Genomic DNA, 54,863 nt, shown 5'->3' on the forward strand with positions numbered 1-54,863 from the left:
CCACGCCGGGGGTGTTGTCCAGCGCAGCCTTGTTTTTCAGGTATTTGTCTTCTTTGTTGCCCATGCCCGTTTCATTGGCGCTCTCTTCCGCCAGCGCGGCCAGCAGCGGCGTCAGCTCCTGGCGCATTGCGCTGATGATGGCGCTGCGGGTTTTCAGCGGGCACTGCTGATAACGTAAGAACGCCTGGTGCGCAGCGTCGATAGCCTCGCTGACGGACTGAAATATCCCTTTGCCCTGCGGCTGCTCCGGCGTTTGCGCCGGGGTTAACTGTTCGCTAAGAATGGTGCGAATAAGGGTTTCGAGTTCAGAAGTATTCATTGATGAGTTCCCACGTTAATGGCCGCGATGGCGGTCCGTGCTATGTCCATGTCCTGCTCAACGCTGCCGCCGCTGATGCCAAGACCCCCGATTAATAAGCCGTCGCGCCACAGGGCGTAACCGCCGCCAAAGGTGACCACTTTTCCCTGCAAATGCGTTTCGAGGCCATAAAGCGCGGCGCCCGGCTGAACCACATCGTTCAGCTCATGGGTCGCCGTTTTCATCGCCACCGCGGTCCAGGCCTTTTTCGGCGCCAGTTCGCTGCTGACCAGCAGGGCGTCCGGCATCCGCCAGGTCACGGTTTCGGTGCCGTGGGCGTCAACGATGCTGATCACCACCGGCACCTGTAGCTGCTGCGCGCGCTCGACGGCGGCGCGGGTGAGCTGGTGTAGATCGTGGAATGAGAGGGCCACGGGCGTCGTCTCCTTGCTGCGGCTCGGCTGGCTGGCGGCCAGATAGCGCCGGCTTATTTCACGGATAAGGTTGTTCTGGTGCGCGTCGCTATCTTCGGCGCGGGCCAGGGCGTACAGGCAGTCTGATAAGCGATTGATGTAGCGCATCAGCACCTGGCGCACGTTGACTTCCGCCGCCAGCTCCACCAGGCGGCGTTCGGCCCGGCGGGCCAGCGTGCGGGCAAAATGCAGGCGGCTCGCGGCTTCGCAGCGGCCGGGTAAAATAAAGCTGTGCAGCGGTTCAACGCGGGCCATGGCCCGATCGATGGCGGCTTCCAGGGCGGAAATCTCTTCGCTGCTGATGTAGCGCTGTTTAGGCGACGGCCGTTCGCTGTCGCTGGCCAGTTCCGCGCTAAACCAGAAAATTTGCTGCTGGATGGCCTCGAGCAGGGCGCGGTGGTTTTCATCCGCGGCGGCGCAGGCGCACAGGCTCAGCGCGGCGTTCAGCTCGTCCAGCGTGCCGTAGGCTTCAACCCGCGGGTGGGTTTTGCTCACCCGCTGGCCGGTAAAGAGTGAGGTGGTGCCAGCGTCACCCGTTCGGGTATAAATCGCCATAGTCGCTCCTTAACGTGAAAGCGTATCGACAATGCCGACAACGGCGAGGTCGATGGCCTCGTTTGGCCCGGAAAAAACGTGCCTGGCGCTGGAGCCGCCGCTGAGCAGAACCAGCTCGCCGACGCCTGCGCCGACGGAGTCCACGGCGACTTCATCGCCGGAGGTGGACGAGGCGGGAAGTTCGCCATCGGCGCTGACCCGCCGCACCAACAGAAGCTTTTTCCCGACCAGGGAAGGCGATTTTTGCGTGGAGACAACCGCGCCCGTGACTCGTGCCAGATGCATGATTTACTCCTGCTTAATTAATTGAATATTCCGCGCGCGCGCCGCGTCGCGCGCCAGGGCGGTCACGAGGCATTTGCGCTGAATAACCAGACGCCCCTGATCCAGCGGCGCGACGTCGCGATAGCTGAGCACCGAACCTGCGTGCAGAACCAGCGGCAGCCCGCGTTCATCGGCAAAGGTCAGCGGCAGGCGAGCCAGTTTTTTAACCGGGATAACCGGCAGCAGCTGGCCGTGCAGGGTGAGCTGCACGCGGATGCCGAAAGCCAGCGCGTCGTGAATATTACGAACGGCGGCATCGTCGGTGTCCGCCTCCGCCAGCTGGTTCAGCAGCGCCAGGTCGACGAGCAGAACGCGCAGCGACGCGTGCTGGCAGAACAGACTCCGGCAGTCGGCATCACGTAGCTGCGCCACGCTCAACGTCGCCGTGCTTTCGGCGCGCCGCTGCAGCCGGGAGACGATCGTCTCCACAATGCGCTGCAGAAGTTCGCCGTTCATCGCGGGCCTACCAGCCGGGCAAAGGCCTGCGGGCTATCGGCTCCAGCGGCGTTAGCCTCATCGGTATCAATGTGCATTTCGAGGCGCATGTCCGGCGAAACGCGAACCGCCACGTTGTTGAAGATCAGCCCGCGCTCGTCGCCTTCAATGGCCACCGACACTCTGTCGCCGTGGGCGACCCGCAGGATCAGCGCATCGAGCGGCGACATATGAATATGCCGTTGTGCGACGATAACCCCTGACGTCAGCTCCAGCTCGCCAAAAGGGCTGACCAGGCGGATGCCCGGCGTGCCCTTCAGGTTGCCGGACATTCTCAGCGGCGCCGCAACGCCCAGGGTTCTGGCATCGGTACGCGAGATTTCCACCTGGCTTACCGAGCGCAGTGGGCCGAGCAGGCGTACATTTTTCAGCTGCCCCTTCGGCCCCACCAGAGTGACGGTTTGCTCCGCGGCGTACTGTCCCGGCTGCAGCAGCGCTTTTTTCTCGCTGATGGGATGGCCGGGGAACAGGCGTTCGTAATCCGCCGCGGACAGATGGATATGACGATTTGAAACCCCCAGCGGGATGGGCCGCAGGCGCATCTCGTCGAGAACTTTACTGACCGTTGATTCCAGAAGCTGTTTATCCATTACGCCTCACCTCGCTTGCCGGGATGAATGCAAAGCGAGCGCGGCTCGCCCTTCTGGCGCGGACATTTCGGGTCCAGACACAGGTTGCAGCTAACCAGCCCCTGTTCCTGCGGGAGCTCTTCTGCTGGCGCTTCAGAAACGACATCCGCCGTTTCTGACTCTTCAGGCTCAGGTTGCATGACGGAGAGCGGGGGCGTCTGCGCGCGCAGGATCCCTTCTCCTGGCCTGGCGATGACTTTGTGGGCCACCAGGCCGTTTCGCTGTTCGGCAAACTGCGCACCGGTGGTGATAGCCGCCTGCACGGAGGCCACATCACCGGTAATTTTAATCACCGTCCAGCCTGAACCATTGGTCTTTTCGAGGGCGACCAGCGTGATAGAAGCGGATTTCGCCATGATATCGGCGCAGCTGATAGCCAGTGCCAGACCACAAACTTCAAGTAATCCCAGTGATTGCTTCACGCGGTGCTCCTTATTCGCCATCAATCAGGCTGATTTCGGTAAAATGGCCTCAACGTCGCTGTGCGGACGCGGGATCACGTGGCAGGATTTCACTTCACCCACCACGCTTGCCGCCGCGCTGCCCGCGTCCACCGCCGCTTTAACCGCGCCGACGTCGCCGCGAACCATCACGGTCACCAGACCCGAGCCAATTTTTTCGTAGCCAACCAGCTGCACGTTGGCGGATTTCACCATGGCGTCGGCGGCTTCAATAGCGCCCACCAACCCTTTTGTTTCAACCAGTCCCAGTGCGTTATTCATTCTGCCGTTCTCCTGTTGCTTAGCGATTCAGATCCCGGAAAGGGATCCCTTTGACCAGCCGTGCCGCGTTATTTCCGGTGTTACGATGGGCCTGACTGTCCTGATGATGCATCAGCGTAAAAAGCGGCGCCGATGCGGGTAAATTCTTGTAGTGCACGACCAGCGTATGGCGGTCGCAGGCGATGCCCACCAGCAGCGGCGAGCTGCGCGCCGCCTGCCAGGCGCTGTCCACGACTTCTCCGGCCGGATGATGCTGAAGCAGGAAAGGGATGCCTTCCTCTTCAATGCCCAGCAGCACTTCGCGCCACAGGCCGTCGCAGCTGGCGATGGCGGTAATGACGATGGCCGGGGCGCTGTGATTACTGTCCATGCGCGAACTCCTTGTGCCAGGAGAGAATCAGCCCGGTGGCCACCGCGTTTCTCGGGCCTTCGCTGCCGCGAATATTTCCGCGCCCGGCAACCAGGCGGTAGTGCGCCAGCGCATCAGTGACCAGCTGCGGGACTTCGAAATCCAGCGACGAACCGCCCACCAGCACCACGAACGGAATATCGCGAATGTTGCCGGTGGGGCTGACCTGACGCAGCGCGCGCAGGGCGTTGGTGACAAAGACCCGCTCTTTGGCGCTACGGCGAATGGCACGCACTTTTTCCAGCGCTAAGTCGCCGGGCAGCGGCACCAGTTCGCCCGGCTTTACCACGCAGACGCGGGCGAAGACGGCCGGGGGCAGCGGCGTAGAGAAAAACTGCACGCTGCCGTCCTCGTGGCGCAAATGGAACAGGCTTTCCACCTTAGCCAGCGGGAACTTCTTGATCTCTTCCGCCAGATAGCGGTCCTCCAGCCCCAGCTCGCGGGCAATGATCATCGTCACCATATCGCCTGCTCCGGCGAGGTGGGTGGCGATGATTTCGCCTTTAGGGTTGATGATGGAGGCATCGGTGGAGCCCGCGCCGAGGTCGAGGATCGCCAGCGGTCGGGTGGTGCCCGGCGTGGTCAGCGCGCCCAGGATGGCGGCTTCGGCCTCGGCGCCGCCGATCTGCACGTCGATATTGAGCTTCTGCTCAATCTCGCGGGCGATCATCGCCATCTGCAGGCGATCCGATTTCACCATCGAGGCGATGCCGACGGCCTGCTCCAGCGAGAACTCCCCAGCCAGTCCGCCGGTGACGCTCACCGGTACCGAGGTATCGACGGCCAGCAGATCCTGAATGAAAATCTCGCTGCTCGGCTTGTTGGTCAGCTCGGCCATGGTCTGGCGCACGTGCTCCAGCATGCCGCCGATATTGGTGCCGGACTCACCGGTGACGTTATCGAGCCTGCCGCAGCCGTCGACCGCTTTCATGATGGCCTCGGCGCCGGCGGCGACATCCACGCGCACGCTGCGCCCCTGGGCCAGCAGCGCCAGGTTACCGGCGGGGATCGCCCGCGCTTTAACGTCGCCGGATGGCGTTTTGACCACCACGGCGGAACGATTGCCAATCAGCGCCCGGGCCATCGGGACGATGTTTTTGGTCTCCTCGGCGTTGAGGTTGAATACGGTGGCGATACCGTAAGGGTTGGAGAGGGTTTCGATAACCTTCCCCGGGACGGCGACCTCAATCGCCGCCAGCATTCCCAGCGGAATGCGGTCGATGTACAGCACTTCGTCAACGATCGGCAGCGGTTTTTCCAGCCGGTTGCTGACCAGCACGCCATCGTCGCGTTGCAAAATGACGCCGGTAATCTGATACCCGGCGCGCAGGGAGGCGTTGATAACGTTCGCGATATCGGCAAAATCGAAGGCCGATGACACTACCAGGATATAGGGGGCCTCCGCCGGGCGGGTTAACAGCTCCTGCGGCGTAATAGTGATGCCAACGCCAAGCCCCACGCCGCCGGGCGTTTTCGGGTTATGGCCGATCATGGTCGATTCGGTGATGATGGTTTCGGTAATGGTTTCCATCGCCACATCGCCAATCACCGGCGTGGCTTCGTTAATGCGAATGAGCGAAATATCGCCGACGCCGATCCCGGCGCGCTTTGCCACGAGGGCAAGCGCTTCCTGGATCCCGAACACGTTACGCAACGTGCCTTTGATCCCGGTGGTTTCCGCTAGCGCGCTATGCGTAATCGTCAGCGCGCCAGCCTCATCCAGAGTCGCCAGGGCGACTTCCGTCGATGAGTTGCCGATATCAATGCCAGCTATATATCGCATCACCGCCCCCTGTAGTTAATCGTCGCCTTTGAGTTTTTTACGCTCGACGTACAGCGTTGCCGCTTCGCGAACGAAAGCTGCGCAAATCTTCGCCTGATAGCGGCTTTCGAGATCGTCGGCGATAGCGAGCAGCTCCTCTTTCGTTGAACGGTAGGGGCGAAGGGCGTTGTAGATTTCAAGAATGCGATCGTCCGGTACCGCGGTCAGCTCGGCGGCGCGTTCGAAGTTCATCGCCAGCCGGTCGCGGCCCGCGTCTTTGGCGATCGACGCCTGTAAGCGCAGGGTTTCCGGGGTAATACGCATATCCTGAGCGGTGACTTTATTGCTCAGCACGTTTTCCAGCGTAAAGTCGTCCAGCGTTTTATTGGTGGCGGTTTTCACCCATTCCGGGTGCTTGTTCGCCAGCGGGTAGTCGCTGACCCTGGCGCTACGGGATGCGCCGCCAGCCGCCGGAGCCGCCGCTGGCGCCTCGCCCTGCAGGCTGTTCATGCGGCTCAATACGTCGCGAACCATCGATTCAATTGCGTCGGTATTCATGGAGTTATCCTTTATCAAAGCGCCACGCGCAGTTCCTGCGGGTTTTTACCCGTCACCACGTACTTGGTCTCTTTAATGTGCAAAATGGCCGATTTCGCCTGGTACTTCGGCCGCGCCATCTGGTCATTCAGCGTCGGGACCGGCTGCGGCGATTCGCGTTTCGCATAGCGGGCGGCGTTCTTACCAATCTGACGGTAGGTGTCCAGGGTCAGCAGCGGCGCCTGTGGGAACAGCTCCAGGTTGGAGAGCGGCGGCAGCCCCTGCTGGTGGATAACCGTTGTGCCTTTCGACTGGATGCCGATAGAGATGCCGGAGCCGCTCAGGCGATTGCCCTCAACGGCGACGAAGGCCACGTCGGAGGATTTAAAGCAGCGAATCACGCGCGCTTTAATGCCTTCTTCTTCAATACCAGCAATCACTTCGCGCAGAATGCTTTTGTGCGGGATGCCGACGATATTGACGGTCTGCGCCAGGCCGAACGCCGGGCCGACGGCGATAATCACTTCGTCCTGCTGGGTTCCCTGGCGTGCTTCGCCCACTTCGGTCAGGAAACCGTCGCCAGCAGGCGCAGCGGAGGCCGCCGGCGCATTAAACGAGACCGGTTTATCGCTGCCCTTCATTTCGCTAAGCACGTCTTCAATTATCTGGCGCAGCAATTTTTCATTAATTTCCATTTCTCACCCCTTAATCAATCTCGTTGGGATCAAGAGCGCCAGGGATGTTTTTAATCTCTTCCCAGCGTTCGCCCTGCAGGCGATAGCCCGTTGCCGGACCGGCATAATCGTTAATGTCGTTGACGGCTGACAGCACCTGTCCGTCGCCGACGATAATCGCGGAGGTATGCAGATAGTCCCCGGTCAGCTTGGCCTTCTGGATGTTGAGCATGTCCTGGGCCACGTCGGTAAACCCGCCCTGCGCCAGCGCTTTCACCACTTCCAGACCGTTGCGGTTTTGATTGATGATTTCCTGGGCGAACTTGATGTCTTCGACGATATTGCGCTCCGGCATATCTTTCGAACCGTGGGCGTAGGTCGCGGCTTCAACTTCTTCATCGGTAATCGGCGGCAGCCCCATTCCGGCAAACACGGCCTGCAGCGCGCGGGCGGCTTTGTTACGGATGGCGATGACGTCCTCTTCACGCACCGGACGCAGACCGCCGTCCACCTTCAGGTCGCGCTGGATAACGTTGTAGTCGTCAAAGTCTTCGGCATCTTCGTTGGAGCCAGCGAACATGTTGTCGTAGTTCGGCACCGCGGAATAACCGGAAGAGATGAAGTCGGTTCCCGGCAGGAACTGCATCAGCAGACGCGCGGTGCGACGCATATCGGAGTGGGTAAAGGTCTGGTCGTTACTGGAGGCGCATTCCAGATCCAGCGACGAGCAGATCAGGTTTTCCGCCAGCACCGCGCGAATGCCTGACGGCACCGCGGACGGCACGCCGATGCAGCTTACCGAGCCGTTTTGCAGCCCCTGAACGCCGGCGGCTTTGGTGATGTAGATGCAGCGCGCTTCCAGATAAAGCATGGATTTGCCTTCGGCGTAGCCCATCTGCACTTCCGAGCCGGAGCCGGAGGTGAAGCGCATTTTCAGGCCGCGAGAGGCGTAGGACGAGGCCAGGAAGCCCTTCGACCACGGCGTGTCGTCGCCATCGGTAAAGACCGGCTCGGTGCCGTAGACGGAGATGGTTTCGGCGTAGCAGGTATGGCCCAGCATGCCGAGCTTCAGCTCGGTGGCTTCTTCCAGCGAGCACTGAGTCAGCACGCCCGGACGGCCTACCTGCGAGCCCACCAGCAGCGCGATGGCGTTGAACGGCGCATAGCGCGCTACCGCAACGGTGGTTTCCTGTTCGTCAAATCCGCGCCATGCACCTTCGGCGGCGTCGGCGGCAATTTGTACCGGGTTATCTTTGACGTTGGTGACGTGGGCCTGCTGGGACGGGGTGCGGCGGGCGCGCATTTTCTGCATCGCCATCATCATCTCGACCACGTTCATATGCGAAACCACTTCGACGATTTTCGCCGGCGTCATCGCGGTGGTCAGCGGGACGATTTCGCTGCGTTTGACGTTCGGATCGCACAGCATATTGGCCAGCTTGACCGAATCCATCGCCATCACTTCTTCAGCGCGGTTCAGATTGATGCCGTAGCGGGCGATAAAGTGGTCGATCAGGTCGAATTCGCTTACCGGTTTCCCGTCCAGCTCGGTTACCGCGCCGTTAACGATTTTAATCGACGGTTTCGGGTCGTTCGGGCTTTCCATTGCGATAAAGCCTTCTTCGATCCACTCCTTAACGAAGCCGTCCTGATTCACAGGGCGTTTCGCCAGTGCTTCAAATCTTTTCGATCTCATGAATCAGCCTCGTGGGTATCAGATGTAGGACGGGCGATCGTTTTTCGGTTCAGCACCGAGGGTCGCAAGAACGGTTTTGCCGATTTCGCGCGCCGAGATGACCGCCTGGCGGACCGCGCCGGAGTCGCCGGAAATCACCAGAATGGCTTCGTTACTGAAGCTGGTGCCGTGCGCCGGGGAGCTATAGGCCACGACTTCAACGTTGGCTGACTTCAGCGCGGTATCGGCCATCAGCACGCCAACGGAGGCCGGAGCGCCAACGATGATGCCGCAGGCGCGGCCAATCGGCGCGCCGAACGCTTTTTCCAGGGCGTAGCTGGCGCGAGCGGTGTACTGCAGCTCGATATGCCCGGCTTCGTTGCCGTAAACATCGCCGAAGGTGCGGTCGAGCTCTTTCAGCGCGACTTCGATACCGCGCTTAACGTCGGAAACGTCGTTGCCGCCTAAAATAATCAGCGAACCGTGGCCCGCGCCGCCTTTGGTATCGCGCGGAAGCTCAATGCTGACCACTTCGGTGTTGGTGGCCTTCACCGCTTCATCCGCCGCCATAATGTGCGGGCCAGCGCCGGTGCGGGCGCCGAGAATGCCGATGGAGCGATAGCGTTTTTCCAGCTTCATCGCGTCCAGCAGGGCGGTATCGACGTTGGCGATCACCAGGCCCAGGGTGTCGCCAATGGCGGTCCCGACAAATTCCGTTAAACTGCAGCTTTTTTCTGCCATAGCCGTCTCTCGTATTGGATGGTTTTCAGTAGGGATGGCCTGTTGTTCCGGCGTTGCCACACGGGCAATCACCTGAGCCATGATCTGTTCAACCAGCTCATTGCTGCTCATTGGCTAATTCCCTTCGGTAAGATTTTTTCTACATCGGTGTGAGGGCGTGGGATGACGTGTACGGCTTTCACTTCTCCCACGTTACGTGCGGCGGCGGCACCGGCATCGGTGGCCGCTTTTACCGCGCCAACGTCGCCGCGCACGATGACGGTGACCAGCCCGGAGCCAATTTTTTCATAGCCCACTAACATCACATTGGCTGACTTCACCATTGCATCAGCGGCCTCTATGGCTGCGGTTAAGCCTTTGGTTTCTACCATTCCTAGTGCTTCTTGTTGCATAAAGACCTCGCATGGAGTGTTCCGATAGTTGGGACTATAAGAAGATGCGAGGAAAAAGAATGGCTGACTTGAATTTGATGATGAAAAAATAGTGGGTATTGGATAATATAAAATTGTCGTTTATAAATTTAATGTGATGATTTTATTACCTATTTTTATTTTGTCCTATGTGATTATCTTGTTTTGTATATTCCATATTTACAAATTTGTTCATGACGGATTAAATTTTATCTGCTATGCGAGGAAAACGAATTTGTGATGTTTGTTGGAAAAAGAGGAGTTCGTTTTAGCAATATTTTTGCATGCCAAAGGGACCGGTTAATTACAGAATCTACGCGTCAGCGTAGCTTTTCCGGCTTATTCCATGACAATAATTTGTTATTGATGCCCGAATTTTCCGGGGCCGCCGTCGGCAGGTTGCCAACAATTTGTGGAGCGGAGTTCATATAGTGATGCTCGTTGTACTCTACTGCCAGCAGGAGGTTGGCTGGTCAGGACACGAACTCTGCTAAGAAGGTGTCACCATGAATGATTCGTTAAAAGCGCAATGTACCGCCGAGTTTCTGGGCACCGGGCTATTTTTGTTTTTCGGCATCGGCTGCCTGAGCGCGTTGAAAGTGGCGGGCGCGAGCCTCGGGCTATGGGAAATATGCATTATCTGGGGGCTGGGGATCTCGCTTGCCGTCTATCTGACGTCGGGAATATCCGGCGGCCATCTCAACCCGGCGGTGACCGTGGCTTTATGGCTATTTGCCTGCTTTCCCGGACGTAAAGTTTTCCCCTATATCGTTTCACAGGTCGCAGGCGCCTTTGGCGGCGCGGTGCTGGCCTATGTGCTGTACAGCACTATGTTTACCGAGTTTGAATCCGCCCACCATATCGCTCGCGGCAGCGTAGAGAGCCTGCAGCTGGCGAGTATTTTCAGCACCTACCCGGCGGCGTCGCTGAGCATCTGGCACGCGGCGCTGGTTGAAGTGGTGATCACCTCCATGCTGATGGGGATGATTATGGCGCTGACCGACGACGGCAACGGCGTACCGAAAGGGCCGCTGGCCCCGCTGCTGATCGGCCTGCTGGTGGCGGTGATTGGCGCCTCAACCGGGCCGCTGACCGGCTTCGCGATGAATCCGGCGCGTGATTTTGGACCGAAGCTGTTTACTTGGATGGCGGGCTGGGGCGATATCGCGATGACCGGCGGAAGGGATATTCCGTATTTTATCGTACCGATTATTGCGCCGCTGATCGGCGCCTGCCTCGGCGCGGCGATCTATCGTTATCTGATCGGGAATAACTTACCGTGTAATACCTGTAAATTAGAGGATTAATGTATCGGCTGAAATAGCTAAAAAATTTCATGAACCGGTATCACGAACTGGCCAAAAACGTCTCCCACGGATGGGAGACTTTTGCTATCGTAATATTCTTTTATCGTTGGCGGTAAATGATGATGAAAGGAAGTGAATATTAAAGAAATGTTTTATTTATAACAAAAAATTAACTGAGAGGTTTTATCATGATTTCTGCGAGCACACTGAACTCAGAACTCATTAATAAAATCGCACAGGATTTTGCGCAGGCCACCAGTCTGGCGGTTGTGGTTGTCAATATTCACGGTGATGAAATATCCGAACTGTTTAATTTCACCCCTTTCTGCCAGCTGATGCGCCAGCATCCCCAGCACAGCACCCGCTGCCGAATGAGCGACCGCTGCGGCGGCCTCGAGGCCTCGAAAACCGATGCGCTCTGTATCTACCGCTGCCACGCCGGGTTAACCGATTTTTCCATTCCGCTGGTTATCGCCGGACACCTTGTGGGCTTCGTGCTTTGTGGCCAGGTGCGCTTAAGCAATGACGTTGAGCTGGTGGATATCCTCAACGTCGACGACCGCTGGCAGGCTGACCCCGAGCTGCTTAAAGCGTTCCGCGACGTGCCGGAGATGGACTACTCAAGAGTGATTGCCTCTGCGGATTTACTGAAGCTGATCGTCGAGAACTGCCTGAAAAAGCAGCTTAATTTTGTAGTGATTAAAGACAATCCGCAGCAGCCTGAACCCGCGCGCGCCAGCCGGGCGGTGAGTCCTCACGACAGTAAAATGAAGAAGGCGCTGCGCTACATTGACGCCCATTTATCCGACGAGCTGCGCCTGGAAGACGTCGCCGCCCACGTTTATCTCAGCCCCTACTATTTCAGTAAGCTGTTCAAAAAATATCAGGGAATCGGCTTTAACGCGTGGGTGAACCATCAGCGGATGGTGAGCGCCAAAGAGCTGCTTTGCCACAGCGACTGGAGCATCGCCAGCATCGCGCGAAATTTAGGATTTTCGCAAACCAGCTATTTTTGCAAAGTTTTTCGCCAGGCTTATCAGGTGACTCCGCAGGCCTATCGCCAGCAAATTAACGCCAGATCACAAACTGAGTCAATTTAAATGACAATATTTTGTTATTGCCGATTTTTGATATGTCCGCGTATCTGGCTCATTATAAAATGAAAATATCTCATTCAGAGCAATAAATTGTCATAGCGCAACAAAATAATAATGAGTGAGCGATAAGCTGCACCAGTTTTTATTTATTTGATGGGATAGAGTGACACCTGAAACGATTTTCAGAGCGCCATCGGCGTAATGAAGCATCCTTTGCAAACGACGGGAGTCATCCAGCTTCCGTAAGATGTACATGAAAGCATTCGAGCCGGGCAGTCCCGCTCGAATCACGACGGACTAAACCGACAGGCGCCAGGGAAGGGGGTGTGAATCCCCCGCAGCCCCCGCTGCTGTGATGCTGACGAACCCATATTTAGCCACTGATCCGCTTACCGGATTGGGAAGGATGGGGGAGGACGACGCTAAGCCAGAAGACCTGCCTGTCGGTAATAATCAACAACTTCGGTGGGAAGTGGGTTGCTCAGATGCGTACAGTCGAAAGACTGGGAATGCACGCAGCCCTACCACCCGGCACAGGATCGGGGTATGGCAGCCAGGCAGCACGCATTTATTCTCGCAGGTACCGGCAGCGGTTGTGGTAAAACCACCGTTACGCTTGGCCTGCTCAGCCTGTTGAAGCAGCGCGGCATGCGGGTGCAGCCGTACAAAGTCGGCCCGGACTACCTCGACACCGGCTGGCACACCGCCGTCAGCGGCGTCGCTTCATGCAACCTCGACGGCTTTATGCTCCCGGAACCGGTGCTGAACGCGCTGTTTTGCGAACGGATGCAGCGGGCGGATATCGCGGTTATTGAAGGCGTAATGGGGCTGTATGACGGCTTCGGCGCCGACCCCGGCTACTGCAGCACCGCCGCGATGGCCAAACAGCTCGGCTGTCCGGTTATTCTGCTAGTGGATGGCAAAGCGGTTTCCACCTCTATCGCCGCCACGGTGATGGGATTTCAGCACTTCGACCCCAGCCTGAACATCGCGGGCGTTATCGTCAATCGCGTCAACAGCGAAACCCATTATCAGCTTCTCAAAGGCGCCATTGAACGCTACTGCGGGCTGCCGGTGCTCGGCTACGTACCGCGAGTGGAAGGGGTGGCGTTACCCGAACGCCATCTGGGGCTGGTTACCGCCCGCGAGTCGCTGGTGAACCAGCAGCCGTGGCGCGATTTTGCCCACATGCTGGCGCAAACCCTTGATATTGAAAGACTTCTTACCCTCAGCCAGCTCAGTTCATTACCCGCCGGGGAGTGGCCGCCGCTGCCGCGCCCTGATGCTGGCGCAGGCCTGACGCTGGCGCTGGCCGACGACGAAGCCTTCAACTTTTACTACCCGGATAACCTCACGCTGCTGGAGCGCTGCGGGGTGAATATCGTGCGCTTCAGCCCGCTGCACGATAGCGAGCTTCCTCCGTGCCAGATGATTTGGCTCGGCGGCGGCTATCCGGAAATTCACGCCGCCGCGCTGGCGGCCAATACGCCGATGCTGGCGCAGCTGCAGGAGGCGCACCGACGTGGCGTGGCGATTTACGCCGAATGCGGCGGTCTGATGTATCTCGGCAGCACCCTTGAAGATGCCAGCGGTGAGATCTATCCGATGGCCAACCTTATTCCCGGCCATAGCAAAATGGGCAAACGGCTGACCCGCTTTGGCTACTGCGAGGCGCGGGCGATGCGGCAAACTCTGCTGGCGGCGCCCGGCGAAACCCTGCGCGGGCACGAGTTTCACTACTCAGATTTTACCCCCGAGTCCCCGGCGGTCCTGGCCTGCCGCAAAGTCCGCGACGGCATCACCCTTCAGCAGTGGTCGGGCGGCTGGCAGGTGGGCAACACGTTCGCCAGCTATCTGCACCTGCACTTTGCGCAGCGTCCCATGATGCTTAACCACTGGCTGGCTGCGGCAAGGAGCGCGCTATGACGCTGCTGGCCTGGGGCGTTGCCTGGCTCCTTGATTTTATTATCGGCGATCCGCAGAGCTGGCCGCACCCGGTGCGTTGGATTGGTAACCTGATCGCCGCCGTTCAGCGCGGCGTGCGCCGCTACTGTCACAGCGATGTGGCCCTGCGCCTCGGCGGCGCGGTGATGTGGCTGGTGGTGGTCGGGCTGACGTGGGGCGTCTCCTGGGGCGTGCTGACCCTGGCGCAGGCGGTCCATCCGTGGCTTGGCTGGCTGGTTGAAGTATGGATGATTTTCACCGTGCTGGCCGGACGCTGTCTGGCGCAGTCGGCGCGGGACGTAGAGCATCCGCTGCGCGCGGGCGATCTGGCGGAGAGCCGTATCAAACTGTCGTGGATCGTCGGGCGCGACACGTCGCAGCTTGAAGCGCGGCAGATTAACCGCGCGGTGGTGGAGACGGTGGCGGAGAACACCGTCGACGGCATTATCGCGCCGCTCTTCTTTCTGCTGCTGGGCGGCGCGCCGCTGGCGATGGCCTATAAAGCGGTCAATACCCTGGACTCGATGGTTGGCTATAAGCACGAAAAATATCGCGCGATCGGCATGGTCAGCGCCCGCCTCGATGATGTCGCCAACTTTATCCCCGCGCGCCTGAGCTGGCTGCTTATTAGCCTCGCCGCTCTCCTCTGCGGTGAAGCGGGCGGCCGCGCGCTGCGCATCGGCTGGCGCGACCGCTACAACCACAGCAGTCCGAACTGCGGCTGGTCGGAAGCGGCGGTCGCCGGGGCGCTCGGCATCCGGCTTGGCGGCCCTAACGATTATTTTGGTCAGCGCGTGGAGAAGCCGTGGATCGGCGACGCGACGCGCGATATTTCCGTAGACGATATTCCCCGAACGATTCGACTGATGTGGGTGTCTTCGACCCTGGCGCTGGCGCTGTTTATGGCGGTCCGGTACTGGCTGGTCGGCGCAGCCTGAGGACAAATGAATGCACTATATCCAGCAACCGCAGGCGATTGAGGCGAAAAGCTTCGACATTATTGGCGACATTATTGCGCAGACCCGCCCGGACTACCGCTTTGCCAGCCCGCTGCACGAAGCCATTATCAAGCGGGTGATCCACACCACCGCCGATTTTGACTGGCTGGATATTCTGTGGTTTTCGCCCGACGTTCTTCCGCGCTTGAGCGCCGCCCTGAGCCAGCCCTGCACGCTTTATACCGATACCACCATGGCGCTCTCCGGGATCAATAAAACCCTGCTGGCGAAATTCGGCGGCGAGTGCCGCTGCTATATCAGCGATCCGCGGGTGGTGGCGGAGGCCAAGGCGCAGGGGATGACCCGCTCGATGGCGGCGGTCGATATCGCGGTCGCCGAAGAGGGCGAGAAGGTGTTTGTTTTCGGCAATGCGCCCACCGCGCTGTTTCGTTTGCTGGAGCATGACGTCGCGGTCAACGGCGTGATTGGCGTGCCGGTCGGTTTTGTCGGCGCGGCGGAGTCGAAAGAAGCCCTGACGCAGAGTGGCCTGCCGGGTATCGCCGCGCTGGGTCGTAAAGGCGGCAGCAACGTCGCCGCCGCCATCGTCAACGCCATTTTGTACCACTTACAGGGGGCGCGATGAGCGAGCAATCCTTTGACGCCCCGGTGTGGCATAACGGCAAGGCGCTGCGCAAAGGCTATACCACCGGATCCTGCGCGACGGCGGCAGCCAAGGTCGCAGCGCTGATGGTGATGCGCCAGCATCTGATTCATCAGGTCTCCATTGTTACCCCTTCCGGCGTCACCCTGTGCCTTAACGTCGAGTCGCCGCACGTCGAAGGGCAGCAGGCGATCGCCGCCATTCGTAAAGACGGCGGCGACGATGTTGACGCCACCCACGGGATGCTGATTTTTGCCCGCGTGACGCTCGACGATTCCGGCGAGATTACCCTGCGCGGCGGCGAAGGCGTCGGCACGGTCACCCGCAAAGGCATCGGCCTGCCCATCGGCAGCCCGGCGATTAACCGCACTCCGCGCCATACCATTGAGTCGGCGGTGCGCGAAGCGATAGGCCCGTCGCGCGGGGCCGAAGTCGAGATTTTCGCCCCGGAGGGCGAGGCGCGGGCGCAGAAAACCTATAACTCGCGGCTCGGGATTCTGGGCGGCATCTCGATTATCGGTACCACCGGTATCGTGACGCCGATGTCGGAGGAGAGCTGGAAGCGTTCGCTGTCGCTGGAGCTGGAAATTAAGCGCGCGGCGGGGCTGGAGCGGGTGGTGCTGGTGCCGGGCAACCACGGCGAGCGCTTCGTCCGCGAGCAGATGGGCATCGATTCGCAGGTGGTGGTCACCATGAGCAACTTCGTCGGCTACATGATTGAAGAGGCCGTGCGCCTCGGGTTCCGCCAGATTGTGCTGATCGGCCACCCTGGCAAGCTGATTAAAGTCGCCGCCGGGATCTTCCACACCCACAGCCATATCGCCGATGCGCGGATGGAAACCCTGGTCGCGCATCTGGCGCTGCTGGGCGCGCCGCTGGCGCTTTTGCAGTTGGTGAGCGAATGCGATACCACCGAAGCGGCGATGGAGCACATCGACGCGTACGGTTTTCAGCATATCTATCACCATCTTGCCGAACGCATCTGCCTGCGGGTGATGCAGATGCTGCGCTTTACCAAAGCGCCGCCCGTCTGCGACGCCATCATGTTCTCCTTTGATAACAAGGTCCTCGGCAGCAATCGGCCGATCGCCGAGATTGCGCGGGAGATGTCATGTTAACAGTGGTTGGCATGGGCCCGTCGGGCCTGCATCTGATGACGCCGGCGGCGCGGGACGCGGTCGCCAGTGCGGACGCGCTGGTGGGCGGCAAGCGGCATCTGCAGCAGTTCCCTGAGTTTGACGGCGAACGGTTTGCGCTGGGGGCCAATATCGCCGAACTGCTGGTCTGGCTCGGCGAGCGTGACGCGCAGAAGGTGGTGGTGCTGGCCTCCGGCGACCCGCTCTTTTACGGCATCGGTACGCGGCTGATAGCCCACTTTGGCATCGATCGCGTGCGCATTATTCCCGGCATCAGCGCGGTGCAGTATCTCTGCGCGAAGGCCGGTATCGATATGAACGATATCTGGCTGACCAGCAGCCACGGGCGAGACGTCTGTTTTGATGAGCTGGCGCGCCAGCGCAAGGTGGCGATGGTGACCGACGGGCGCTGCGGGCCGCGGGAAATCGCCGCCCAGCTGGCGGCGCGGGGAAAAGGGTATCGCTGGATGGTGATTGGCGAAAATCTGGCGATGGATAACGAGCGGATCCGCTGGCTACCGGTCAGTGAGGTCGACGGTGAATATGAGATGAACGCGGTGGTGATCCTCGATGAAAGATGAGCTTTTTCTGCGCGGCGAGAAGGTGCCGATGACCAAAGAGGCGGTTCGCGCGCTGGCGCTGGCCAAACTTGAACTGCACCGGGCAAGCCACCTGATTGATATCGGCGCCGGTACCGGCAGCGTGTCGATTGAGGCGGCGCTGCAGTATCCCTCGCTGCAGGTGACGGCGGTCGAACGCAACCCCGCGGCCCTGCAGCTGCTGGACGAAAACCGCCAGCATTTCGCCTGCGGCAACATTGAGATCCTGCCCGGCGAAGCGCCGATGGTGATCACCGAACGCGCCGACGCCATTTTTATGGGCGGCAGCGGCGGCCGCCTCGACGCGCTCATTGACTGGTCGTGGCAGCAGCTCTACCCCGGCGGTCGTCTGGTGATGACCTTTATCCTCCAGGAGAACCTGAACGCCGCTCTCGACTATCTGCGGCTGAAGGGAATCGAACAGGTTGATTGCCTGCAGCTGAACGTTTCAGCGCTGACAACGCTTGGCAGCGGCCACTATTTCAAACCGAATAATCCCGTTTTTGTTATCGCCTGTCAGAAGGAAGAAAACCATGGCTGAGACATTTGATCCCCGTAGTGTGTGGTTCGTTGGCGCAGGGCCGGGCGACCGTGAGCTGATTACCCTCAAGGGCTACCGCTTGCTCCAGCAGGCCCAGGTGGTGATCTACGCCGGGTCGCTGATAAACACCGAGCTGCTGGAGTATTGTCCGCCTGGCGCTGAGTGCCACGACAGCGCCGAACTGCATCTGGAGCAAATTCTCGACCTGATGGAAGCCGGGGTTAACGCCGGGAAAACGGTGGTGCGTTTACAGACCGGAGACGTGTCGCTGTACGGCTCGGTACGCGAGCAGGGCGAAGAGCTGACTAAACGCGGCATCGACTGGCAGGTGGTGCCGGGCGTCAGCGCGTTTCTGGGCGCCGCGGCGGAGCTGGGCGTCGAATACACCGTCCCGGAAGTCTCCCAGAGCCTGATTATTACCCGCCTCGAAGGGCGCACGCCGGTGCCGGAGCGCGAGCAGCTTGAGTCGTTTGCCAGCCACCAGACCTCGATGGCGATTTACCTCTCCGTGCAGCGTATTCATCGGGTAGCGGAGCGCCTGATTGAAGGCGGTTACCCGGCAACCACGCCGGTAGCGGTGATCTATAAAGCGACCTGGCCGGAAAGCCAGACCGTACGCGGCACCCTGGCGGATATCGGCGACAAGGTGCGCGAGGCGGGGATCCGCAAAACGGCGCTCATTCTGGTCGGGAATTTCCTGGGCTCTGAGTATCACTACTCAAAACTCTACGCGGCGGACTTTAGCCATGAATACCGTAAAGCCTGAATCAATCGCGCTTTTTTGCCTGACCCCAGGCGGCGTCCGGCTGGCGAAACGGCTGGCGGCGATGCTGCCGTTAACCTGTTTTACCAGCGAGAAGCTGCTGGAGGAGGGGTTTCTTCCCTTTGAAAACGGTTTTGCCAGCGCCGCGCGCGAGGCCTTCAGCAGCTATTCGGCGCTGATCTTCATCGGCGCCACCGGGATCGCGGTACGCGTGCTGGCCCCGCTGGTGAATGACAAGTTCAGCGACCCGGCGGTGGTGGTGATTGACGAGCGCGGCCAGCACGTTATTAGCCTGCTTTCCGGCCACGCGGGGGGCGCAAATGCCCTGAGCCGCTATCTGGCCGGGATGCTCGGCGCCGATCCGGTGATCACCACCGCCACCGACGTCAACGAGATGGCGGCGCTGGATACCCTGGCGTTCCAGCTTAATGCCCGAATGGTCGACTTCCGCGCGGCGGTGAAAACCGTCAACCAGATGTTGGTCAGCCATCAGCGCGTCGGCCTGTGGTGGGACGACGAGCTGGATGAAGACGTCAGCCGCTGCGACCGGCGTGGATTTATCACCGTGACCGATTTGCACCAGCTTCCTGAGCTGGACGCGCTGGTCTGCGTCACCCTGCGCAACGAACTGCCGGCGATCGCCGTGCCGCACTGGAAGCTGGTACCGCAGCGGGTGGTCGCCGGAATTGGCTGCCGTCGCGATACGCCATTCCCGCTGTTAGCGACGCTGCTGGCGCGCCAGCTTGAGGCGCAGCGCCTCGATCCGCTGGCGCTGAAAGCCATCGGCAGCGTCACGCTGAAGAAGCACGAGCAGGGGCTGATTCAGCTGGCCTCCTGCTGCCGCGTGCCGTTTGAAACCTTTACCGCTGATGCGCTGCGCGAGCATGAGCATCACTTTCCCGCTTCATCGTTCGTCAGAAACACCGTCGGCGTGGGGAGCGTATCCGGCCCGGCGGCCTGGCTGCTGAGCCATGGGCAACTGTTGGGCGAAACCCTGCGCGAACAGGGCGTCACTATTACTTTGGGAGTTTCACACTGATGTTAAGCGTAATCGGAATCGGCCCTGGCTCGCAGTCAATGATGACCATGGAGGCCATTGAGGCGCTGCAGGCGGCGGAAATCGTCGTTGGCTATAAAACCTACACCCACCTGGTGAAAGCCTTTACCGGCGATAAGCAGGTGATCAAAACCGGGATGTGCAAAGAGATTGAACGCTGCCAGGCGGCGATTGAGCTGGCGCAGGCCGGGCATAACGTGGCGCTGATCAGCAGCGGCGATGCCGGTATTTACGGCATGGCCGGACTGGTGCTTGAGCTGGTCAGCAAGCAGAAGCTGGATGTGGAAGTTCGCCTGATCCCGGGGATGACTGCCAGCATCGCCGCCGCCTCGCTGCTGGGCGCGCCGCTGATGCACGACTTCTGCCATATCAGCCTCAGCGACCTGCTGACCCCGTGGCCGGTGATTGAAAAGCGCATTGTCGCCGCCGGGGAAGCCGACTTCGTGATCTGTTTTTACAACCCGCGCAGCCGCGGCCGCGAAGGGCATCTGGCGCGCGCTTTTGAGCTGCTGTCGGCCAGCAAAAGCGCGCAGACCCCGGTGGGGGTAGTGAAGTCCGCCGGACGTAAAAAGCAGGAGAAATGGCTGACCACCTTAGGGGAAATGGATTTTGAACCGGTCGATATGACCAGCCTGGTGATCGTCGGCAATAAAGCGACCTATATCCAGGATGGCCTGATGATCACCCCGCGGGGCTACGTGCTGTGAGTGAGGTGCTGGTGATCGGCGGAACCAGCGACGCGCGGGCGCTGTGCCAGCAGCTTGACGCGGCGCAGGTTCGCTACACCCTGTCGGTGGCGACGCCGACCGGCCAGCAGCTGGCGGGCGATATTCGCGGGCAGGTGCGCTGCGGGCGTCTTGAGCCGGAGGAGATGATCGCCTGGCTGAAGGCCAACCGGACCCGCTGGGTGATCGATGCTTCGCACCCCTACGCCGAAGCGGTAAGCCGCAATATCGTCCGGGCCTGTGAAACCGCCGGCGTGCTGCTGAGCCGCTATCAGCGCCCTGAACAGCTGAGCGGCCTGACGCATCCGCTGCTCTATACCGTGGAGAGCATTGAACAGGCCTGCGAGGTCGCGCGGCGCTTCGGTCCGCGCGTGCTGCTCACCACGGGCAGCAAAGATCTGGCGCGCTGGCGGGCGGGATTAGGCGAAAAAACGCTGCTGGCCCGGGTGTTGCCGGTAGCCGATGTCATCGCGCAGTGCGCCGCGCTGGGGTTCGGCGTTGGCGAGATCTTCGCCCTGTGTGGGCCGTTCAGCGCCGAGTTCAACGCCGCTTTCTACCGCCAGTGCCGGGCCGATGTGGTGATCACCAAGGCCTCCGGCGCCGAGGGCGGCTATCAGGAAAAAGTACAACCCTGTCTGGATGCCGGTATCCCCTGCATCGTGATTACGCGCCCGGCGCCGCTGGTGACCGGTGAAGAATTACTGGAAAGTCAGGCTGCCTTTGCCCGGCGCTTAGCGCGCTGGCTGGCCGCTGCTTAAGGAGTCAGAAATGAAAAAAGCGCTTCTGGTGGTCAGTTTTGGCACCAGCTATCCCGACACCTGTGAAAAAAACATCGTCGCCTGCGAGCGCGAGCTGGCGGCCAGCTGCCCGGACCGCGACACGTTTCGCGCCTTTACCTCCGGGATGATTATCCGCAAGCTCAAACAGCGCGACGGCATTGAGATTGATACCCCGCTGCAGGCGTTGCAGAAGCTGGCCGAGCAGGGCTACCAGGATGTGGCGATTCAGTCGCTGCACATTATCAACGGCGATGAGTATGAAAAGATCGTCCGCGAAGTGCAAAGCCTGCGCCCGCTGTTCCTCCGCCTGACGCTGGGGGCGCCGCTGCTGAGCAGCCATAACGATTACGTCCAGCTGATGCAGGCGCTGCGCCAGCAGATGCCGCCGCTTGCCGCCGATGAAACGGTAGTTTTTATGGGACACGGCGCCAGCCATCACGCTTTCGCCGCCTACGCCTGCCTGGACCATATGATGACGGCGAAGGGGTTTCCGGCGCGGGTCGGCGCGGTCGAGAGCTATCCGGAGGTCGATATTCTTATCGACAGCCTGCGCCAGCAGGGGGTGAAGGGCGTGCACCTGATGCCGCTGATGCTGGTGGCCGGCGATCACGCCATTAACGATATGGCCTCGGACGAAGAGGATTCCTGGAAAACGCTGTTCAACGCCGCCGGTATCACGGCGACGCCGTGGCTGAACGGACTGGGAGAGAATCCGGCGGTGCGCGCGATGTTTGTCGCCCACCTGCGGCAGGCCCTGAGCCTGGCGATGGAGGAGGCGGAATGAGCGGCAAACTGTACGCCCTGAGCACCGGCCCCGGCGCCGCCGATCTGATCACCGTGCGCGCGGCGCGGGTGCTGGGCACGCTGGACATTCTCTACGCGCCCGCCGGACGTAAAGGCGGCGACAGCCTCGCGCTCTCCATCGTGCGCGAATATATCGGCGAACAGACCGAAGTGCGCTGCTGCCATTTCCCGATGAGCGCCGACAGCGCGGAAAAAGAGGCGGTGTGGGACGAGGTCGCCGCCGCGCTGGTTCAGGAAGTGGAAGCGGGCAAGCAGGTCGGTTTTATTACCCTCGGCGACGCCATGCTGTTCAGCACCTGGGTGTTCTTACTCCAGCGCATCGGCTGCCCGGAGTGGCTGGAGATTGTGCCCGGCGTCACCTCTTTCGCCGCCATTGCCGCGCGTTCAAAAACGCCGCTGGCCATGGAACAGCAGTCGCTGGCGGTGATCTCCTGCACCGCGCCGGAAACGGAAATCGAGCAGGCGCTGCGCCAGCATGAAAGCCTGGTGCTGATGAAAGTCTACGGGCGCTTTCCCCGCATCAAAGCGCTGCTGGCGAAAAACGGCCTGCTGGATGCCGCGCTGATGATGTCCGAAGCCACGCTGCCGGGCGAGCAGTGCTGGCGTCATTTGGCTGAAGTCAGCGACGACCAGCCGCTGCCCTATTTCTCGACCATTCTGGTCAACAAACAGTGGGAGTATGCAGAATGAAACTTGAACAACAGCTAAAACAGCTGTCTTTCAGCGGCTTAGCTGCGGCGCTATTGCTGATAGTGGTGCCCGAAAAGGCTTTCGCGATGCACATCATGGAGGGGTTTTTACCGCCGATGTGGGCCCTGGCGTGGTGGCTGCTGTTTTTACCCTGCCTGTGGTACGGGCTGGTTCGCCTGCGCCGTATCGTGCAGGAAGATAATAACCAGAAGGTGCTGCTGGCGCTGTGCGGGGCGTTTATTTTTGTCCTCTCGGCGCTGAAAATTCCTTCCGTCACCGGCAGCTGTTCGCACCCGACCGGCGTCGGCCTGGCGGTGATTCTCTTCGGGCCGGGCGTGGTGGCGATCCTTGGGGCCATCGTGCTGCTGTTCCAGGCGCTGCTGCTGGCGCACGGCGGGCTGACGACGCTCGGCGCGAACGGCATGTCGATGGCGGTCATCGGGCCGGTGGTCGGCTATATGGTATGGAAAATGGCCTGCCGCGCGGGCATTCGTCGCGATGTCGGGGTGTTTCTCTGCGCCATGCTGGCGGATCTGGTGACCTACTTTGTCACCTCGGTCCAGCTCGGCGTGGCCTTCCCGGATCCGACTGCCGGCGCGACCGGCTCGATCGTCAAGTTTATGGGGATCTTCTGCCTGACCCAGATCCCGATCGCCATTGCTGAAGGGCTGTTAACCGTCATGATCTACGACCAGTTGACCAAACGTCAGCTAATTACCGCACAGGGGCATTAACATGAAAAAGACGCTGATATTGTTAGCCATGGTGGTGGCGCTGGTAATCCTGCCGTTCTTTGTCGATCACGGCGGCGAGTTTGGCGGCTCGGACGGCGAGGCGGAGAGCCAGATTCAGGTGGTCGCGCCGCATTATGAGCCGTGGTTCCAGCCGCTGTATGAACCGGCAAGCGGGGAGATTGAGAGCCTGCTGTTTACGCTCCAGGGCTCTCTTGGCGCGGCGGTGATATTCTATATTCTGGGCTACAGCAAAGGCAGACAGCGCCGTGATGACCGGGTTTGACCGACTCAGCTACCAGAGCCGCTGGTTTCACGTCGCGCCGGAGCGCAAGTTCCTGTTCTGGCTGCTGCTGATGGGGCTGGCCTTTACCCTGCCACCGCTGGGGCAGGGTATCGAAATGGCGCTGATTGCCGCCTTAACCTGCTGGCTGCTGCGGGTCTCGCCGTGGCGCTGGTGCCGCTGGATGGCGCTGCCGTTTGGCTTCCTGCTGATCGGGGTGTTGACCATTCTGTTTAGCGTCAGCCGCGATCCGCAGGATCTGCTGGTGAGCCTGCCGCTGGGCAGCGTCCGGCTGGGCATCACATCGGAGGGGCTGACGACCGCCAATCAGACCTTCTGGCGCAGCCTGGCGGCGCTGGCGTCCACCTTCTGGCTGGTGCTGAATCTGCCGTTCCCGCAGCTTATTGTGCTGCTCAAGCGTGGGCGGGTGCCGCGGCTGCTGACCGAGCAAATCCTGCTGACCTGGCGCTTTATTTTTATTCTGTTAGACGAAGCGCTGGCGATTCACCGTGCGCAAACATTACGTTTTGGCTACCGTAGCGTGCCGAAGGGCTATCGTTCGCTGGCGATGCTGGTAGGACTGCTGTTTACCCGGGTGATGATCCGCTACCAGCAGATGAGCACCACGCTGGATATCAAACTGTATCAGGGTGATTTTCACCTCTAAGGATAAGTATGCTTGCCACGACCGATCTCTGGTTTCGCTATCAGGACGAGCCGGTGCTGAAGGGGCTGACGCTGGATTTTTCCCATCACGCGGTGACCGGACTGGTGGGGGCGAACGGCTGCGGAAAATCGACGCTGTTTATGAATCTGAGCGGTCTGCTGCGTCCGCAGAGCGGGGCGGTGCTGTGGCAAGGAAAACCGCTGGACTATAGCAAGCGCGGCCTGCTGGCGCTGCGCCAGCAGGTGGCGACCGTTTTTCAGGACCCGGACCAGCAAATCTTCTATACCGATATCGACAGCGATATTGCCTTTAGCCTGCGTAACCTGGGGGTTGCGGAAGAGGAAATCGCCCGGCGGGTGGACGATGCGCTGACTCTCGTCGATGCCCAGGGGTTTCGTCACCAGCCGATTCAGTGCCTGAGCCACGGGCAGAAAAAGCGCGTGGCGATAGCCGGGGCGCTGGTGCTGCAGGCGCGCTACTTACTGCTCGACGAGCCGACGGCGGGGCTCGATCCCTCGGGGCGCGCGCAGATGATCGACATCATTAAGCGCATTGCCGATCGGGGCAACCACGTGGCGATCTCCAGCCACGATATCGATCTGATCTATGAAGTTAGCGATGCGGTTTACGTGTTACGCCGCGGCGAAGTGCTGGCGCACGGCGAACCCGGCGAGGTGTTTGCCCGCAGCGAACTGATGGCCCAGGCCGGGCTTACCCAGCCGTGGCTGGTGAAGCTGCACGCGCAGCTCGGGTTGCCGCTGTGTAAAACCGAAGAAGAATTTTTTACGCGGATGCGAAGCAACGCGATGAAGGAGGCGTCATGACGCTGGCAATTATGTTACAGGGCACCGCTTCTGACGTCGGTAAAAGCGTGCTGGTCGCGGGGCTGTGCCGTATTTTTTATCAGGACGGTCAGCGCACCGCGCCGTTTAAATCGCAGAATATGGCGCTCAATTCCGGTATTACGCCGGATGGCAAAGAGATGGGCCGGGCGCAGATTTTCCAGGCCGAAGCGGCGGGGATTACGCCGGATGTGCGCATGAACCCGGTGCTGCTCAAGCCGACCAGCGACCGCAAAGCGCAGGTGGTGCTGATGGGCAAGGTGGCGACCGATATGGACGCGGTGAGCTATCACGAATATAAGCCGCGCCTGCGCGAACAGATCCTCTCGGTCTATAACAGCCTGGCCGCCGAACATGATGTGCTGGTGCTGGAAGGGGCGGGCAGCCCGGCGGAGATCAACCTGCGCGATCGCGACATCGTCAATATGGGCATGGCCGAGATGGCGCAGTGCCCGGTGATCCTCGTGGCGGATATCGATCGCGGCGGCGTATTCGCCTCTATCTACGGCACCCTCGCGCTGCTGCACGACCACGAGCGCGCGCGGGTCAAGGGGGTGATTATCAACAAATTTCGCGGAGACGTGGCGCTGCTCTACTCCGGGATCGAGCAGATAGAAGCGCTTACCGGCGTCCCGGTGCTCGGCGTGATGCCGTGGCTGGACGCCGATCTCGAAGATGAGGACGGCGTGGCGCTGCAAAAAGGTAAATATCTGCGCACCGACAGGCGCGACATTGAGATTGCCGTGGTTCAGCTGCCGCACATCGCCAATTTTACCGATTTCAACGCGCTGGCGGCGCAGCCGGACGTCCGCGTCCGCTACGTTCGCCAGCCGCAGGAGCTGGCGGGCGTGGATATGATTATCCTGCCGGGCAGTAAAAACACGCTCGGCGATCTGCGCTGGCTGCGCGAAAGCGGTATGGCGCACGCGGTACTGCAGGCCCGGCGTCATGGCGTACCGGTGCTGGGGATCTGCGGCGGCTACCAGATGCTCGGCGAAACCATTATTGATGAGGTGGAGTCGGGGCTTGGCACGCAGCCGGGGCTGGGGTTGCTCAATACCGTCACCCACTTTGCGCAGCACAAAACCACGACCCAGGTGACGGCGACCCTGGCCCCAGGGCTACCGGCGTGGCTGGCGGCAACGGCGGGGCTGGCCGTACGCGGCTATGAGATCCATATGGGCGAAACCGAGCTTCGCGACGGCTGCCGTTCGCTGATGCAACTCCATAAAAACGGGCTGAGCGTAGCGGACGGCGCGGTCAGCGACGACGGCCTGGCGTTTGGCACCTATCTGCACGGCCTGTTTGATAGCGATGAATTTACCCGCGCGCTGGTTAACGGCCTGCGCCAGCGTAAAGGGCTGGCGGCGCTGGATAGCGATTTCGAATATGCGCAGTATAAATCCCGCCAGTTCGATCTGCTGGCCGACGCGATGCGCCAGTATATCGATATCGAAAAAATCTACGCCATCATGCGCCAGCATCAGGAGCCCATATGCTGACTTTAGTCACCGGCGGGGCGCGCAGCGGTAAAAGCCGTCATGCCGAAGCGCTGATTGCCCATGCGCCGCAGGTACTGTACATCGCCACCTCGCAGATCTTTGATGACGAGATGGCGGCGAGGATCCAGCACCACCGCGACGGCAGGCCCGCACACTGGCGTACCGCCGAGCGCTGGCAGCAGCTTGATGAGCTGATAACGCCGGATATCGCCCCGCAAGAGGCGATTTTGCTGGAATGCATCACCACCATGGTGACCAACCTGCTGTTTGCGCTGGGCGGCGACAGCGCACCGGACGGCTGGGATTATGCGGCGATGGAACGGGCGATCGACGCCGAAATCGACGTCCTGATCGCCGCCTGCCAGCGCTGTCCGGCCCGCGTGGTGCTGGTGACCAACGAAGTGGGGATGGGGATTGTGCCGGAGAATCGTCTGGCCCGCCATTTCCGCGACATCGCCGGGCGCGTCAACCAGCGTCTTGCGGCGGCGGCGGACGACGTCTGGCTGGTGGTGTCGGGCATCGGTGTGAAAATCAAGTAAATCAGGCGCTCCGTACCGGGAGTTATTCTTCCTGCTGGCTCTGCCCTGAGCCAGCCAACATGACGAGAACCTCTATGCAAAGCTTAACCTCTCTACTGGGTGCGATCCCTGCGCCTGATGAAAACGCGATGGCGCGCGCCCGGCTTCATATTGACGGCCTGCTGAAGCCGCCCGGAAGCCTTGGACGCCTTGAAGATCTTGCCGTACAGCTGGCGGGCATGCCCGGCCTTGACGGCGTCCCGCAGGTGAAAAAGAAGGCGCTGCTGGTGATGTGCGCCGACCACGGCGTGTGGGACGAAGGGGTCGCCATCTCGCCGAAAGCGGTCACCGCGATTCAGGCGGCGAATATGACGCTAGGCAAAACCGGCGTTTGCGTACTGGCGGCGCAGGCGGGCGCGAAGGTGCACGTCATTGACGTCGGGATCGATGCCGAGCTTATTCCGGGCGTTATCAACATGCGCGTGGCGCGCGGCTGCGGCAATATCGCCGTCGGTCCGGCAATGCGCCGCGGCCAGGCGGAAGAGCTGCTGCTGGAGGTGATGCGCTATACCCGAGGGCTGGCGCAGGATGGCGTGACGCTGTTCGGCGTCGGGGAGCTCGGGATGGCGAATACCACCCCGGCGGCGGCGATTGTCAGCGTCCTGACCGGCAGCGATGCCCAGGAGGTGGTGGGGATTGGCGCTAATCTGCCGTTGGCGAAAGTCGCTAACAAAGTGGAGGTGGTGCGTCGGGCAATTGCCGTCAATCGACCCGACCCGAATGATGGCCTGGACGTGCTGGCGAAAGTGGGCGGTTTTGATTTATTGGGGATGACGGGCGTGATGCTGGGCGCGGCCTCCTGCGGCCTGCCGGTGGTGCTCGACGGCTTCCTCTCCTACGCGGCGGCGCTGGCGGCGTGCCGAATTGCGCCGGAAGTGAAACCCTATCTAATCCCGTCCCACTATTCGGCGGAGAAGGGCGCGCGTACGGCACTGATGCATCTCGAACTGGAGCCCTACCTGAATATGGGGATGCGTCTGGGCGAAGGCAGCGGCGCGGCGCTGGCGATGCCGATCGTGGAAGCGGCCTGCGCGATGTACCACGAGATGGGCATGCTGGCGGCGAGCAATATTGTGTTGCCGAAGGGCTGAGAAAGGCATTAGGGAGCGGCGCTGCGCCGTTCCCTGAATCAGGCATAAGATTTTGCGGAGCGCAGAAACAAAAAAACACCCTTGAGGGTGTTTATGATGTTGGTTGCGGGGGCCGGATTTGAACCGACGACCTTCGGGTTATGAGCCCGACGAGCTACCAGGCTGCTCCACCCCGCGTCCGTCTTTACTCTTCATCGAGTAAACTTGCATCAGATTTTAATTGGTTGCGGGGGCCGGATTTGAACCGACGACCTTCGGGTTATGAGCCCGACGAGCTACCAGGCTGCTCCACCCCGCGTCCGTCATTACTCTTCCATCGAGTAACGTTACTTCTCTGATTTTAATTGGTTGCGGGGGCCAGATTTGAACTGACGACCTTCGGGTTATGAGCCCGACGAGCTACCAGGCTGCTCCACCCCGCGTCCGTGGAAGCGCACTATACTCCGCTAACGTTTTGATGCAACCCTTTTTGACAGAAATCGTCGATTTTGTAAAAAATGGTGCATACAGAAGCACTTCCCGCCTGTTTTTTGCGCAAAACTGCCTTTGCGGTGCCTAAGCGCATTTCATTAGCCCTGGCGGTTTGTTATCTTCATCACGCACCCGGGCTTAGCAGCATAAAGAAGAGATACCATGAAAGGACGTTGGGCAAAATATGCAGTAACAGGCGCGATGCTGGCAATGCTGGCCGCCTGTTCCTCAAAACCGACCGATCGCGGTCAGCAGTATAATGAAGGTAAACTCACCCAGCCGTTTTCACTGGTTAACCAACCTGATGCGGTCGGCTCGCCGATTAACGCCGGCGACTTCTCCGAGCAGGTGAGGCAGATTCGTAGCGCCTCTCCGCGTCTCTATACCAGCCAGAGCAACGTCTACAATGCGATTCAGGAGTGGCTGCGTTCCGGCGGCGACACCCGCACGCTGAGCCAGTTTGGTATCGACGCCTGGCAGATGCAGGGGACGGATAACTACGGTAACGTTCAGTTTACCGGCTACTACACGCCGGTGGTGCAGGCGCGTCATACTCGCCAGGGCGAGTTCCAGTACCCGATTTACCGGATGCCGCCGAAGCGCGGCAAGCTGCCGTCCCGCGCCAGCATCTACGCCGGCGCTCTGAGCGACAACTACATCCTGGCCTATAGCAACTCGCTGATGGATAACTTCATCATGGACGTGCAGGGCAGCGGCTACATTGACTTTGGCGACGGTTCGCCGCTGAACTTCTTCAGCTATGCCGGGAAAAACGGCTGGCCCTATTACAGCATCGGTAAAGTGCTGATCGACCGCGGCGAAGTGAAGCGCGAAGATATGTCGATGCAGGCGATCCGCGAATGGGGCGAAAAGCACAGCGAGGCGGAAGTCCGAGAACTGCTGGAGCAGAACCCGTCGTTCGTCTTCTTTAAACCGCAGTCCTTCGCGCCGGTGAAAGGCGCCAGCGCGGTGCCGCTGATTGGCCGCGCGTCGGTGGCCTCCGACCGTTCCATTGTTCCTGCTGGCACCACGCTGCTGGCGGAAGTACCGCTGCTGGACAATAACGGCAAGTTCAAAGGCCAGTACGAGCTGCGTTTAATGGTGGCCCTCGACGTTGGCGGCGCGATTAAAGGCCAGCACTTCGATATTTACCAGGGCATTGGTCCGGATGCCGGACACCGTGCCGGCTGGTATAACCACTATGGCCGCGTATGGGTGCTGAAAAACGCGCCGGGCGCGGGCAACGTCTTTAGCGGCTAGTACTCACGTTCTTTTCCCCGGTCGCGCTGTGCTTACCGGGGCTACGGTAGCCCGGGTAAGGCGCTTGCGCCGCGGCCCGGGAATATCCACTTATTCTGAGGTTTTATGTCTGTTGTAATCAGCGATGCCTGGCGCCAGCGTTTTGGCGGCACGGCGCGTTTATATGGTGAAAAGGCGCTGCAATGTTTTGCCGACGCGCACGTCTGCGTGGTCGGCATCGGCGGCGTGGGCTCCTGGGCGGTGGAAGCGCTGGCGAGAACCGGGATTGGCGCGATTACCCTTATCGATATGGATGACGTCTGCGTGACCAACACCAACCGTCAGATCCACGCGCTTGGCGGTAACGTTGGCCTGGCGAAAGCCGAGGTAATGGCGGAGCGCATTCGCCTGATCAACCCCGAGTGCCGGGTCACGGTGGTGGACGATTTCGTCACCCCGGAAAACGTCGCCGAGTATCTTGGCGTTGGCTTTAGCTACGTGATTGACGCCATCGACAGCGTGCGCCCGAAAGCGGCGCTAATCGCTTACTGTCGTCGCCATAAGGTTCCGCTGGTGACCACCGGCGGCGCGGGCGGGCAAATCGATCCGACGCAAATTCAGGTCGCCGATCTGGCGAAAACCATCCAGGATCCGCTGGCGGCAAAGCTGCGCGAGCGTTTGAAGAGCCAGTTCGGGGTGGTGAAGAACAGCAAAGGTAAGCTCGGCGTGGATTGCGTGTTTTCCACCGAAGCGCTGGTTTATCCGCAGGCGGACGGCAGCGTGTGCGCGATGAAAAGCACCGCTGAGGGGCCGAAGCGAATGGATTGCGCATCCGGCTTTGGCGCCGCGACGATGGTAACCGCGACCTTTGGTTTTGTCGCCGTCTCCCACGCGCTGAAGAAAATGCTGGCGAAGGCGGAGCGGCTGACGGCGTAGGCCCTCATTGCGGCAAGACGGTAGCCCGGACAGGTGCGCAGCACCGCCTCCGGGATTGTTCACGGGCGCCATCGCAAAAATGTCTTTCCGCAGCAGGCGCTTTCCCCGGAGGCGGAGCGTTGCGCCTGTCCGGGCTACTTCAAAGAGCGTAAACCTCGCGGGCGGCGGCGAGCACCGCTTCGCTCAGGGCGTTGAGTCCCTGACTGCGCGAGGCGCTCAGCTGGCCGCGCAGCCCCAGCGCATCAAACAGCGCCAGCGGATCCTGCGCCAGCAGCTCGGCGGCGCTTTTACCTTCAACGGCGGCCAACAGCACCGCCAGCATGCCGCGCACGATACGGCCTTCGCTATCGCCGAAGAAATGCAGCTTGCCCTCGGCATCAACGGAATATCCCAGCCAGACGCGGTTTTCACACCCGGCAATCTCTTTGGCTCGCGCTTTCAGGTCGTCCGGCAGCGCGGGAAGCTGCTTGCCCAGTAAAATCAGCTGACGGTATTTATCCTCCCACTGGCTGAGCGGGGTAAACGTCTGGCGTAAAGTCTCTTCGGTGATGCGGGTTCCAAAAGGGTGAGAAGTCGTCATTAGTCCACCAGAATTTCCAGAGCGCGGTCAACGGCGTGCACCAGCGCGTAAACATCGTCTTGCGTATTATAAGGCGCGAAGGAGGCCCGCAGAGTGCCGCTGACGCCAAGCGCCGCCAGCAGTGGTTGAGCGCAGTGCTGACCGGCGCGCAGCGCGATACCCGATTCCGCCAGCAGCGTCACCATATCGCTATGGTGAACGCCGTCAAAATCAAACGCCAGCAGGCTGGCATCCTGACAGCGGAACGAGCGAAAGCCCGGACGTTTCGCCAGCTCGTCTTCCGCCAGCGTGGCCAGGCCGCGGCACCAGTTTTCCGCCTGCGCGATATCCGTCTCCTCCAGCCACTCCAGCGCCGCGCTCAGGCCAATCACCCCGGCGATATTTGGCGTCCCGGCCTCGAAGCGCCAGGGGACGGGCTGGGTTTTGAAGCCGTCGAAGGTGACTTCGGTAATCATTTTTCCCCCGCCGAACCACGGCGACATCTCCGCCAGCCGTTCGCGTTTGCCATACAGCGCGCCGATGCCGGTCGGCCCGTAGAGCTTATGGCCGGAAAAAGCATAAAAGTCGATATCCAGCGCCTGGACGTCCGCCGGGAAATGCACCGCCCCCTGCGCGCCGTCGACCATCACCACCATCCCGGCAGCGTGGGCCTGGCGAATCGCCAGCGCCAGGTCCGGGCAGCCGCCGGTGACGTTGGACATCTGGCCAATCGCCAGCACCCGGCTGCGCGGCGTGATGAGCGCGCCAAGCGCCGCCACGTCCGGCAGACGGTTGCCCGCCAGCGGCAGCTTCACCACCCGCGCGCCGGTTTGCTCTGCAACCATTAACCACGGCACCAGGTTGGCGTGATGTTCCGCTTCGCTGACGATAATCTCATCGCCGGGTTTCAGCCGCGGGCGCACGTAGCTCTGCGCCACCATATTAATGGCTTCGGTGGTGCCGCGCGTCCAGACGATATCTTCGCCGGATGGGGCATTAAGCAGCGCCGCCACGCGTTCGCGCGCGTTTTCATAGCGTTCGGTTAGCTGCCGGGCGGCGGCGAACTGGCTGCGGTGGACGTTGCCGGCGCTGAGGCGATAGAACTGGTCGCTGGCCTCAATGACCGCCAGCGGTTTGAGCGTTGTCGCGGCGCTATCAAGATAGACGCCGGCGTCGGCCAGCGCCGGGAACTGGGCGCGAAATTGGACGGGGTTGAATGCGTTCATGAGATTCCTCGTATCGATACCAGGATCGTCGCGCAAATCGGCGGGTGATACAAGGTTTGTGCTAACGACTGGAATTTTCTGAATATGACTTCGGGGGGGTAAAAGATGGTTATGCTGAATAGTGTTGGGTTTGCGTTTTAACCTGGTACAGAACGAATCATAAACAGTATAAATAGTCGAAAGGAGAGAAAGATGAAAATGAATAAGACTGCCGCAATTATTTCTGCCTGTGTGCTGACCCTCGGCCTGAGCGCCTGCTCCTCTAACTACGTGATGCATACCAACGATGGGCGCACCATCGTGACCGACGGAAAACCGCAAACGGATAATGATACTGGCATGATTTCGTACAAAGATGCCTGGGGTAACAAGCAGCAGATCAACCGTTCTGATGTAAAACAGCTGGGAGAGCTGGATAAGTAATTGGTTTTTAGCAGGCAAAAAAAAGCACCGCGCAGTGCGGTGCTACATTAAATCACTATGGACAGACAGGGTAAATGTACAGGAAGTGAAAAGGGGTAGCTTCGCTACCATGGTCCGCAAACCCGGACCAATTGCAAACACAACAACACAACATCACAACCGTAAGCCAAAAGCTTGTTGGAACACGCATTCCAAAAAAAGCTCTTCGTTCCGGCTCAGGAAGTGCCGCCACTATAGGTATTTGCTGGTAGAAGCTCAACGGACAAATTATAATAGCTCAGATAAAAAAAACTAATAGGTTAACTATTGTTTCCTGTTTGTTAAATTGCCTTAACATCTAAGCCAGAATAACTATGTCCAAGCGTTTGCCACCTCTGAATGCATTACGTGTTTTTGATGCTGCCGCCCGTCATCTTAGCTTCACTCGCGCCGCCGATGAGCTTTTTGTGACGCAGGCCGCAGTCAGCCACCAAATCAAGTCCCTGGAGGATTTCCTCGGCCTCAAGCTGTTCCGTCGACGCAATCGTTCTCTTCTTTTGACAGAGGAGGGGCAGAGCTATTTTCAGGATATTAAAGAGATTTTCTCGCAGCTCACCGAGGCGACCCGCAAGCTTCAGGCGCGAAGCGCAAAAGGGGCCTTAACCGTCAGTATGCTCCCCAGTTTTGCCATTCAGTGGCTGGTGCCGAGACTCACAAGCTTTAACTCAGCTTATCCGGGAATCGACGTCAGAATCCAGGCCGTGGACCGTCAGGAAGATAAGCTGGCCGACGATGTCGACGTGGCGATTTTTTACGGCCGCGGCAACTGGCCGGGGCTGCGGGTGGAAAAACTGTACGCCGAATATCTGCTCCCGGTGTGTTCCCCGCTGTTGCTCACCGGTGATAAAGCGTTGAAAACGCCTGCCGATCTGGCGCAACATACCCTGCTGCACGACGCTTCCCGCCGCGACTGGCAAACTTATACCCGTCAGTTGGGTCTAAACCATATCAATGTTCAACAGGGACCTATCTTTAGCCACAGCGCAATGGTGCTGCAGGCGGCAATCCATGGACAGGGGGTCGCGCTGGCCAACAATGTGATGGCGCAGTCCGAGATTGAGGCAGGCCGTTTGGTCTGTCCGTTTAATGATGTTCTGGTCAGTAAGAATGCGTTTTATCTCGTTTGTCATGACAGTCAGGCAGAACTGGGTAAAATAGCCGCCTTCCGCCAGTGGATTCTGGCAAAAGCGGCTAATGAACAAGAAAAATTTCGCTTTCGTTATGAACAATAAATCATCGTAGGGTAAACACATGACCAGCCGTTTTATGCTGATTTTCGCCGCGATAAGCGGTTTTATCTTTGTGGCTTTGGGCGCTTTTGGCGCGCACGTTTTAAGTAAAACGATGGGCGTTGCGGAAATGGGCTGGATCCACACCGGCCTGCAGTATCAGGCATTCCATACGCTGGCGATCTTTGGCCTGGCGGTGGCGATGCAGCGCCGCATCAGCATCTGGTTTTACTGGAGCAGCGTCTTTATGGCGCTCGGTACCGTTCTTTTTAGCGGCAGCCTCTACTGTCTGGCGCTCTCGCATTTACGCCTGTGGGCGTTCGTTACGCCGGTCGGGGGCGTCTGCTTCCTCGCCGGTTGGGTATTAATGTTAATTGGTGCAATTCGTCTGAAACGTAAGGGCGTTGTTCATGAATAAAGTTGTCCTCTATTGTCGCCCTGGGTTTGAGAAAGAGTGCGCAGCAGAAATTACCGATAAGGCCTCGCGCCTTGAGGTGTTTGGTTTTGCCCGAGTCAAAGACGACTCCGGCTATGTGATTTTTGAGTGCTATCAGGCCGAAGACGGCGAAAAGCTGGTGCGCGAACTGCCGTTCAGCTCGCTGGTGTTTGCCCGCCAGATGTTTGTGGTTGGCGAACTGCTGCGCGACCTGCCGCCGGAAGACCGGATTTCCCCGATCGTCGGTATGCTGCAGGGCGTGGTGGAGAAGGGCGGCGAGCTGCGCGTGGAAGTGGCCGATACCAACGAAAGCAAAGAGCTGATGAAGTTCTGCCGCAAGTTTACGGTACCGCTGCGCGCGGCGCTGCGCGAGGCGGGCGTGCTGACCAACTATGAAACGCCAAAACGTCCGGTGGTCCACGTATTCTTTATCGCGCCGGGCTGCTGCTACACCGGCTATTCGTTGTCTAACAACAACTCGCCGTTCTATATGGGCATTCCGCGCCTCAAGTTCCCGTCCGATGCGCCAAGCCGTTCGACTCTCAAGCTGGAAGAGGCGTTTCACGTCTTTATCCCGGCGGATGAGTGGGATGAGCGCCTGGCGAACGGTATGTACGCGGTGGATCTCGGCGCCTGCCCCGGCGGCTGGACCTATCAGCTGGTGAAACGCAATATGTGGGTCTCCTCGGTGGATAACGGCCCAATGGCGCAAAGCCTGATGGATACCGGGCAGGTGACCTGGCTGCGTGAAGACGGCTTCAAGTATCGCCCGACGCGCAGCAACATCTCGTGGATGGTTTGCGATATGGTGGAGAAGCCGGCGAAAGTGGCGGCGCTGATGGCGCAGTGGCTGGTGAACGGCTGGTGCCGCGAAACCATCTTTAACCTGAAGCTGCCGATGAAAAAACGCTACGAAGAGCTATCGCGCAACCTGGCCTATATCCAGGAACAGCTCGACGAGCACGGTATCAACGCGCAGATCCAGGCACGCCAGCTGTATCACGATCGCGAAGAGGTAACGGTTCACGTTCGCCGCCTGTGGGCTGCCGTCGGCGGTCGCCGCGACGAACGCTAGTTTGCCCGCTTTTGTAGGCCGGATAAGGTGTTAAGCCGCTATCCGGCGCTGCAAATAGCCGTTATGACTGCGACACGTCCGAGACAATATGCGTCACATCATCCAGATGGCCGATCCGCGCCTCTCCTGAGCGATTAAACTTGCTCTTATCAATCAGCAATAACGATTGCGACGCCCGCTTAAGCAGCAGCGATTTGAACTCGGCGTTCACCGTGTTTGAGTCCCAGAGCGCGCCCTCGCTGTCGATGCCTTCGCAGGAAAAAATGAACAGGTCGATCTCCAGCGCTTTGAGCTGCGAGATAAGCGACGCGCTGACGTAGCAGCCATATTTTCGCTGGAGTGTACCGCCGGAGCAGGTGAGCTGAATATTCTCGCGCTTGCTCAGCTCCTGGCAAATCGGCTGGCTGTTGGTAAAGACGTGAAGGTCGATATCGGGCAGCTGGCGGGCCAGATACCAGCAGGTGGAGCTGGCGTCGAGGGCGATCGTCATTCCAGCTTCTATCCACGCAAGGGCTTCGCGGGCGATATCCGCTTTGTGCGCGTAGTGGCTTTTCAGACGGATATGAAAAGGATCGCCGCTGTCCCGGCTTTGCCGGTGAATGACTTTTGCCCGGCCGTGGTTACGCAGCACTTTCCCCTGGGACTGGAGCTCGCTGAGATCGCGGCGGATGGTTTCTCGGCTGACGTTGAGCTGTAGCGATAAGGCTTCGGTGGTCAGGCTGTTATGGTTAATGAGCAGGTCTAGTATCGCTTGCTGTCGTGCCGCTTTCATTTTTCTCACCCTGGCGTTCGCTGAGCGCCCGCATCAGACGGGCGCTCCGGCATGAGATTACGGCGTTACTCCTTTTTTTAAAAGAATATTCCCGTACTTAGCGCGCTCACCTGTGATAACGATCGCAAAGGCTTTTTGCGCCCGCTCGTAGAAAGCAAAGCGGTCGATGCGGGCGATCTCCGGGCAGGGCGCGGGGCGGGAAAGCGCCTCGCGGTAGCGCGTTTCCACCTGCGGGTCGAGGGAGTCGCCCGCCACGGCGGCCATCATCACCAGCGGCGGAGCGTAGCTGTCTAACTCAAACAGCGGAATAATCGCCTGCAGCAGGTCGCTGACCAGCAGGCCGTCGGCGCGAATCACCTGGGGCCCCATGCTGTGCGCCGGGAAGTGGGCATCGGAAAAAATAATCTCATCGCCGTGCCCCATTTCCGCCAGCACCTTCAGTAGCTCCGGCGATATTAACGGGGAAATCGTTTTTAGCATCTCATACTCCCTCAATCAGTTCGGGTTCGGTTTGCGGGTAAAAATAGCGATACTGATAGCTCACTTGCGCTCGGGCCTGCTCCGGGCTGCTGAATTCACCGACGCCATACCAGCCAAACATGGCGGCGCCAGCGACGGTGGTTTCGGCGTCATCCAGTACTTTAATCGGGATATCCAGCCTGTTGGCTTTGATCTGATTCCACAGCGCGTTGCGGCTGCCGCCGCCGACCAGCAGCAGTTCGCTGGCGTTAAAGTGACCGATTTTTTGCAGCGTTTGTAGGTTGTTCGCCAGCTGTTCGGCTAATCCCTCCAGCGCGGCGAGGTAGAAGTGACCGCGAGTGGTATTCAGCGTGATGCCCTGCCAGCCCGCGTTTGGGCTGGATAGCAGGTCGCACTGCATCTTCACCTTCTGAGCGCCGTCGGGGAGGGCACGGGCCTCGTCAATCAACGTTTGCCACGGCGTTTCAGGCGTCCACAGCAGCTGGCGTACCCATTCCAGCACGCCGGAGGCCAGCCACTGCATGCCCGGGTTATAGCGTCCCGGCTGGCTATCCAGCTCGCAGGTGGAGCCCGCATAGTGGCTGAGCAGCGGGGTGTTCACCTGGGCGCTGCGCACCATCAGGATTTCCCAGGTGCCGGACGACAGCACAGGTTCATCCTGCTCCGCGCCCGCGCCAAACAGCGCGAACTGGGTATCGTGCCCGGCGGAGATGACCGGAATGCCGACGGCTAAACCCAGCATTTTCGCGGCATCGCTTTGCAGCGTGCCGATCTGCTGGCCCGCTTCAACGAGCCGGGGAAACAGGCGGCGCGGCAGCCCCGTCGCCTGCAGGATCTGCGTGCTGAAATCCCGCTGATGGATATCCAGCATCTGGCTGGTACCCGCCATGGTGATATCGGTTGTGAATTCCCCGGTCAGACGCTGGTTGAGAAGCGAGGAGATGAACAGCCAGGCGCGGGCTTTCTCCAGCAGCTGCGGGTGATTCTCTTTCAGCCAGATCAGCTTATACAGGGTGTTGAAGGCAAATGCGCCGACGCCAGAGATCTGCTGGAGCTGCTGCGCGGGCATAAAACGGCTGATATTGTCCATCACCGCCGCGGTGCGCGGACATTTCCAGCTGATGACCGGATAGAGCAGCTTGCCCTGTTCATCCACCAGCGCGCCGTCGACGCCGAAGGTGGTGACCGTGATGCCGCGAACCGTGCAGGACGAGAGTGCGTCGCTAATCTGCCGGCAGCACTCGGCGAAGCGTTGCAGGATCGCCTCCAGCGACCACTGGTGCCAGGCGCTGTTCTCCACGGCGATATCGCTGGCGTTGGTCGTTGCGGCGCGGGCGATAATGTTCCCCTGGCGGTCAACCGCAATCGCCCGCACGTTGGTGGCGCCGCAGTCGAGGACTAGGATGACGTCTTTTTTCATCGTTAACTCCATAAACGTCGCCGGATGGCGCCGCGCTTATCCGGCCTACGGTTCTGTAGGCCCGGTAAGCCTGCGCCACCGGGCAAAGCCGTATTAACGCTTATACAGCGGGCCGTAGTTCTGGCAGGCGCGGTAATCCTGGCCTTCGCTATCCATCCCGTGGGCAGACCAGCTGGAGGGGCGGTAGATTTTCGCCTCTTCTACGTTATGCATGCAGACCGGGATCCGCAGCATCGACGCCAGGGTGATAAAGTCGGCGCCGACGTGCCCGATGGTCAGCACGCCGTGGTTAGCGCCCCAGTTCGCCATCACCGAGTAGACGTCGGAGAACGGGCCTTTACCGGTCAGACGCGGCGCAAACCAGGTGGTTGGCCAGGTGGAGTTGGTGCGGGCATCGAGCTGGTCATGCATCGCTTTCGGCAGCTCTACGCTCCAGCCTTCGGCGATTTGCAGTACCGGGCCAAGACCTTTGATGATATTCACGCGGGTCATGGTGAACGGCACGCCGCCTTCGGTCAGGAAGCGGGAGGAGAAGCCGCCGCCGCGGAAATATTCATGAATCGCCGGGCACCATTCGGTGGCCGCCAGGCAGGCGTCGGCCTCCTGCTGGCTGATTTCCCAGTGCGGTTTCATGGTTGGCTTGCCATCAGCATCGCGCTGTTTGCAGGCGCCGTCGAGCGCCGCCGAACCGGAGTTGATCAGGTGGATGATGCCGTGCTCCGCCAGCCCGGTGAGCGGTTGGCCGGTGACGCGCTCTACCGCTTCCGGCGACCAGTAGGTGCGCACGTCGGCAAATACCTGGGCGGTGCCGGTCAACTGGTGGCCCATCAGCATCGCCACGCCGTTGAGGCTGTCGTTTTCGGTGGCGACGACAAAGGGTTCGCGTACGCCATTCCAGTCGAACGAGCTATTGAGCAGCGCTTCGGCGGTATCGCCGTTGGGGTATTGATCGGTCCAGTGGCGCTGGCCCTGAAAACCCGCGGCAATGGCGTTGTAGCCCAGCGACTCTTCGACCAGCCCTTTTTCCGCCAGCTTGCTGTTGCCCTGCATCATGTCGCGGATGCACATCGCCATCAGCAGGCTCTCTTTCAGCACCGCGCGGCTCTGTTCGGCGTTGCGCTTATACTGCTGCGCGTTCTGGTCTTCGCCGTAGCGGAAGTTTTTATCCGCCCACGCCAGCGCCATTTCCAGCTCGCTTTCATCATAGATTTTCTGGTCGATGCGGCGGCGCAGTTCGGTCATGTCCACCGCCTGCACCTTCATGCCGAGCCAGGACTCGAAGAAGTTGTGATCGACGATAGAACCGGCGATACCCATCGACACGCCGCCGACGGAAAGATAGCTTTTGCCCTTCATGCTGGCGACCGCTAAGCCGGCGCGGGCAAAGCGCAGCAGTTTTTCTTCGACATCCGGCGGAATGGTGGTGTCGTCGGCGTCCTGTACGTCGTGGCCATAAATGGAGAATGCCGGAATACCCTTCTGGCTATGCGCCGCCAGCGCCGCCGCAAGGTAAACCGCGCCGGGGCGCTCAGTGCCATTAAAGCCCCAGATGGCTTTTGGCCGCAGCGGATCCATATCGATAGTTTCGCTGCCGTAGCACCAGCACGGAGTGACGGTAATGGTGACGCCGACGTTCTGGCTGCTGAATTTCTCTTCGCAGGCGGCGGACTCCGCCATACCCGCGATGCAGCTATCGGCGATGACGCACTCAATCTGCGCGCCGCAGGCGTGACGCAGTTTTTCCGCGATCAGCGCGGCGGTGGCTTTCGCCATATTCATGGTTTGCTCTTCCAGCGACTCGCGTACCCCCATGCGGCGTCCATCGATCACCGGGCGGATGCCAATTTTCGGTAAGCTGATTTTTTTCATTACAGATTCCTCACGTTATTCGGATAAATGTTTAGTTAGCTGCCGTTTGCGAACGGAAACGGGCGAAGATGAAGATGACGGCAAAGCACAGCGCCGGGACCAGTTCGGCGGTGGGAATGTTGCCGGCGGCGTCGCTGACAAAGCCCATCACTGGAGTGACGATCCCGCCGCCAATAATGGTCATGACGATAAAAGAGGAGCCGTATTTGGTGTCCTGCCCCAGGTTTTTGATGCCCAGCGAGAAGATGGTCGGATACTGAATGGACATAAAAGCGCTGCACAGCGTCAGAGCCAGCAGACCCACGTGGCCGCCGGTGAAAGCGGAAATCAGGCACAGGATCATGGAAAGCAGGGCGTAGGCCGCCAGCACTTTATGCGGCGCGAAGCGGCTGATGAGCCAGGTACCGGAGAAGCGACCGATAAAGAAGCACACCATGGTGCCGGTCAGATAGTTGGCGGCGAAACCGGGCGTCATGCCGGGGATCTCTTCGATAGCGTAGCGAATCAGATAGCTCCAGCAGGCGGTTTGCGCGCCGACGTAGCAGAACTGCGCCAGCACCGCCCAGCGCCAGTGGCGAACGCGGACCAGGCGAGCAAGGGAAGCGGAGAAGGAACTCTGGGTGGCGTCACTATGGTCGTCGCTCTGCAGGGCTGGAAATTTGGTCAACATAATCAACAGAGCGACCAGTAAGACAACCGCGACGATGATCATATACGGGGTTTGCACCGAGAGCACCAGGCTGTGCTTATAGGCGCTAAGCTGCTCCGGAGCCATTTTATCGAGCACATCCTGCGATTGATGCGGCACATTAGACAAAATAAGACTTTGCCCAAAAACCACCGCAATAATGGCGCCAAACGAGTTAAAGGTCTGGGCAAGATTAAGCCGGAAGTGACCGCCGCTTTCTGGGCCTAAAACGGTAACAAACGGGTTTGCCGCGGTTTCTAAACACCCTAAGCCCGCAGCAATAATAAACAGGCCAATCAGAAATAAGGTGTAATTCATGACCTCGGCAGCGGGCCAGAATAGCGCAGCGCCAAAAGCATATAAGAACAGTCCGGTAATAATGCCAGCTTTATAACTTAACTTTTTCATCAAGATTCCGGCCGGAATAGGGATGACGAAATAGCCGAAATAAAAGGCGGATTGAATCAGTCCGGCCTGAAAATTTGTCAGCGTAAAGGCTTGTTGAAATTGTGGTAATAAAATATCGTTGAGATTATTAGCGACCGCCCAAAGAAAAAATAACGAGCACAGCAGGGCGAAGGGAATAATGTAGCGCTTGCTTTTCCCTGTCTCTACCGCACGAAAACTCTGCGTTTGTATTGTTGTGTTTCCCATAGCATCCTCATTGGTTCAGAAGCGTGTTCAGCGGCCGGGTTATGCCCACCAGACCACAATAATCAGGTGAGCTCTTGCGGCGACGTCAACAGTGAAATAAACATCACGGAATGAACTCATGAATGCATTTTCAAATTAAAAACGCCTTTTAATATGATGGCGGTCACATTTAGTATCCACTCGGTGATTTTATGTGATTATCATCACTTTAATAATCAGAAAAACATGACCGTTTGAGAAAGTTAATTCTAAAACCCACAGGTTGAATGCCCGATTTAATTTATAATAAAGAAAACGGTCAGTTGTTAAAACTATCAGCAAAATGCCCGTTTTTAAATCTATTAGTAAGAACGGGCATTTTTCATCAGGCAAAAACGGTAGAACGCTTTTTTTTAGCCTGAAATAAGTGAGGGGTATCACAGAACCGGTGAATGTAAATTCCTTTCTGATTATTCGGGATGAAGATGATGGGCAATTATTCGAGTTATTCAACAGCGTCGCGCGTCTTATCCGGCGAGCCGTCTGTTGTCGTATTGCGCATCATAAAGAGAGGTAAATAATGGAACGAAATAGACTGGCCCGGCAGATTATTGATACCTGCCTGGAAATGACCCGGCTGGGGTTAAATCAGGGGACCGCCGGCAACGTGAGCGTGCGTTATCAAGGGGGAATGCTGATCACGCCGACGGGTATTCCTTACGAGAAGCTGACGGAGGCGCACATTGTGTATATTGATGCCGAAGGTCAGCATGAGCAGGGCAAACTGCCGTCCAGCGAGTGGCGTTTTCATCTGGCGGCCTATCAGACCCGCCCTGACGCTCACGCGGTGGTGCATAATCACGCGGTTCACTGCACGGCGGTGTCGATTCTCAACCGCCCCATTCCCGCCATTCACTATATGATTGCGGCGGCGGGGGGCAACTCTATCCCCTGCGCGCCCTACGCCACGTTCGGTACCCGCGAGCTGTCTGAGCATGTGGCCGTGGCGCTGAAAAACCGCAAAGCGACGCTGCTGCAGCACCATGGCCTGATCGCCTGTGAAGAGAACCTGGAGAAAGCCCTGTGGCTGGCGCATGAAGTCGAGGTGCTGGCGCAGCTCTATCTCAGCACCCTGGCGATTATCGATCCGGTGCCGGTTCTTGATGACGAGGCCATCGCTGTTGTGCTGGAGAAATTCAAAACCTACGGATTACGTATCGAAGAGTGATGCCGTAAGCGAAGGTTTCTGCCGACGGCTTGCGGGAAATTCAGCGACTCTGCGCTCGGCTCCCGGGGGCGGCGCTTGACGCGCCTTGCCCGGGCTACGGGTTTCCCGCCGGCTGCGATCCGGTAGCCCGGACTACGAGCTCACCGCCGTCTACGGAGCGGTAGCCCGGACAGATGCGCAGCATCGCCTCCGGGAAGCCGTGCGCTCTCTGGACCCAACGCTACCGGGCCAGCCGCAGCTGCTGCAGATTGCCGTCCAGCTGTAAATCGGTTTGCAGGCGCGCGATTTCCCGGCAGGTGAAGGCCATCTCTTGCTGTTCTTCCAGCTTCTTGCGCCACTTCTCCGGCACGTCCGCCAGCCGCGCGTAGATTCCTTCCAGATCCTGAAAATCGGTTAACAGCTGGGCGGCGCTTTTTGGGCCAATCCCCGCCACGCCGGGAACCTTTGAGCTGCTGATGCCCGCCAGCCCCCAGTAGTCAGGCAGCTGTTCCGGCGTCACGCCGAACTCTTTGGCGATAAACGGCGCGTCGAGCCAGCGCTTCTGGAAATAGTCGCGGATGCGAATCGTCGGCGACAGCAGCTGGCAGTAGCCTTTGTCGGTTGAAACGATGGTTGCCTGATGGCCGGCCTGCGCCACTTTGACCGCCAGGGTCGCGGCGAGATCGTCAGCTTCGCTGCCGCTGAGCGCCCAGCAGCGAAACCCGCGCTGCTCAAACGCCGCCCGCAGCGCCGGCATTTCCGCTTCGAGGGTCTCCGGCATCGGCGCGCGCCCGGCTTTATAATCGGGCAGGCGCTGATGCCGCCAGCCGTGGCCGCGGTCTTCATCATCAAATACCGCCACCACGTGGGTCGGCTGGCTATGAACCACCAGCTGTTCGAGCGCATGCAGGCAGGTATCGACGCAGGGTGACCCCTGCACCGCATGGATGCGGCGAATCAGATTAAGTGCGTCGACGATTAGCAAATGAACGGCCACGGATCCCCCTTATTCTCAACGTCTTTTAGGGTAACACCACCGCGCGGATGAGGCTATTGGCGCCAGGGAAATCAGGAAGATGCCTCGCAGTTTCCGGCTAACCAACGTGCATCAGCGGGCGGGGATCGCTATGAGTGGCCTCGCCGTACCAGACCGCCTCGCGCACCGATACCGGTTTGTGGATAAGGCCCAGCGCGTAAAAACGATCGGCGATACTTTGCTGGGCGCGAATCACGTTGAGATCCATCGGCCGCGGGCGATGGCTGCGGCGCGCCAGGGCTCGGGCCAGAGAAGCGGCGTTAAGCCCCAGCTCGGCGGAGAGCAGTCCGACGGCTTCCTGCCGATGCTGGTCGATAAACTGTCCGGTTTGCGTCAGTTCGGCCAGCAGGCGCTGCATGATATCGCTATTGCGGCTGGCGTAGTCGCGGCGCGACAGGTAGAACTGGTGGTTATTGACGCGCCCCTCGCCGCTGGCGACAACCCGTAGTTCACCGCTATATTCCGCGTCGCTGAGCAGCGGATCCCACATCATCCAGGCGTCCACCGCCAGGTAATCGCTGGCGGTCAGCGGGTACTTCGGCGGAATGTAGACCACTTTGACGTCGTTTAACGCCAGCCCGGCCTCTTCCAGGATATGTAGCAGCAGCCAGTGCACGTTAGAGCCTTTATTCAGCGCGATACGCTTGCCGCGCAGGTCGCTAAGGGTGCGAATATCGCTGTGCTGCGGGACGACCATCGCCACGCTTTGCGGCGCGGGCGGTTCCCAGGCGACGTAGACCAGCTCGCTGTTAGTGGCCTGCGCGAAAACCGGCGGCGCTTCGCCGGTGGTGCCAAAATCGATTTCATCGCAGGCCAGCGCGTGCAGCAGCTGCGGCCCGGCGGGGAACTCGCTCCACAGTACGCTGACGCCGCGGCTGGCAAAGGCTTGCTCAAGACTTTGCCGCGCTTTCAGGATGCCAAGATTGCCAAAGCGCTGGAAGCCGATGCGCAGTTCCCGGTCACGAGAGACCTTTTTGACCGCCGCGCTGTAGAGGGGCTCCTGACGGCGGCGGCTTTTGATGATGCCCAAATTTGCCAACTGCGTGCGCAGCGCGTGGCGGCTGATACCGAGCAGCGCTGCGGCCTGGCTTTGATTATCGTCACTGTGGGCCATCGCGCCGCGTATCAACGCCCCGGTGACCCTTTCCCACAGCGGTTCGCCCGGCAGGGAAAGCTGACGACGAATAAAATCGTCGAGTTCATTATCGCCAACTGCCGAGGGCTCGTTGTTCAGCGTCGTCAGCCGCAGCTGGGCGGGGCCGATCTCCTCTTCTTTACTCAGCAATACCGCGTTATGCAGAGTGTTCTCCAGCTCGCGAATATTGCCCGGCCAGGGGTACTCCATCAGCCTTGCCAGCGTCTCCGGGGCCAGACGGCGAATCGGACGACCCAGACGGCGGGCGTAGAGCGAGAGAAAATGGTCCGCCAGCACCGGAATATCCTGGCGACGCTGGCGCAGCGGCGGCAGCGGCACGATGGCGATATTCAGCCGGTAGTAGAGGTCTTCGCGGAAACGACGCTCGCGGATGGCCTGCATCAGATCCACGTGGGTGGCGGCGATTACCCGCACATCGACCTTAACGGCCTTGCGTGAGCCGACGCGGGTGATTTCGCGCTCCTGCAGGACGCGCAGCAGTTTCACCTGGAGCGCCAGGCTAAGCTCGCCGATTTCATCGAGCAGCAGCGTGCCGCCTTCCGCCGCCTCGAACCAGCCGGGATGGCTTTGTACCGCGCCGGTAAACGCCCCTTTTTCATGGCCGAACAGCTCCGCTTCCGCCAGGCTCTCGCTGAGCGCGCCGCAGTTGACGGCCAGGAACGGCCGTTGGCGGCGCGGGCTATGGTGATGCAGATAGCGGGCGACAACCTCTTTACCGGTGCCGGTTTCGCCGACGATCAGCACGGTCGCCTCGGTGGGGGCCAGTTTATCCAGCAGGCTCTGAAACGCTTTTGACGCCGGGTCGATCAGCGTGGGCGTTGAGGATGGAAATTCAGGATTCAGCATGGTTGACCTCCGACTTTTAATGCCCTGAACTTATCCTGTGCCGGGGTTGGAAACCAGAGGGCTAGCCCGTCGCGCTGTTGCAAAAGCCGCAGCCCGGACGCACTGTCTGCTGCATTTGCAACAGCGGTATACGGTTCTGTTTTATCTAACTGACTGATTTTGTTTTGTTAATTTTTCGTTCACCATTGGCACGATTATCGCTAACACTCATATAACCAAATTAAAACAACTCTTCGATAAATATCGGATATGGTTATATAGGAAATCGATAATGACGCAAAAAGCCGACGATAAAATCAACGTGTTCTGGTTTCTGCCCACCCACGGCGATGGCCGCTACCTGGGCACCGCGGAGGGCGGGCGACCGGTTGATTTGCCTTACCTGCAGCAGGTGGCGCTGGCGGCCGACAGCCTGGGCTACTACGGTGTGCTGATCCCGACGGGAAAAAGCTGCGAGGACTCCTGGCTGGTGGCCTCGGCGCTGGCGCCGCTGACCCGTCGCCTGCGCTATCTGGTGGCCGTTCGTCCGGGCCTGCAGCCGCCGACGCTGGCGGCGAGGATGGCGACGACGCTCGACCGTCTGTCGGGCGGTCGGCTGCTGATTAACGTCGTCACCGGCGGCGATCCGGTGGAAAACAAAGGCGACGGTATTTTCCTCAGCCACGGCGAACGCTATCAGGTCACCCGCGAATTTCTCGACGTCTACTCGCGCCTGCTGAAAGGCGAAAAGGTGGACTATCACGGTGAGCATATCCACGTGGAAGGCGCGGAAGTGCTGTTTCCGCCGGTACAGGAAAACGGTCCGCCGCTGTTTTTTGGCGGCTCCTCTGAGGAAGCCATCGACGTTGCCGCCGATCAAATCGATACCTATCTGACCTGGGGAGAGCCGCCGGCGCTGGTGGCCGAAAAGCTGGCGGTAGTGCGCGAGCGCGCCGCCGCCCGGGGCCGCACGTTGCAGTACGGGATTCGTCTGCATGTGATTGTTCGCGAAACCGAAGAGGAGGCGTGGGCCGCCGCCGATCGGCTGATTTCTCACCTTGATGACGAGACCATCGCCCAGGCGCAGAAAATTTTTGCCCGTATGGACTCCACCGGCCAGGCGCGCATGAGCTCGCTGCATAAAGGATCGCGCGACAATCTGCGCATTGCGCCGAACCTGTGGGCGGGCGTAGGGCTGGTGCGCGGCGGGGCGGGAACGGCGCTGGTCGGCAATCCGCAGCAGGTGGCAGAGCGCATTCGTGAATATCAGGCGCTCGGTATCACCAATTTTATCTTCTCCGGCTACCCGCATCTGGAAGAAGCCCATCGTTTCGCTGACCTGGTCATGCCGCTATTGCCGCTGGCAGGCCACGATCAGCCGAAGGCGCGTAGCGTCAATACCGGCCCGTTCGGCGAAACTATCGGCGGCGATAAGCGTCCGGTGAAACAGGTCAGCGCAAGCTGAGGAGGCGCGTATGTTACTGCGGTTTCTGAAGGCGGTGGGCTATGCAAACTGAACCGCACGTGGCGATCGTCGGCGGCGGATTTAGCGGCGCGGCGGTGGCTATTCATCTCCTGCGCCTGGCGCCGGCTGGCGTGCGGGTCACGCTGCTGGAGCCGCGCGAGGTGCCCGGCGCGGGCGTGGCCTACTCCACGACCGAACCGAGCCATCGGATTAACGTTCCCGCGGCGCGGATGCAGCTTGCCGGGGAAGAGGAGGGCGCGTTCGACCGCTGGTACCGCAGCCAGCCTGCTTTTGCTGATGATCCGCAGGCTCTGCTGGAAGACGGCGCTGTCTATCCGCAGCGCGGCCAGTTTGGCCGCTACGTCGCCCAGCGTTTCGCCGAGGAGGCGAGCGCCAGCGGCGGGCGGCTGACGCATCTGCGCGAGCAGGCGCTAAGGTTTAAAGATGGCGAGATTATCACCGATGGCGGTCATCGGCTGCCGGCCGATCTGCTGGTGCTGGCCATCAGCCATCCGCCGCCCTCGCTGCCGTCGCTGGCGACGCCGTTCGCGACCCATCCGGCGCTCATCGCTAACCCCTGGCGAACGGGCGTGCTGGACGCTATCGCGCCGCAGGCGAGCGTCGCGGTCATGGGCACCGGCCTGACGATGGCGGATACCATCGCGACGCTGACGCGGCTGGGACATCGGGGGCCGATAACGGCATTTTCACGCCGCGGGCTCCTCTCCCGCAGCAACCTGAGCGGCAGCGCTGACCCTTGGGAAGGCGAGTATGCCCACGGATCGCTGCGCCAGCGGCTGCGGCAAATCCGCCGGGATATCGACCGCGCCGCGGAGCGGGGGCAGGCCTGGCAGGTGGTGCTGGACGCGGTGCGTAATCAGGGGCAGGAGATCTGGCAGGCGCTGTCGGTGGCCGATCGTCAGCGCTTCCTGCGTCATTTACGCAGCTACTGGGACGTTCACCGCTATCGTATCGCTCCCCAGGTCGCCGGGATTCTTGAGCAGCGCCAGCGCGACGGCAGCCTGCGGGTGCTGGCGGCCAGGCTGACGGCGCTGGCAGACGACGCGCAAAAATTGACGCTAACCCTCTCGCCCCGGGGCGGTGAAGCGCAGTGGGTGAGCGTTGACCATTTTATTTTAACTACCGGCCCGGCGCACGGGGCCCTCACCAACAGCCAGCCGCTGCTGCGCCAGCTGAGCCAGGAGGGGCTGATTCGCGCCGACGCGTTTGGCCTCGGACTGGACGTCGATCGCCGCTCGCGGGCGATTGGCCGGGAAGGGCGGGCCGCGCCCAATCTGCTGGTCTCCGGACCTGCCGCGCGGGCCCATTTCGGTGAACTGATGGGGCTACCGCAGGTGGCCGACCATGCCGCCGCCGTAGCCGCCGAAGCATTGCTGGCGCTGGGCATTAAACAATCCGCCCGATGTCCGGCGTTCTGAACGCCTTTTATCCCCTGATTCCCTTAATGATTATGCGCGCGTCCCGACAGCGGGGCGCGCCGTGGAGAGCGCTATGTCATCACAACGTGAAATTCGTCTGAACGCTTTTGATATGAACTGCGTCGGCCATCAGTCGCCGGGGCTGTGGGCCCATCCGCGCGACCGCTCCTGGCAGTATAAAGACCTTGAGTATTGGGTCGACCTGGCGCGTCTGCTGGAGCGCGGCAAGTTTGACGGGCTGTTTATCGCCGACGTGCTGGGCGTCTATGACGTGCTGAACGGCAACGGCGATGCGGCGCTCCGCCAGGCGGCGCAGGTGCCGGTCAACGATCCGCTGGCGCTGATCACGCCGATGGCGCTGGTGACGGAGCATCTCGGATTCGGCCTGACCGCTTCGCTCTCCTTTGAACATCCCTATCCGTTCGCTCGCCGCCTGTCGACGCTCGACCATCTGACAAAGGGGCGAGTGGGCTGGAATATCGTGACCTCCTATCTGGAGAGCGGGGCGCGTAATATTGGCCAGAAAGCGCAGACCGACCACGACGCCCGCTACGACTACGCCGATGAGTATCTGGAGGTGGTTTATAAATTGCTGGAAGGGAGTTGGGAGGATGGCGCGGTGCTGCGCGACAGGGAACGTAAGATCTTCAGCGATCCGCGAAAAATTCATCCGATTAACCATCAGGGCAACTTCTTTTCGGTGCCGGGGATCCACCTCTGCGAGCCATCGCCGCAGCGTACGCCGGTGCTCTATCAGGCGGGCGCCTCCAGCCGCGGCAAGCAGTTCGCCGCCGGCCACGCCGAGTGCGTATTTGTCGGCGCGCCGTCGAAAGTACTGCTGAAAAAGACGGTGGCGGATATTCGTCGTCGCGCCGAGGAGGCCGGGCGCGATCCGCGTAGCATCCTGATCTTCAATATGCAGACGGTCATCGTCGGCGAAACCGACCGTGAAGCCCAGGCGAAGTGGCAGGAGTATAAACCGTACGTTAGCTACGAAGGGGCGCTGGCGCTGCTCTCCGGCTGGACCGGCATCGACCTTGGTCAGTATCAGCCGGATCAGGTGCTGGAGTATCTGCATACCAACGCGATTCAGTCGATGGTGGAGGCGTTTTCCACCGCCGATCCGAATAGCCAGTGGACCGTGCAGAAGCTGGCGGACTGGGCGGGAATCGGCGGCTTCGGCCCGCTGGTGGTCGGCAGCCCGCAAACGGTCGCCGATGAGCTGCAGTCCTGGGTCGAGGAGACCGACGTCGATGGCTTTAACCTCGCCTATGCGGTGACCCACGAAACCTTCCGCGACGTGGTGGATTTGCTGGTCCCGGAGCTGCAAAAGCGCGGCGTGTTTAAGCAGGAGTATCGCGAAGGAACCCTGCGTGAGAAGCTGTTTGGCGCTGGCGCGCGGCTGGCTGCGCCACATCCGGGCGCAGGCTATCGTCGCGGCGAGCAGGTCGCGGTCGCGAGCGAAGAGAAGGTGAGTTAATTCCCTCTCCCCTAAGGGCGAGGGGGCGGGAGTGCGGGGAGGTGTTTTTTCCCGGAGGCGGCGCTTGACGCGCCTGTCCGGGCTACGGGTCCACCGTCGTCTGCGGGCCGGTAGCCCGGGTAAGGCGCCTGCGCCGCGACCCGGGAAGAGAAGGCTTACTGCTTATCCAGCGACCAGGTTGCGCTGCGCACATCGACTTTCACCGGCAGCAGGCCGATGCGGGTGAAGGTATCCGCCAGTGCCTGCTGTTCGTTATAGACCGCAGGGGTCATGCGCTCGGCGCCGTAGGGCAGACGCGCCAGCGTTTTCAGCCAGATAGCCTTATCCAGCCCGGTTGAGGTGGAGAGGATCCCGGCGGCATCGTCCTGATGACCGTTGGCCCATTCGCTCAGTTTACCCAGCTCATCCACCACCTGCTTTGCGGTATCCGGATACGTGTCGGCAAATTTGCGGCTGGCCAGGTAGAAGGTGTAGTGCGGCACCAGCCCTTCGGCATTGCGAATCTGTCGCGCTTTGGCGTTGGTTTCCACTTCGGCGAGGAACGGATCCCAGATAACCCAGGCGTCAATGGCGCCGCGCTGGAAGGCGGCGCGGGCGTCAGCAGGCGGCAGATAGACCGGCGTGATATCTTTATAACTCAGCCCGGCTTTCTCCAGCGCGGTCACCAGCAGATAGTTCACGTCGGAGCCTTTATTGAGCCCCACGCGCTTGCCCTTAAGGTCGGCGACACTCTTAATCGCCGAGTTTTCCGCCACCACGATGGCTTCGGTTTTAGGATTCGCCGGCGAGTGGGCTAAATAGACCAGATCCGCCTGCGCCGCCTGGGCAAAGGCCGGCGGCGCATCGCCGGTGGCGGCGAGGTCGATGCTGCCGACGTTCAGCCCTTCCAGCATCTGCGGTCCGGCGGGGAATTCAATCCAGCGTACGGCGATACCCTGCTTTTTGAAGCTTTCATCGAGAGTGCCGCGATATTTCAGCAGCGCGAAGATATTGGCTTTCTGATAACCAATATTCACGGTCTCTGGCGCTTTCGCCAGCGCGGAAGCGGATAAGCCAGCCAGCAGGAGCAGCAGCGCCGGGCGGGATAATCTGAGCATGATTTGTTCTCCTTGAGCGGTTTTCCGTAAGGTAACAAATCGTCTTTATAACTAATAAATAACTAAATTATCATTTATATAACATAAATGAAGGAAGAGGGCAGGGGGAAGAAAGCCCGGCATGCCGCAGCATACCGGGAGGGGGACGTTAATCGCAGGCGACAATCTTCATTGCCAGGCCGCCGCGCGAGGTTTCACGATATTTGGCGTTCATATCTTTGCCCGTTTCGTACATGGTCTCGATGACTTTATCGAGGCACACCCGCGGCTCGCTGGTGCGGCGCAGGGCCATACGCGCGGCGTTGACCGCCTTGACCGCTGCGATAGCGTTACGTTCGATGCACGGCACCTGCACCTGGCCGGCAACCGGATCGCAGGTGAGACCGAGGTTGTGCTCCATACCAATTTCCGCCGCGATGCATACCTGACCCGGACTGCCGCCCAGAAGTTCAGCCAGACCGGCCGCCGCCATTGAACAGGCTACGCCGACTTCACCCTGGCAGCCCACTTCGGCGCCGGAAATTGAGGCGTTCATCTTATAGAGCGAGCCAATGGCGCTGGTGACCAGCATATAGCGCGCCAGCGAGTTGGCGTTCACTTTGCGGATGAACTTGTCGTAGTAGGCCAGCACCGCAGGTACGATACCGCAGGCGCCGTTGGTCGGCGCGGTCACGACGCGCCCGCCAGCGGCGTTCTCTTCGTTAACCGCCAGGGCGAACATGTTAATCCAGTCAACGACCGCCATCGGGTCGCTGTTGGTGTTGTCCTGGCTTACCAGCATCCGGCGCAGCGCGGCGGCGCGACGGGGAACCCGCAGCTTGCCCGGCAGAACCCCTTCGGTGGTGATGCCGCGCTCAATTCCGCTGCTCATCACCTCCCAGACCGCAGCAAAATGCTGCTCCAGCGCTTCTTTACTGTGCAGCGCCAGCTCGTTTTGCATCATCAGGCCGGAGAGCGATAGCCCGCTTTCGCGGCAGTGGCGCTGCAGGTCGGCGGCATTTTTATACGGATAAGGGACGGCGACTGGCGCTTCGGCGGTCACGCCGAAATGGTCTTCGTCGACGATAAACCCGCCGCCGATGGAGTAGTACGTCTGGCTGTAGAGAACCTTCTCGCCGCCGAGAGCGGTAATACGCATGCCGTTCTCATGCCGCGACAGGTTGTCGGCGTGGAAATTCATGCACCGATCGACCGGGAACGCCACTTCCTGCTGGCCGTTCGCCAGCATCAGGCGGCCATGGGTGTTGACGTCCTGGATAAAGCCGGGAATCGCGTCGATATCGACGGTATCCGGCAGGTTGCCCGCCAGGCCCATAATAATCGCGATGTCGGTATGGTGGCCTTTACCAGTCAGGGAAAGGGATCCGTAGACATCGACGACGACTTTGGTTACCTCGGGAAGCAGCCCGCGCTCAATAAGATCGTCCGTGAATTGTTTGCCCGCTTTCATCGGTCCAACGGTGTGGGAGCTGGAAGGGCCAATGCCGATTTTAAAAATATCGAATACGCTGATCATGATGCATCCAGTGCTGTCGGGAGGCGCGCCGCCGTTAAGCGGCGCGGGGGATATTAGCTAAACAGAGAGTAGAAAATCGCGGAGATAGCAATCAGGCCCATAATCACCACGAATACGTTGCTGACGTGGCCGCTGTATTTGCGCATCGCCGGGACTTTCTGAATCGCGTACATCGGCATCAGGAACAGAATCATGGCGATAATCGGGCCGCCCAGGGTTTCGATCATCCCAAGGATGCTTGGGTTCAGCGTCGCCACAATCCAGGTGGTGACCAGCATGAACAGGGCGGTGATTTTGTTCAGTTTGTTGATTTCGATGGACTTGCCTTTACCGCGCAGGGATTTAATCACCATGCCGTTAAAGCCTTCGCGAGCGCCAAGGTAGTGGCCGAGGAAGGATTTGGTGATGGCGATCATCGCAATGATCGGCGCCATCCAGGCGATGACCGGCGCGTTAAAGTGGTTCGCCAGATAAGACAGAATCGAGATGTTCTGATCTTTCGCCGCCGCCAGATCCGCCGGAGAGAGGCTCAGTACGCAGCTGAAGACGAAGAACATCACGGTCAGCACCATCATGATGTGCGCGCGGGCCAGAATGCTGGAACATTTTTTCTCCGCGCCCTGGCCGTACTCTTCGCGTTTCGCCACGGCGAAGGAGGAGATGATCGGCGAGTGGTTAAAGGAGAACACCATCACCGGAATCGCCAGCCACAGAGTCATCCACAGGCCGTTGCCGGTCGCGGTCGCGCTGCTCAGGGAGAGGGTCTCCAGCGCCGCGCCGTTCCACTGCGGGATCAGATAAAAGGCCAGGATCATCAGCGCGACCACGAACGGGAACACCAGTACGCTCATCGCTTTCACAATCATCTGCTCGCCGAAGCGCACGATGGTCATCATGCCGACAATCAGAATCAGGGAAAGAATGGCGCGCGGCGGCGGCGTGATGTGCAGCTGGTGCAGCATAAAGCTTTCGACGGTATTGGTGATCGCCACGCTGTAAACCAACAGAATCGGGTAGATGGCGAAGAAGTAGAGCAGGGTAATCAGCTTACCTGCGCCGACGCCGAAATGCTCTTCGACCACTTCGGTGATGTCCTCGCCCGGATTCTTACCGGACAGCACGAAACGGGTCATCCCGCGGTGGGCGAAGAAGGTCATCGGGAAGGCCAGAATCGCCATGATGATCAGCGGGATCAGACCGCCGACGCCGGCGTTGATCGGCAGGAACAGGACGCCCGCGCCGATAGCCGTGCCGTACAGGCCCAGCATCCACATGGTGTCCGTCTTGCGCCAACCGCTACGGGTAGCATCCGAAACGATGGTGCTGGTTTGAGTGGTTTCCATCTGTATCTCCTGGAGGAAGCAACAAAATCTATTGAATAAAAAAGACTAAATAATATGAAATTCGTTTGTTTACGGTTTTTTAGGCATTTTCTCCGTAACAATTGGTGCGGGAAGATACATTTATATGGTGAATGCATCAGTGATCGCGATCTCAAATGCAATAATCCACTTTAAATGTAAGCAATTTTAGTCCAACAGCCTGTTTCTGGGGATCAGCCAGAGATTTGTGGCGCGGAGGCTATCATTTTCAGCATATGAGAGAATAGTGGCGGGACGTAATAACGAGGTTTTTACTGTAAAAATGCGATGTTCTCGACGTTTTTACGTTAAAAGTCGTCTTTCCTGGTGATATTTATTGCTGTTTT

At 59.8% G+C, this 54,863-nt stretch carries 57 protein-coding genes, 3 tRNA genes and 1 riboswitch (1 of these 61 cut by a window edge); of the genes, 31 read left to right on the plus strand and 29 right to left on the minus strand.

The genetic code is table 11. The annotated features are described in order from the left end of the window. The 14 genes in view from pduP to pduA are tightly spaced (at most 19 nt apart) and all read right to left on the minus strand, a layout consistent with a single transcriptional unit that may run on beyond the window. Nucleotides 1-319: the 5' portion of a CoA-acylating propionaldehyde dehydrogenase PduP gene (gene pduP, locus GUC22_RS04665; protein WP_004133639.1), read on the minus strand. It extends 1,073 nt beyond the left edge of the window; only the first 319 of its 1,392 coding nucleotides appear in the window; the start codon lies at nt 317-319; its stop codon lies off the left edge, out of view. Continuing rightward, nucleotides 316-1,326, minus strand: coding sequence for a two-domain cob(I)yrinic acid a,c-diamide adenosyltransferase PduO (gene pduO, locus GUC22_RS04670; protein WP_064343162.1), 1,011 nt, complete (start codon nt 1,324-1,326; stop codon nt 316-318). The genes pduP and pduO overlap by 4 nt, the downstream gene beginning before the upstream one ends. A 9-nt stretch (nt 1,327-1,335) precedes the next feature. Beyond that, nucleotides 1,336-1,611 carry a propanediol utilization microcompartment protein PduN gene (gene pduN / locus GUC22_RS04675; RefSeq protein ID WP_160183363.1) on the minus strand — a complete coding sequence of 92 codons (276 nt, stop codon included), beginning with the start codon at nt 1,609-1,611 and terminating at the stop codon, nt 1,336-1,338. A gap of 3 nt (nt 1,612-1,614) precedes the next feature. Beyond that, complete coding sequence (gene pduM / locus GUC22_RS04680; RefSeq protein ID WP_160183364.1) at nt 1,615-2,106, minus strand: microcompartment protein PduM; 492 nt, start codon at nt 2,104-2,106, stop codon at nt 1,615-1,617. Then, on the minus strand, nt 2,103-2,735 hold the full coding sequence (locus GUC22_RS04685) for a phosphate propanoyltransferase (RefSeq protein WP_004133643.1): 633 nt from the start codon (nt 2,733-2,735) through the stop codon (nt 2,103-2,105). The genes pduM and GUC22_RS04685 overlap by 4 nt, the downstream gene beginning before the upstream one ends. After that, nucleotides 2,735-3,217: a BMC domain-containing protein gene (locus tag GUC22_RS04690; protein ID WP_098141055.1), complete on the minus strand. Its 483-nt coding sequence runs from the start codon at nt 3,215-3,217 to the stop codon at nt 2,735-2,737. Before GUC22_RS04690 ends, GUC22_RS04685 begins: the two co-directional genes overlap by 1 nt. A gap of 3 nt (nt 3,218-3,220) precedes the next feature. Further along, nucleotides 3,221-3,496, minus strand: a complete 276-nt coding sequence (gene pduJ / locus GUC22_RS04695) for a propanediol utilization microcompartment protein PduJ (RefSeq protein ID WP_001057755.1) — start codon at nt 3,494-3,496, stop codon at nt 3,221-3,223. Nucleotides 3,497-3,515: 19 nt separating this feature from the next. Then, on the minus strand, nt 3,516-3,866 hold the full coding sequence (gene pduH, locus GUC22_RS04700) for a propanediol dehydratase reactivase beta subunit PduH (protein ID WP_049090120.1): 351 nt from the start codon (nt 3,864-3,866) through the stop codon (nt 3,516-3,518). Next, nucleotides 3,856-5,688, minus strand: coding sequence for a propanediol dehydratase reactivase alpha subunit PduG (gene pduG / locus GUC22_RS04705; RefSeq protein ID WP_064343161.1), 1,833 nt, complete (start codon nt 5,686-5,688; stop codon nt 3,856-3,858). The genes pduH and pduG overlap by 11 nt, the downstream gene beginning before the upstream one ends. 15 nt (nt 5,689-5,703) lie before the next feature. Further along, nucleotides 5,704-6,225, minus strand: coding sequence for a propanediol dehydratase small subunit PduE (gene pduE / locus GUC22_RS04710; protein ID WP_004133648.1), 522 nt, complete (start codon nt 6,223-6,225; stop codon nt 5,704-5,706). Nucleotides 6,226-6,239: 14 nt separating this feature from the next. Next, nucleotides 6,240-6,899, minus strand: a complete 660-nt coding sequence (gene pduD / locus GUC22_RS04715; RefSeq protein WP_004124509.1) for a propanediol dehydratase medium subunit PduD — start codon at nt 6,897-6,899, stop codon at nt 6,240-6,242. Between the two features lie 10 nt (nt 6,900-6,909). Further along, nucleotides 6,910-8,574, minus strand: a complete 1,665-nt coding sequence (pduC, locus tag GUC22_RS04720) for a propanediol dehydratase large subunit PduC (protein WP_024358534.1) — start codon at nt 8,572-8,574, stop codon at nt 6,910-6,912. Between the two features lie 18 nt (nt 8,575-8,592). Next, a complete protein-coding gene (gene pduB / locus GUC22_RS04725; RefSeq protein WP_004133650.1) occupies nt 8,593-9,405 on the minus strand; it encodes a propanediol utilization microcompartment protein PduB in 813 nt (270 codons plus the stop codon). Beyond that, entirely contained in the window at nt 9,402-9,686 is a 285-nt protein-coding gene (gene pduA / locus GUC22_RS04730; protein WP_001183618.1) for a propanediol utilization microcompartment protein PduA, read from the minus strand. Before pduA ends, pduB begins: the two co-directional genes overlap by 4 nt. Before the next feature lie 524 nt (nt 9,687-10,210). Between pduA and pduF the strand changes: the two genes are divergently transcribed. The 21 genes from pduF (at nt 10,211) to cobT (ending at nt 28,439) form a co-directional block, all read left to right on the plus strand. Further along, nucleotides 10,211-11,011, plus strand: coding sequence for a propanediol diffusion facilitator PduF (pduF, locus tag GUC22_RS04735; RefSeq protein ID WP_004105118.1), 801 nt, complete (start codon nt 10,211-10,213; stop codon nt 11,009-11,011). Between the two features lie 188 nt (nt 11,012-11,199). After that, entirely contained in the window at nt 11,200-12,111 is a 912-nt protein-coding gene (gene pocR / locus GUC22_RS04740) for a transcriptional regulator PocR (protein ID WP_004133653.1), read from the plus strand. Between the two features lie 287 nt (nt 12,112-12,398). After that, a riboswitch (cobalamin riboswitch) is annotated at nt 12,399-12,567 on the plus strand. An 87-nt stretch (nt 12,568-12,654) separates the two neighbouring features. Next, entirely contained in the window at nt 12,655-14,034 is a 1,380-nt protein-coding gene (locus GUC22_RS04745) for a cobyrinate a,c-diamide synthase (RefSeq protein WP_064343160.1), read from the plus strand. Next, nucleotides 14,031-14,990, plus strand: coding sequence for an adenosylcobinamide-phosphate synthase CbiB (cbiB, locus tag GUC22_RS04750; protein ID WP_004133656.1), 960 nt, complete (start codon nt 14,031-14,033; stop codon nt 14,988-14,990). The genes GUC22_RS04745 and cbiB overlap by 4 nt, the downstream gene beginning before the upstream one ends. A gap of 10 nt (nt 14,991-15,000) precedes the next feature. Further along, the gene (locus GUC22_RS04755; RefSeq protein ID WP_004133657.1) at nt 15,001-15,633 is read left to right on the plus strand and encodes a cobalt-precorrin-8 methylmutase; all 633 of its coding nucleotides are present in this window, start codon (nt 15,001-15,003) and stop codon (nt 15,631-15,633) included. After that, entirely contained in the window at nt 15,630-16,769 is a 1,140-nt protein-coding gene (gene cbiD, locus GUC22_RS04760) for a cobalt-precorrin-5B (C(1))-methyltransferase CbiD (RefSeq protein WP_024358529.1), read from the plus strand. Before GUC22_RS04755 ends, cbiD begins: the two co-directional genes overlap by 4 nt. Continuing rightward, complete coding sequence (locus tag GUC22_RS04765; protein ID WP_004133663.1) at nt 16,763-17,368, plus strand: cobalt-precorrin-7 (C(5))-methyltransferase; 606 nt, start codon at nt 16,763-16,765, stop codon at nt 17,366-17,368. The genes cbiD and GUC22_RS04765 overlap by 7 nt, the downstream gene beginning before the upstream one ends. Beyond that, nucleotides 17,358-17,927: a decarboxylating cobalt-precorrin-6B (C(15))-methyltransferase gene (locus tag GUC22_RS04770; RefSeq protein WP_004133665.1), complete on the plus strand. Its 570-nt coding sequence runs from the start codon at nt 17,358-17,360 to the stop codon at nt 17,925-17,927. The genes GUC22_RS04765 and GUC22_RS04770 overlap by 11 nt, the downstream gene beginning before the upstream one ends. Further along, entirely contained in the window at nt 17,920-18,693 is a 774-nt protein-coding gene (locus GUC22_RS04775; protein ID WP_004124472.1) for a cobalt-precorrin-4 methyltransferase, read from the plus strand. The genes GUC22_RS04770 and GUC22_RS04775 overlap by 8 nt, the downstream gene beginning before the upstream one ends. Continuing rightward, nucleotides 18,674-19,729 (plus strand): cobalt-precorrin 5A hydrolase, encoded by a 1,056-nt coding sequence (gene cbiG / locus GUC22_RS04780; RefSeq protein WP_004133670.1) that lies wholly within the window; start codon nt 18,674-18,676, stop codon nt 19,727-19,729. The genes GUC22_RS04775 and cbiG overlap by 20 nt, the downstream gene beginning before the upstream one ends. After that, entirely contained in the window at nt 19,729-20,454 is a 726-nt protein-coding gene (locus tag GUC22_RS04785) for a precorrin-3B C(17)-methyltransferase (RefSeq protein ID WP_004124467.1), read from the plus strand. Before cbiG ends, GUC22_RS04785 begins: the two co-directional genes overlap by 1 nt. After that, nucleotides 20,451-21,230 carry a cobalt-precorrin-6A reductase gene (locus tag GUC22_RS04790; protein WP_064343159.1) on the plus strand — a complete coding sequence of 260 codons (780 nt, stop codon included), beginning with the start codon at nt 20,451-20,453 and terminating at the stop codon, nt 21,228-21,230. The genes GUC22_RS04785 and GUC22_RS04790 overlap by 4 nt, the downstream gene beginning before the upstream one ends. A 10-nt stretch (nt 21,231-21,240) precedes the next feature. Further along, a complete protein-coding gene (gene cbiK / locus GUC22_RS04795; RefSeq protein WP_160183365.1) occupies nt 21,241-22,035 on the plus strand; it encodes a sirohydrochlorin cobaltochelatase in 795 nt (264 codons plus the stop codon). Then, on the plus strand, nt 22,032-22,745 hold the full coding sequence (locus tag GUC22_RS04800; protein ID WP_064343158.1) for a cobalt-factor II C(20)-methyltransferase: 714 nt from the start codon (nt 22,032-22,034) through the stop codon (nt 22,743-22,745). Before cbiK ends, GUC22_RS04800 begins: the two co-directional genes overlap by 4 nt. After that, on the plus strand, nt 22,742-23,479 hold the full coding sequence (gene cbiM, locus GUC22_RS04805; RefSeq protein WP_004124457.1) for a cobalt ECF transporter S component CbiM: 738 nt from the start codon (nt 22,742-22,744) through the stop codon (nt 23,477-23,479). The genes GUC22_RS04800 and cbiM overlap by 4 nt, the downstream gene beginning before the upstream one ends. Before the next feature lies 1 nt (nt 23,480). Then, nucleotides 23,481-23,762: an energy-coupling factor ABC transporter substrate-binding protein gene (locus tag GUC22_RS04810; protein WP_004133685.1), complete on the plus strand. Its 282-nt coding sequence runs from the start codon at nt 23,481-23,483 to the stop codon at nt 23,760-23,762. After that, nucleotides 23,749-24,426, plus strand: coding sequence for an energy-coupling factor ABC transporter transmembrane protein (locus tag GUC22_RS04815; RefSeq protein WP_024358525.1), 678 nt, complete (start codon nt 23,749-23,751; stop codon nt 24,424-24,426). Before GUC22_RS04810 ends, GUC22_RS04815 begins: the two co-directional genes overlap by 14 nt. An 8-nt stretch (nt 24,427-24,434) precedes the next feature. Next, nucleotides 24,435-25,250: an energy-coupling factor ABC transporter ATP-binding protein gene (locus GUC22_RS04820; RefSeq protein ID WP_024358524.1), complete on the plus strand. Its 816-nt coding sequence runs from the start codon at nt 24,435-24,437 to the stop codon at nt 25,248-25,250. Beyond that, nucleotides 25,247-26,770 (plus strand): cobyric acid synthase, encoded by a 1,524-nt coding sequence (locus tag GUC22_RS04825; RefSeq protein ID WP_160183366.1) that lies wholly within the window; start codon nt 25,247-25,249, stop codon nt 26,768-26,770. Before GUC22_RS04820 ends, GUC22_RS04825 begins: the two co-directional genes overlap by 4 nt. Continuing rightward, nucleotides 26,764-27,309: a bifunctional adenosylcobinamide kinase/adenosylcobinamide-phosphate guanylyltransferase gene (gene cobU, locus GUC22_RS04830; protein WP_024358522.1), complete on the plus strand. Its 546-nt coding sequence runs from the start codon at nt 26,764-26,766 to the stop codon at nt 27,307-27,309. The genes GUC22_RS04825 and cobU overlap by 7 nt, the downstream gene beginning before the upstream one ends. Before the next feature lie 74 nt (nt 27,310-27,383). Continuing rightward, on the plus strand, nt 27,384-28,439 hold the full coding sequence (cobT, locus tag GUC22_RS04835) for a nicotinate-nucleotide--dimethylbenzimidazole phosphoribosyltransferase (RefSeq protein WP_049085253.1): 1,056 nt from the start codon (nt 27,384-27,386) through the stop codon (nt 28,437-28,439). Between the two features lie 100 nt (nt 28,440-28,539). On the opposite strand, the gene GUC22_RS04840 is transcribed toward cobT, so the two are convergent. From GUC22_RS04840 to GUC22_RS04850, 3 genes are all read right to left on the minus strand, one after another. Then, a tRNA-Met gene (locus GUC22_RS04840) sits at nt 28,540-28,616 on the minus strand. Between the two features lie 44 nt (nt 28,617-28,660). Further along, nucleotides 28,661-28,737: transfer RNA gene (locus GUC22_RS04845), tRNA-Met, on the minus strand. A 47-nt stretch (nt 28,738-28,784) separates the two neighbouring features. Continuing rightward, nucleotides 28,785-28,861: transfer RNA gene (locus GUC22_RS04850), tRNA-Met, on the minus strand. A gap of 211 nt (nt 28,862-29,072) precedes the next feature. Between GUC22_RS04850 and mltA the strand changes: the two genes are divergently transcribed. Together mltA and tcdA are read left to right on the plus strand one after the other, a co-directional pair. Next, the gene (mltA, locus tag GUC22_RS04855; RefSeq protein ID WP_064410872.1) at nt 29,073-30,170 is read left to right on the plus strand and encodes a murein transglycosylase A; all 1,098 of its coding nucleotides are present in this window, start codon (nt 29,073-29,075) and stop codon (nt 30,168-30,170) included. A 105-nt stretch (nt 30,171-30,275) separates the two neighbouring features. Then, a complete protein-coding gene (gene tcdA / locus GUC22_RS04860; RefSeq protein WP_160183367.1) occupies nt 30,276-31,085 on the plus strand; it encodes a tRNA cyclic N6-threonylcarbamoyladenosine(37) synthase TcdA in 810 nt (269 codons plus the stop codon). Nucleotides 31,086-31,224: 139 nt separating this feature from the next. Here the strand turns inward: tcdA and csdE are convergent, their stop codons facing one another. Beyond that, nucleotides 31,225-31,665 (minus strand): cysteine desulfurase sulfur acceptor subunit CsdE, encoded by a 441-nt coding sequence (gene csdE, locus GUC22_RS04865; RefSeq protein WP_004132798.1) that lies wholly within the window; start codon nt 31,663-31,665, stop codon nt 31,225-31,227. Further along, nucleotides 31,665-32,870 (minus strand): cysteine desulfurase CsdA, encoded by a 1,206-nt coding sequence (gene csdA / locus GUC22_RS04870; RefSeq protein ID WP_004132800.1) that lies wholly within the window; start codon nt 32,868-32,870, stop codon nt 31,665-31,667. The genes csdE and csdA overlap by 1 nt, the downstream gene beginning before the upstream one ends. A 198-nt stretch (nt 32,871-33,068) precedes the next feature. Between csdA and GUC22_RS04875 the strand changes: the two genes are divergently transcribed. The 4 genes from GUC22_RS04875 to rlmM all read left to right on the plus strand — a co-directional run bounded on the left by GUC22_RS04875 (nt 33,069) and on the right by rlmM (nt 36,072). Beyond that, nucleotides 33,069-33,293, plus strand: coding sequence for a YgdI/YgdR family lipoprotein (locus tag GUC22_RS04875; protein ID WP_004132801.1), 225 nt, complete (start codon nt 33,069-33,071; stop codon nt 33,291-33,293). A gap of 353 nt (nt 33,294-33,646) precedes the next feature. Continuing rightward, a complete protein-coding gene (gcvA, locus tag GUC22_RS04880) occupies nt 33,647-34,564 on the plus strand; it encodes a glycine cleavage system transcriptional regulator GcvA (protein ID WP_004114967.1) in 918 nt (305 codons plus the stop codon). A gap of 19 nt (nt 34,565-34,583) precedes the next feature. Further along, a complete protein-coding gene (locus tag GUC22_RS04885; RefSeq protein ID WP_004105073.1) occupies nt 34,584-34,979 on the plus strand; it encodes a DUF423 domain-containing protein in 396 nt (131 codons plus the stop codon). Beyond that, nucleotides 34,972-36,072 (plus strand): 23S rRNA (cytidine(2498)-2'-O)-methyltransferase RlmM, encoded by a 1,101-nt coding sequence (gene rlmM, locus GUC22_RS04890; RefSeq protein ID WP_004124420.1) that lies wholly within the window; start codon nt 34,972-34,974, stop codon nt 36,070-36,072. Before GUC22_RS04885 ends, rlmM begins: the two co-directional genes overlap by 8 nt. Before the next feature lie 61 nt (nt 36,073-36,133). Here rlmM and fucR read toward each other — a convergent pair whose 3' ends face one another. The 5 genes from fucR to fucP form a co-directional block, all read right to left on the minus strand. After that, complete coding sequence (fucR, locus tag GUC22_RS04895) at nt 36,134-36,844, minus strand: L-fucose operon activator (protein WP_004870054.1); 711 nt, start codon at nt 36,842-36,844, stop codon at nt 36,134-36,136. A gap of 57 nt (nt 36,845-36,901) precedes the next feature. Then, on the minus strand, nt 36,902-37,324 hold the full coding sequence (fucU, locus tag GUC22_RS04900) for an L-fucose mutarotase (protein ID WP_024358518.1): 423 nt from the start codon (nt 37,322-37,324) through the stop codon (nt 36,902-36,904). A 1-nt stretch (nt 37,325) separates the two neighbouring features. Further along, nucleotides 37,326-38,744 carry an L-fuculokinase gene (gene fucK, locus GUC22_RS04905; protein WP_024358517.1) on the minus strand — a complete coding sequence of 473 codons (1,419 nt, stop codon included), beginning with the start codon at nt 38,742-38,744 and terminating at the stop codon, nt 37,326-37,328. A 93-nt stretch (nt 38,745-38,837) separates the two neighbouring features. Then, nucleotides 38,838-40,613, minus strand: coding sequence for an L-fucose isomerase (fucI, locus tag GUC22_RS04910; RefSeq protein WP_004870066.1), 1,776 nt, complete (start codon nt 40,611-40,613; stop codon nt 38,838-38,840). A gap of 31 nt (nt 40,614-40,644) precedes the next feature. Then, the gene (gene fucP / locus GUC22_RS04915) at nt 40,645-41,955 is read right to left on the minus strand and encodes an L-fucose:H+ symporter permease (protein ID WP_004870069.1); all 1,311 of its coding nucleotides are present in this window, start codon (nt 41,953-41,955) and stop codon (nt 40,645-40,647) included. A gap of 559 nt (nt 41,956-42,514) precedes the next feature. On the opposite strand from fucP, the gene fucA reads away from it, so the two are divergent. Continuing rightward, entirely contained in the window at nt 42,515-43,162 is a 648-nt protein-coding gene (fucA, locus tag GUC22_RS04920; RefSeq protein WP_004124398.1) for an L-fuculose-phosphate aldolase, read from the plus strand. Between the two features lie 220 nt (nt 43,163-43,382). On the opposite strand, the gene xni is transcribed toward fucA, so the two are convergent. After that, nucleotides 43,383-44,138: a flap endonuclease Xni gene (gene xni / locus GUC22_RS04925; protein ID WP_004124395.1), complete on the minus strand. Its 756-nt coding sequence runs from the start codon at nt 44,136-44,138 to the stop codon at nt 43,383-43,385. Nucleotides 44,139-44,235: 97 nt separating this feature from the next. Continuing rightward, nucleotides 44,236-46,179 carry a sigma-54-dependent Fis family transcriptional regulator gene (locus GUC22_RS04930; protein ID WP_049086128.1) on the minus strand — a complete coding sequence of 648 codons (1,944 nt, stop codon included), beginning with the start codon at nt 46,177-46,179 and terminating at the stop codon, nt 44,236-44,238. Nucleotides 46,180-46,450: 271 nt separating this feature from the next. Here GUC22_RS04930 and ssuD point away from each other — a divergent pair, with 271 nt between their 5' ends. The 3 genes from ssuD to GUC22_RS04945 all read left to right on the plus strand — a co-directional run bounded on the left by ssuD (nt 46,451) and on the right by GUC22_RS04945 (nt 50,542). Further along, complete coding sequence (ssuD, locus tag GUC22_RS04935) at nt 46,451-47,623, plus strand: FMNH2-dependent alkanesulfonate monooxygenase (protein WP_004870076.1); 1,173 nt, start codon at nt 46,451-46,453, stop codon at nt 47,621-47,623. A gap of 41 nt (nt 47,624-47,664) precedes the next feature. Beyond that, nucleotides 47,665-49,062 (plus strand): FAD/NAD(P)-binding protein, encoded by a 1,398-nt coding sequence (locus tag GUC22_RS04940; protein ID WP_102650038.1) that lies wholly within the window; start codon nt 47,665-47,667, stop codon nt 49,060-49,062. Between the two features lie 73 nt (nt 49,063-49,135). Then, nucleotides 49,136-50,542 (plus strand): LLM class flavin-dependent oxidoreductase, encoded by a 1,407-nt coding sequence (locus GUC22_RS04945; RefSeq protein ID WP_024358514.1) that lies wholly within the window; start codon nt 49,136-49,138, stop codon nt 50,540-50,542. A gap of 155 nt (nt 50,543-50,697) precedes the next feature. Here the strand turns inward: GUC22_RS04945 and GUC22_RS04950 are convergent, their stop codons facing one another. The 3 genes from GUC22_RS04950 to GUC22_RS04960 all read right to left on the minus strand — a co-directional run bounded on the left by GUC22_RS04950 (nt 50,698) and on the right by GUC22_RS04960 (nt 54,498). Then, on the minus strand, nt 50,698-51,639 hold the full coding sequence (locus GUC22_RS04950) for an aliphatic sulfonate ABC transporter substrate-binding protein (RefSeq protein WP_024358513.1): 942 nt from the start codon (nt 51,637-51,639) through the stop codon (nt 50,698-50,700). Between the two features lie 148 nt (nt 51,640-51,787). Next, nucleotides 51,788-53,155, minus strand: a complete 1,368-nt coding sequence (locus GUC22_RS04955; RefSeq protein ID WP_049088644.1) for an L-serine ammonia-lyase — start codon at nt 53,153-53,155, stop codon at nt 51,788-51,790. A 53-nt stretch (nt 53,156-53,208) separates the two neighbouring features. Beyond that, nucleotides 53,209-54,498, minus strand: a complete 1,290-nt coding sequence (locus GUC22_RS04960) for an HAAAP family serine/threonine permease (RefSeq protein ID WP_160183368.1) — start codon at nt 54,496-54,498, stop codon at nt 53,209-53,211. Nucleotides 54,499-54,863 lie beyond the last annotated feature (365 nt).

The sequence above is a fragment of the Klebsiella sp. MPUS7 genome (assembly GCF_009905335.1).
Taxonomy (GTDB): Bacteria; Pseudomonadota; Gammaproteobacteria; order Enterobacterales; family Enterobacteriaceae; genus Klebsiella; species Klebsiella grimontii.

Coding starts and splice junctions, on each gene's coding strand:
- pduO (WP_064343162.1), bottom strand. CDS start 1,326: ATGGCGATTTATACCCGAACGGGTGACGCTGGCACCACCTCACTCTTT.
- pduN (WP_160183363.1), bottom strand. CDS start 1,611: ATGCATCTGGCACGAGTCACGGGCGCGGTTGTCTCCACGCAAAAATCG.
- pduM (WP_160183364.1), bottom strand. CDS start 2,106: ATGAACGGCGAACTTCTGCAGCGCATTGTGGAGACGATCGTCTCCCGG.
- GUC22_RS04685 (WP_004133643.1), bottom strand. CDS start 2,735: ATGGATAAACAGCTTCTGGAATCAACGGTCAGTAAAGTTCTCGACGAG.
- GUC22_RS04690 (WP_098141055.1), bottom strand. CDS start 3,217: ATGGCGAATAAGGAGCACCGCGTGAAGCAATCACTGGGATTACTTGAA.
- pduJ (WP_001057755.1), bottom strand. CDS start 3,496: ATGAATAACGCACTGGGACTGGTTGAAACAAAAGGGTTGGTGGGCGCT.
- pduH (WP_049090120.1), bottom strand. CDS start 3,866: ATGGACAGTAATCACAGCGCCCCGGCCATCGTCATTACCGCCATCGCC.
- pduG (WP_064343161.1), bottom strand. CDS start 5,688: ATGCGATATATAGCTGGCATTGATATCGGCAACTCATCGACGGAAGTC.
- pduE (WP_004133648.1), bottom strand. CDS start 6,225: ATGAATACCGACGCAATTGAATCGATGGTTCGCGACGTATTGAGCCGC.
- pduD (WP_004124509.1), bottom strand. CDS start 6,899: ATGGAAATTAATGAAAAATTGCTGCGCCAGATAATTGAAGACGTGCTT.
- pduC (WP_024358534.1), bottom strand. CDS start 8,574: ATGAGATCGAAAAGATTTGAAGCACTGGCGAAACGCCCTGTGAATCAG.
- pduB (WP_004133650.1), bottom strand. CDS start 9,405: ATGAGCAGCAATGAGCTGGTTGAACAGATCATGGCTCAGGTGATTGCC.
- pduA (WP_001183618.1), bottom strand. CDS start 9,686: ATGCAACAAGAAGCACTAGGAATGGTAGAAACCAAAGGCTTAACCGCA.
- pduF (WP_004105118.1), top strand. CDS start 10,211: ATGAATGATTCGTTAAAAGCGCAATGTACCGCCGAGTTTCTGGGCACC.
- pocR (WP_004133653.1), top strand. CDS start 11,200: ATGATTTCTGCGAGCACACTGAACTCAGAACTCATTAATAAAATCGCA.
- GUC22_RS04745 (WP_064343160.1), top strand. CDS start 12,655: ATGGCAGCCAGGCAGCACGCATTTATTCTCGCAGGTACCGGCAGCGGT.
- cbiB (WP_004133656.1), top strand. CDS start 14,031: ATGACGCTGCTGGCCTGGGGCGTTGCCTGGCTCCTTGATTTTATTATC.
- GUC22_RS04755 (WP_004133657.1), top strand. CDS start 15,001: ATGCACTATATCCAGCAACCGCAGGCGATTGAGGCGAAAAGCTTCGAC.
- cbiD (WP_024358529.1), top strand. CDS start 15,630: ATGAGCGAGCAATCCTTTGACGCCCCGGTGTGGCATAACGGCAAGGCG.
- GUC22_RS04765 (WP_004133663.1), top strand. CDS start 16,763: ATGTTAACAGTGGTTGGCATGGGCCCGTCGGGCCTGCATCTGATGACG.
- GUC22_RS04770 (WP_004133665.1), top strand. CDS start 17,358: ATGAAAGATGAGCTTTTTCTGCGCGGCGAGAAGGTGCCGATGACCAAA.
- GUC22_RS04775 (WP_004124472.1), top strand. CDS start 17,920: ATGGCTGAGACATTTGATCCCCGTAGTGTGTGGTTCGTTGGCGCAGGG.
- cbiG (WP_004133670.1), top strand. CDS start 18,674: ATGAATACCGTAAAGCCTGAATCAATCGCGCTTTTTTGCCTGACCCCA.
- GUC22_RS04785 (WP_004124467.1), top strand. CDS start 19,729: ATGTTAAGCGTAATCGGAATCGGCCCTGGCTCGCAGTCAATGATGACC.
- cbiK (WP_160183365.1), top strand. CDS start 21,241: ATGAAAAAAGCGCTTCTGGTGGTCAGTTTTGGCACCAGCTATCCCGAC.
- GUC22_RS04800 (WP_064343158.1), top strand. CDS start 22,032: ATGAGCGGCAAACTGTACGCCCTGAGCACCGGCCCCGGCGCCGCCGAT.
- cbiM (WP_004124457.1), top strand. CDS start 22,742: ATGAAACTTGAACAACAGCTAAAACAGCTGTCTTTCAGCGGCTTAGCT.
- GUC22_RS04810 (WP_004133685.1), top strand. CDS start 23,481: ATGAAAAAGACGCTGATATTGTTAGCCATGGTGGTGGCGCTGGTAATC.
- GUC22_RS04815 (WP_024358525.1), top strand. CDS start 23,749: ATGACCGGGTTTGACCGACTCAGCTACCAGAGCCGCTGGTTTCACGTC.
- GUC22_RS04820 (WP_024358524.1), top strand. CDS start 24,435: ATGCTTGCCACGACCGATCTCTGGTTTCGCTATCAGGACGAGCCGGTG.
- GUC22_RS04825 (WP_160183366.1), top strand. CDS start 25,247: ATGACGCTGGCAATTATGTTACAGGGCACCGCTTCTGACGTCGGTAAA.
- cobU (WP_024358522.1), top strand. CDS start 26,764: ATGCTGACTTTAGTCACCGGCGGGGCGCGCAGCGGTAAAAGCCGTCAT.
- cobT (WP_049085253.1), top strand. CDS start 27,384: ATGCAAAGCTTAACCTCTCTACTGGGTGCGATCCCTGCGCCTGATGAA.
- mltA (WP_064410872.1), top strand. CDS start 29,073: ATGAAAGGACGTTGGGCAAAATATGCAGTAACAGGCGCGATGCTGGCA.
- tcdA (WP_160183367.1), top strand. CDS start 30,276: ATGTCTGTTGTAATCAGCGATGCCTGGCGCCAGCGTTTTGGCGGCACG.
- csdE (WP_004132798.1), bottom strand. CDS start 31,665: ATGACGACTTCTCACCCTTTTGGAACCCGCATCACCGAAGAGACTTTA.
- csdA (WP_004132800.1), bottom strand. CDS start 32,870: ATGAACGCATTCAACCCCGTCCAATTTCGCGCCCAGTTCCCGGCGCTG.
- GUC22_RS04875 (WP_004132801.1), top strand. CDS start 33,069: ATGAATAAGACTGCCGCAATTATTTCTGCCTGTGTGCTGACCCTCGGC.
- gcvA (WP_004114967.1), top strand. CDS start 33,647: ATGTCCAAGCGTTTGCCACCTCTGAATGCATTACGTGTTTTTGATGCT.
- GUC22_RS04885 (WP_004105073.1), top strand. CDS start 34,584: ATGACCAGCCGTTTTATGCTGATTTTCGCCGCGATAAGCGGTTTTATC.
- rlmM (WP_004124420.1), top strand. CDS start 34,972: ATGAATAAAGTTGTCCTCTATTGTCGCCCTGGGTTTGAGAAAGAGTGC.
- fucR (WP_004870054.1), bottom strand. CDS start 36,844: ATGAAAGCGGCACGACAGCAAGCGATACTAGACCTGCTCATTAACCAT.
- fucU (WP_024358518.1), bottom strand. CDS start 37,324: ATGCTAAAAACGATTTCCCCGTTAATATCGCCGGAGCTACTGAAGGTG.
- fucK (WP_024358517.1), bottom strand. CDS start 38,744: ATGAAAAAAGACGTCATCCTAGTCCTCGACTGCGGCGCCACCAACGTG.
- fucI (WP_004870066.1), bottom strand. CDS start 40,613: ATGAAAAAAATCAGCTTACCGAAAATTGGCATCCGCCCGGTGATCGAT.
- fucP (WP_004870069.1), bottom strand. CDS start 41,955: ATGGGAAACACAACAATACAAACGCAGAGTTTTCGTGCGGTAGAGACA.
- fucA (WP_004124398.1), top strand. CDS start 42,515: ATGGAACGAAATAGACTGGCCCGGCAGATTATTGATACCTGCCTGGAA.
- GUC22_RS04930 (WP_049086128.1), bottom strand. CDS start 46,179: ATGCTGAATCCTGAATTTCCATCCTCAACGCCCACGCTGATCGACCCG.
- ssuD (WP_004870076.1), top strand. CDS start 46,451: ATGACGCAAAAAGCCGACGATAAAATCAACGTGTTCTGGTTTCTGCCC.
- GUC22_RS04940 (WP_102650038.1), top strand. CDS start 47,665: ATGCAAACTGAACCGCACGTGGCGATCGTCGGCGGCGGATTTAGCGGC.
- GUC22_RS04945 (WP_024358514.1), top strand. CDS start 49,136: ATGTCATCACAACGTGAAATTCGTCTGAACGCTTTTGATATGAACTGC.
- GUC22_RS04950 (WP_024358513.1), bottom strand. CDS start 51,639: ATGCTCAGATTATCCCGCCCGGCGCTGCTGCTCCTGCTGGCTGGCTTA.
- GUC22_RS04955 (WP_049088644.1), bottom strand. CDS start 53,155: ATGATCAGCGTATTCGATATTTTTAAAATCGGCATTGGCCCTTCCAGC.
- GUC22_RS04960 (WP_160183368.1), bottom strand. CDS start 54,498: ATGGAAACCACTCAAACCAGCACCATCGTTTCGGATGCTACCCGTAGC.